Annotated in this window: 54 protein-coding genes (1 of these 54 only partly in view); 30 read left to right on the forward strand and 24 right to left on the reverse strand. The window is 52.7% G+C overall.

Annotated features, from left to right (window positions below; all coding sequences use genetic code 11):
- Positions 1-14 precede the first annotated feature (14 nt).
- The 3 genes from ybaK to copA form a co-directional block, all read right to left on the reverse strand.
- Positions 15-494 carry a Cys-tRNA(Pro)/Cys-tRNA(Cys) deacylase YbaK gene (gene ybaK / locus JSN25_RS11075; RefSeq protein WP_003831056.1) on the reverse strand — a complete coding sequence of 160 codons (480 nt, stop codon included), beginning with the start codon at positions 492-494 and terminating at the stop codon, positions 15-17.
- A 202-nt stretch (positions 495-696) separates the two neighbouring features.
- Positions 697-1,491, reverse strand: a complete 795-nt coding sequence (locus JSN25_RS11080) for a TraB/GumN family protein (protein WP_085047617.1) — start codon at positions 1,489-1,491, stop codon at positions 697-699.
- A gap of 100 nt (positions 1,492-1,591) precedes the next feature.
- Positions 1,592-4,093 carry a copper-exporting P-type ATPase CopA gene (copA, locus tag JSN25_RS11085; protein WP_069323977.1) on the reverse strand — a complete coding sequence of 834 codons (2,502 nt, stop codon included), beginning with the start codon at positions 4,091-4,093 and terminating at the stop codon, positions 1,592-1,594.
- A gap of 109 nt (positions 4,094-4,202) precedes the next feature.
- Here copA and cueR point away from each other — a divergent pair, with 109 nt between their 5' ends.
- Complete coding sequence (cueR, locus tag JSN25_RS11090; protein ID WP_069323978.1) at positions 4,203-4,613, forward strand: Cu(I)-responsive transcriptional regulator; 411 nt, start codon at positions 4,203-4,205, stop codon at positions 4,611-4,613.
- Here cueR and JSN25_RS11095 read toward each other — a convergent pair.
- From JSN25_RS11095 to JSN25_RS11110, 4 genes are read right to left on the reverse strand one after another with little or no spacing between them, the layout of a single operon-like run.
- On the reverse strand, positions 4,610-5,326 hold the full coding sequence (locus JSN25_RS11095; RefSeq protein WP_069323979.1) for a DUF3142 domain-containing protein: 717 nt from the start codon (positions 5,324-5,326) through the stop codon (positions 4,610-4,612). The genes cueR and JSN25_RS11095 overlap by 4 nt on opposite strands.
- Entirely contained in the window at positions 5,296-7,440 is a 2,145-nt protein-coding gene (locus JSN25_RS11100; RefSeq protein WP_204524935.1) for a PA5441 family protein, read from the reverse strand. Before JSN25_RS11100 ends, JSN25_RS11095 begins: the two co-directional genes overlap by 31 nt.
- A gap of 20 nt (positions 7,441-7,460) precedes the next feature.
- Complete coding sequence (locus tag JSN25_RS11105) at positions 7,461-7,919, reverse strand: NfeD family protein (RefSeq protein WP_085047615.1); 459 nt, start codon at positions 7,917-7,919, stop codon at positions 7,461-7,463.
- Positions 7,916-8,833 carry an SPFH domain-containing protein gene (locus JSN25_RS11110; RefSeq protein WP_003831073.1) on the reverse strand — a complete coding sequence of 306 codons (918 nt, stop codon included), beginning with the start codon at positions 8,831-8,833 and terminating at the stop codon, positions 7,916-7,918. Before JSN25_RS11110 ends, JSN25_RS11105 begins: the two co-directional genes overlap by 4 nt.
- Positions 8,834-9,237: 404 nt before the next feature.
- On the opposite strand from JSN25_RS11110, the gene fetA reads away from it, so the two are divergent.
- The gene (gene fetA / locus JSN25_RS11115; RefSeq protein WP_085047614.1) at positions 9,238-9,915 is read left to right on the forward strand and encodes an iron efflux ABC transporter ATP-binding subunit FetA; all 678 of its coding nucleotides are present in this window, start codon (positions 9,238-9,240) and stop codon (positions 9,913-9,915) included.
- Complete coding sequence (gene fetB, locus JSN25_RS11120) at positions 9,902-10,681, forward strand: iron efflux ABC transporter permease subunit FetB (RefSeq protein WP_038638405.1); 780 nt, start codon at positions 9,902-9,904, stop codon at positions 10,679-10,681. The genes fetA and fetB overlap by 14 nt, the downstream gene beginning before the upstream one ends.
- Positions 10,682-10,759: 78 nt before the next feature.
- Here fetB and JSN25_RS11125 read toward each other — a convergent pair whose 3' ends face one another.
- The 3 genes from JSN25_RS11125 to tesA are packed head-to-tail and all read right to left on the reverse strand — an operon-like array spanning position 10,760 to position 13,098.
- Complete coding sequence (locus tag JSN25_RS11125; protein WP_003847508.1) at positions 10,760-11,614, reverse strand: co-chaperone YbbN; 855 nt, start codon at positions 11,612-11,614, stop codon at positions 10,760-10,762.
- Between the two features lie 58 nt (positions 11,615-11,672).
- Entirely contained in the window at positions 11,673-12,443 is a 771-nt protein-coding gene (locus JSN25_RS11130) for an SDR family oxidoreductase (protein WP_137351068.1), read from the reverse strand.
- Positions 12,444-12,471: 28 nt separating this feature from the next.
- Positions 12,472-13,098: a multifunctional acyl-CoA thioesterase I/protease I/lysophospholipase L1 gene (gene tesA / locus JSN25_RS11135; RefSeq protein ID WP_003021850.1), complete on the reverse strand. Its 627-nt coding sequence runs from the start codon at positions 13,096-13,098 to the stop codon at positions 12,472-12,474.
- Here tesA and ybbA point away from each other — a divergent pair.
- The 6 genes from ybbA to JSN25_RS11165 all read left to right on the forward strand — a co-directional run bounded on the left by ybbA (position 13,066) and on the right by JSN25_RS11165 (position 20,292).
- Positions 13,066-13,752: a putative ABC transporter ATP-binding protein YbbA gene (ybbA, locus tag JSN25_RS11140; protein ID WP_038638411.1), complete on the forward strand. Its 687-nt coding sequence runs from the start codon at positions 13,066-13,068 to the stop codon at positions 13,750-13,752. The genes tesA and ybbA overlap by 33 nt on opposite strands.
- Positions 13,749-16,163, forward strand: a complete 2,415-nt coding sequence (ybbP, locus tag JSN25_RS11145; RefSeq protein WP_069323984.1) for a putative ABC transporter permease subunit YbbP — start codon at positions 13,749-13,751, stop codon at positions 16,161-16,163. Before ybbA ends, ybbP begins: the two co-directional genes overlap by 4 nt.
- A 187-nt stretch (positions 16,164-16,350) precedes the next feature.
- Positions 16,351-17,484 carry a porin gene (locus JSN25_RS11150; protein ID WP_085047611.1) on the forward strand — a complete coding sequence of 378 codons (1,134 nt, stop codon included), beginning with the start codon at positions 16,351-16,353 and terminating at the stop codon, positions 17,482-17,484.
- Between the two features lie 245 nt (positions 17,485-17,729).
- A complete protein-coding gene (locus JSN25_RS11155; RefSeq protein ID WP_204524936.1) occupies positions 17,730-18,560 on the forward strand; it encodes a MetQ/NlpA family ABC transporter substrate-binding protein in 831 nt (276 codons plus the stop codon).
- 63 nt (positions 18,561-18,623) lie between these two features.
- A complete protein-coding gene (gene sfbB, locus JSN25_RS11160; RefSeq protein WP_069323986.1) occupies positions 18,624-19,640 on the forward strand; it encodes a virulence-associated ABC transporter ATP-binding protein SfbB in 1,017 nt (338 codons plus the stop codon).
- On the forward strand, positions 19,633-20,292 hold the full coding sequence (locus tag JSN25_RS11165) for a methionine ABC transporter permease (protein ID WP_137346936.1): 660 nt from the start codon (positions 19,633-19,635) through the stop codon (positions 20,290-20,292). The genes sfbB and JSN25_RS11165 overlap by 8 nt, the downstream gene beginning before the upstream one ends.
- Here JSN25_RS11165 and mnmH read toward each other — a convergent pair whose 3' ends face one another.
- Both mnmH and allS read right to left on the reverse strand, forming a co-directional pair.
- Positions 20,293-21,387, reverse strand: coding sequence for a tRNA 2-selenouridine(34) synthase MnmH (gene mnmH / locus JSN25_RS11170; RefSeq protein ID WP_085047608.1), 1,095 nt, complete (start codon positions 21,385-21,387; stop codon positions 20,293-20,295).
- Positions 21,388-21,456: 69 nt separating this feature from the next.
- Positions 21,457-22,383, reverse strand: coding sequence for an HTH-type transcriptional activator AllS (gene allS, locus JSN25_RS11175; protein WP_038638428.1), 927 nt, complete (start codon positions 22,381-22,383; stop codon positions 21,457-21,459).
- Between the two features lie 227 nt (positions 22,384-22,610).
- On the opposite strand from allS, the gene allA reads away from it, so the two are divergent.
- The 10 genes from allA to glxK all read left to right on the forward strand — a co-directional run bounded on the left by allA (position 22,611) and on the right by glxK (position 34,461).
- Entirely contained in the window at positions 22,611-23,093 is a 483-nt protein-coding gene (gene allA, locus JSN25_RS11180; RefSeq protein WP_038638430.1) for an ureidoglycolate lyase, read from the forward strand.
- Positions 23,094-23,138: 45 nt separating this feature from the next.
- Positions 23,139-23,990, forward strand: a complete 852-nt coding sequence (gene allR, locus JSN25_RS11185; RefSeq protein WP_042309993.1) for an HTH-type transcriptional repressor AllR — start codon at positions 23,139-23,141, stop codon at positions 23,988-23,990.
- A gap of 84 nt (positions 23,991-24,074) precedes the next feature.
- Positions 24,075-25,856 carry a glyoxylate carboligase gene (gene gcl, locus JSN25_RS11190; RefSeq protein WP_038638436.1) on the forward strand — a complete coding sequence of 594 codons (1,782 nt, stop codon included), beginning with the start codon at positions 24,075-24,077 and terminating at the stop codon, positions 25,854-25,856.
- Between the two features lie 12 nt (positions 25,857-25,868).
- Positions 25,869-26,645: a hydroxypyruvate isomerase gene (gene hyi, locus JSN25_RS11195; RefSeq protein ID WP_087857075.1), complete on the forward strand. Its 777-nt coding sequence runs from the start codon at positions 25,869-25,871 to the stop codon at positions 26,643-26,645.
- A gap of 100 nt (positions 26,646-26,745) precedes the next feature.
- On the forward strand, positions 26,746-27,624 hold the full coding sequence (gene glxR / locus JSN25_RS11200) for a 2-hydroxy-3-oxopropionate reductase (RefSeq protein ID WP_087857076.1): 879 nt from the start codon (positions 26,746-26,748) through the stop codon (positions 27,622-27,624).
- Between the two features lie 67 nt (positions 27,625-27,691).
- Positions 27,692-28,942, forward strand: a complete 1,251-nt coding sequence (locus JSN25_RS11205; protein ID WP_137351065.1) for an MFS transporter — start codon at positions 27,692-27,694, stop codon at positions 28,940-28,942.
- 98 nt (positions 28,943-29,040) lie between these two features.
- The gene (locus JSN25_RS11210) at positions 29,041-30,501 is read left to right on the forward strand and encodes an allantoin transporter (protein ID WP_204524937.1); all 1,461 of its coding nucleotides are present in this window, start codon (positions 29,041-29,043) and stop codon (positions 30,499-30,501) included.
- A 72-nt stretch (positions 30,502-30,573) separates the two neighbouring features.
- Complete coding sequence (allB, locus tag JSN25_RS11215) at positions 30,574-31,935, forward strand: allantoinase AllB (protein ID WP_085047602.1); 1,362 nt, start codon at positions 30,574-30,576, stop codon at positions 31,933-31,935.
- A 58-nt stretch (positions 31,936-31,993) separates the two neighbouring features.
- Positions 31,994-33,292, forward strand: coding sequence for a uracil/xanthine transporter (locus JSN25_RS11220; RefSeq protein ID WP_085047601.1), 1,299 nt, complete (start codon positions 31,994-31,996; stop codon positions 33,290-33,292).
- Positions 33,293-33,312: 20 nt separating this feature from the next.
- Complete coding sequence (gene glxK / locus JSN25_RS11225; protein ID WP_185655914.1) at positions 33,313-34,461, forward strand: glycerate 3-kinase; 1,149 nt, start codon at positions 33,313-33,315, stop codon at positions 34,459-34,461.
- Between the two features lie 79 nt (positions 34,462-34,540).
- On the opposite strand, the gene allE is transcribed toward glxK, so the two are convergent.
- From allE to allD, 3 genes are read right to left on the reverse strand one after another with little or no spacing between them, the layout of a single operon-like run.
- Positions 34,541-35,326, reverse strand: coding sequence for a (S)-ureidoglycine aminohydrolase (gene allE / locus JSN25_RS11230; protein ID WP_121528705.1), 786 nt, complete (start codon positions 35,324-35,326; stop codon positions 34,541-34,543).
- A 10-nt stretch (positions 35,327-35,336) separates the two neighbouring features.
- Complete coding sequence (allC, locus tag JSN25_RS11235) at positions 35,337-36,572, reverse strand: allantoate deiminase (RefSeq protein WP_061381596.1); 1,236 nt, start codon at positions 36,570-36,572, stop codon at positions 35,337-35,339.
- A 21-nt stretch (positions 36,573-36,593) separates the two neighbouring features.
- A complete protein-coding gene (allD, locus tag JSN25_RS11240) occupies positions 36,594-37,643 on the reverse strand; it encodes an ureidoglycolate dehydrogenase (RefSeq protein ID WP_160955626.1) in 1,050 nt (349 codons plus the stop codon).
- A gap of 316 nt (positions 37,644-37,959) precedes the next feature.
- On the opposite strand from allD, the gene JSN25_RS11245 reads away from it, so the two are divergent.
- Genes JSN25_RS11245 through JSN25_RS11260 form a run of 4 tightly spaced genes read left to right on the forward strand, consistent with a single transcriptional unit; the run spans position 37,960 to position 42,614 of the window.
- A complete protein-coding gene (locus JSN25_RS11245) occupies positions 37,960-39,627 on the forward strand; it encodes an acyl-CoA synthetase FdrA (RefSeq protein ID WP_204524938.1) in 1,668 nt (555 codons plus the stop codon).
- Between the two features lie 9 nt (positions 39,628-39,636).
- Positions 39,637-40,896, forward strand: coding sequence for a YlbE family protein (locus JSN25_RS11250; RefSeq protein ID WP_038638468.1), 1,260 nt, complete (start codon positions 39,637-39,639; stop codon positions 40,894-40,896).
- A gap of 11 nt (positions 40,897-40,907) precedes the next feature.
- Positions 40,908-41,717 (forward strand): oxamate carbamoyltransferase subunit AllH family protein, encoded by an 810-nt coding sequence (locus JSN25_RS11255; protein WP_069323997.1) that lies wholly within the window; start codon positions 40,908-40,910, stop codon positions 41,715-41,717.
- Positions 41,718-41,720: 3 nt separating this feature from the next.
- A complete protein-coding gene (locus JSN25_RS11260; RefSeq protein WP_199966109.1) occupies positions 41,721-42,614 on the forward strand; it encodes a carbamate kinase in 894 nt (297 codons plus the stop codon).
- 41 nt (positions 42,615-42,655) lie between these two features.
- On the opposite strand, the gene purK is transcribed toward JSN25_RS11260, so the two are convergent.
- The 4 genes from purK to ppiB form a co-directional block, all read right to left on the reverse strand.
- The gene (gene purK / locus JSN25_RS11265; RefSeq protein WP_085047595.1) at positions 42,656-43,723 is read right to left on the reverse strand and encodes a 5-(carboxyamino)imidazole ribonucleotide synthase; all 1,068 of its coding nucleotides are present in this window, start codon (positions 43,721-43,723) and stop codon (positions 42,656-42,658) included.
- Positions 43,720-44,229, reverse strand: coding sequence for a 5-(carboxyamino)imidazole ribonucleotide mutase (gene purE / locus JSN25_RS11270; protein ID WP_042309959.1), 510 nt, complete (start codon positions 44,227-44,229; stop codon positions 43,720-43,722). Before purE ends, purK begins: the two co-directional genes overlap by 4 nt.
- A gap of 238 nt (positions 44,230-44,467) precedes the next feature.
- On the reverse strand, positions 44,468-45,190 hold the full coding sequence (gene lpxH, locus JSN25_RS11275) for a UDP-2,3-diacylglucosamine diphosphatase (RefSeq protein WP_199966111.1): 723 nt from the start codon (positions 45,188-45,190) through the stop codon (positions 44,468-44,470).
- Between the two features lie 2 nt (positions 45,191-45,192).
- A complete protein-coding gene (gene ppiB / locus JSN25_RS11280) occupies positions 45,193-45,687 on the reverse strand; it encodes a peptidylprolyl isomerase B (protein WP_003021875.1) in 495 nt (164 codons plus the stop codon).
- A 173-nt stretch (positions 45,688-45,860) separates the two neighbouring features.
- On the opposite strand from ppiB, the gene cysS reads away from it, so the two are divergent.
- Positions 45,861-47,246, forward strand: coding sequence for a cysteine--tRNA ligase (gene cysS / locus JSN25_RS11285; protein ID WP_204524939.1), 1,386 nt, complete (start codon positions 45,861-45,863; stop codon positions 47,244-47,246).
- A gap of 90 nt (positions 47,247-47,336) precedes the next feature.
- Here cysS and JSN25_RS11290 read toward each other — a convergent pair whose 3' ends face one another.
- The 3 genes from JSN25_RS11290 to folD all read right to left on the reverse strand — a co-directional run bounded on the left by JSN25_RS11290 (position 47,337) and on the right by folD (position 49,066).
- Positions 47,337-47,861 (reverse strand): metal-dependent hydrolase, encoded by a 525-nt coding sequence (locus JSN25_RS11290; protein ID WP_204524940.1) that lies wholly within the window; start codon positions 47,859-47,861, stop codon positions 47,337-47,339.
- A gap of 124 nt (positions 47,862-47,985) precedes the next feature.
- The gene (gene ybcJ, locus JSN25_RS11295; RefSeq protein ID WP_085047592.1) at positions 47,986-48,198 is read right to left on the reverse strand and encodes a ribosome-associated protein YbcJ; all 213 of its coding nucleotides are present in this window, start codon (positions 48,196-48,198) and stop codon (positions 47,986-47,988) included.
- A 1-nt stretch (position 48,199) separates the two neighbouring features.
- A complete protein-coding gene (gene folD / locus JSN25_RS11300; RefSeq protein WP_003021887.1) occupies positions 48,200-49,066 on the reverse strand; it encodes a bifunctional methylenetetrahydrofolate dehydrogenase/methenyltetrahydrofolate cyclohydrolase FolD in 867 nt (288 codons plus the stop codon).
- Between the two features lie 571 nt (positions 49,067-49,637).
- On the opposite strand from folD, the gene fimA reads away from it, so the two are divergent.
- From fimA to sfmF, 6 genes are all read left to right on the forward strand, one after another.
- A complete protein-coding gene (gene fimA / locus JSN25_RS11305) occupies positions 49,638-50,207 on the forward strand; it encodes a type 1 fimbrial major subunit FimA (RefSeq protein ID WP_038638492.1) in 570 nt (189 codons plus the stop codon).
- Positions 50,208-50,284: 77 nt separating this feature from the next.
- Positions 50,285-50,818 carry a type 1 fimbrial protein subunit FimI gene (gene fimI / locus JSN25_RS11310; RefSeq protein ID WP_087857085.1) on the forward strand — a complete coding sequence of 178 codons (534 nt, stop codon included), beginning with the start codon at positions 50,285-50,287 and terminating at the stop codon, positions 50,816-50,818.
- Positions 50,819-50,859: 41 nt separating this feature from the next.
- Complete coding sequence (fimC, locus tag JSN25_RS11315) at positions 50,860-51,552, forward strand: type 1 fimbria chaperone FimC (RefSeq protein WP_038638498.1); 693 nt, start codon at positions 50,860-50,862, stop codon at positions 51,550-51,552.
- A 7-nt stretch (positions 51,553-51,559) separates the two neighbouring features.
- Positions 51,560-54,181 carry a fimbrial biogenesis usher protein gene (locus tag JSN25_RS11320; RefSeq protein WP_085047589.1) on the forward strand — a complete coding sequence of 874 codons (2,622 nt, stop codon included), beginning with the start codon at positions 51,560-51,562 and terminating at the stop codon, positions 54,179-54,181.
- 4 nt (positions 54,182-54,185) lie between these two features.
- Entirely contained in the window at positions 54,186-55,193 is a 1,008-nt protein-coding gene (gene fimH, locus JSN25_RS11325) for a type 1 fimbria D-mannose specific adhesin FimH (RefSeq protein WP_038638504.1), read from the forward strand.
- Positions 55,186-55,722 carry a fimbria assembly protein gene (gene sfmF, locus JSN25_RS11330; RefSeq protein WP_085047587.1) on the forward strand — a complete coding sequence of 179 codons (537 nt, stop codon included), beginning with the start codon at positions 55,186-55,188 and terminating at the stop codon, positions 55,720-55,722. The genes fimH and sfmF overlap by 8 nt, the downstream gene beginning before the upstream one ends.
- A 49-nt stretch (positions 55,723-55,771) precedes the next feature.
- Here the strand turns inward: sfmF and fimZ are convergent, their stop codons facing one another.
- On the reverse strand, positions 55,772-56,404 hold the full coding sequence (gene fimZ, locus JSN25_RS11335; protein ID WP_038638509.1) for a fimbria biosynthesis transcriptional regulator FimZ: 633 nt from the start codon (positions 56,402-56,404) through the stop codon (positions 55,772-55,774).
- Between the two features lie 586 nt (positions 56,405-56,990).
- A protein-coding gene (gene fimY / locus JSN25_RS11340) for a fimbria biosynthesis regulator FimY (protein ID WP_085047586.1) crosses the window boundary here: on the reverse strand, positions 56,991-57,671 show its 3' portion. Its footprint extends 42 nt past the window's final position; the window shows 681 of its 723 coding nt (coding positions 43-723); its start codon lies beyond the right edge, outside the window; it ends in the stop codon at positions 56,991-56,993.

Consider the following 57,671-nt stretch of genomic DNA (forward strand, 5'->3'; position numbering starts at 1 on the left):
CATGCTAAAACCGCTTAATCCCGGCGGGCGATGTCGGCGAACTTCGCATCCAGAATTTTCGCCAGATCGCCGGCAGCGAGTTCGATATCCAGCCCGCGTTTGCCACCGGAGACATAAATGGTGTCAAACGTTTGGGCTGGGGCGTCGATGAGTGTCGGCAATCTTTTTTTCTGTCCCAGCGGGCTGATACCGCCTACCAGATACCCCGTTGTTCGCTGCGCAACCATTGGATCGGCCATATCGACCTTTTTGGCCCCTAACGCTTTGGCGACTTTTTTAAGATCCAATTGACCCGCCACCGGCGTGACGGCAACGGCCAGATGCTTCATATCGCCATTTACGGCAACCAGCAGCGTTTTGTAAACCTGGTCTGCATTCAGACCTAACTTGCGTACTACTTCGTCACCAAAGTTTGTTTCGGACGGATCGTGATCGTAGGTGTGGATCTGGAAAGAAATTTTGTTTTTTTCGAGTAATTTAACGGCGGGTGTCATAGCAATTTTTCCTGGCCCAGACAAAATACGAGACAAGCATACGCCTGATGGCGGTCTAAAAAATAGTACCATCTTGCGCAATAGTATTGGCAGGATGATGACTTTGAGCGACAATCGACCTACACCGATGCTTTAAGCACCGGGATCATAATAATGATGAAATTCCTCTTTGACGGGCCAATAGAAATATTGGCCATTTTTTTTACCGTAACATCTCCGGCAAATTACCTTCTCCGTACAGATGCAGTGCGCCTACGGCCACCACATAATGGCCGGCTGGCATCGCCCTGAGTCGATCGCGCCAGGCGACATTGCGCTGATGCATCAATACGTCATATAACGACTGGCTGAAAGTATTAGGAAGCGTCAATTCGCTATCGCGCGGCGGCGTTTTAAGCCACCAGCCCATCATTTGTTGCAACAACCTGGCGTTGGTATGCCAGTGCGTCAGGGTATCATCCAGAAGAGCCTGGCCATTATCGGGTAACTGGCATAGCAGCTCGATTTGACTGGATGAACCTTCCAGCTCGATCACCGGTTTGTGAGCCTGTTTTGCCGCTTTCAGCAGTTGGTAATCAATCCCGTATTCCGCCCGCAACCCCAGCTGTTGTGCCTGCGTCGCCTGTAATACCATGGCTATTTGCCACAGAGGTTGCGTCGATAATAGGGAAGGGGAAATGCCCAATTCATTGGTGACTTTACGCAGATTATCTAATTGCTCTTCACTGATGCGTTCTTCCAGGGCGGCAAAGGTCGGAAGATCAGCAAATGGCGCGTCATCGCCGGAAACATCGGCTTCGACAATCAGCGCATCAGCACGATTGAGCTTTTTGAGTAATTTGGCAGGCAGAGGCGCCATATCACGGCTACCCATGTGAATACTGCCAATCAGATGAAAATGGCGGTTACCGGGTAAAGAGATGTCAATGGCGGGCCAGGTATAGTGGTTGCCGTGCAGTGCAGACCATAATTTTTTTACCCGGTATAACAAATCCATACGACCTCCCTAAGTGGACTTCCATGCTAGCGCGTGGTCCGGGAAGGTGCAACGCGTGAATTGCCGGATAGCGCGGTTGATAGCGCCATCCGGCAAAGGCTTACTCTTTCGGTTTGAAGCGTAGCAGACGGTTAGCGTTGCTTACCACGGTAATGGAGGAGAGTGCCATCGCTGCGCCGGCAACCACCGGGTTGAGCAGCGTTCCGGTGAACGGCCACAGGATCCCGGCAGCAACGGGGATACCGATGCTATTATAGATAAATGCGCCGAGCAGGTTCTGCTTCATGTTGCGCAGCGTTGCCCGTGAGATAGACAGCGCATCCGCAACGCCCATCAGGCTATGACGCATCAGCGTAATCGCGGCGGTTTCAATCGCCACATCGCTGCCGCCACCCATGGCAATTCCTACATCGGCCTGCGCCAGCGCAGGCGCATCGTTGATACCGTCACCAACCATGGCAACCTGACGTCCCTGGCTTTGCAGACGCTTAATCGCCTCGGCTTTGCCGTCCGGCAGAACGCCCGCAATCACCTCATCAATACCTGCCTCTTTGGCAATGGCGTTGGCGGTCGTTGGGTTATCACCGGTGAGCATGACCAGACGATACCCGGCACGATGCAGACGCTGCAGGGCCGCCACGCTGTCGCTACGCAGTGGATCGCGCACCGCTAACAGCGCCGCCGCTTTACCGTCAATCGCCAGCAGTACCGGCGTTGTCCCTTGGGAGGCTTGAGCGGTAATCTCAGCTTCCATTTCAGTGGTATCTACCTGCTGTTCATTGAGCAGCGCCTGGTTTCCCAGCAGCAGCATGTGACCTTCCGTTTCGCCACTGACGCCCAAACCGCGTAGCGTACGGAACCCGTTGACCTGCGGCAACGTGACATCACCGGCTTTGTCCAGAATCGCCCTGGCCAGCGGGTGACTGGAACCCTGTTCAAGGGCCGCAGCCAGGCGAATCGCCAGCGCTTCATCGGTATTGCCAAACGTTTTGATGGCGACAACCTGTGGCTTACCTTCAGTCAGCGTCCCGGTTTTATCAAACACAATGGTATCGAGCGTACTGGCGCGCTGCAGCGCATCGGCATCGCGTACCAGTACCCCAAACTCAGCGGCGCGCCCAACACCGGAAATAATCGACATTGGCGTCGCCAGGCCCAGTGCACAAGGGCAGGCAATAATCAGAACGGTGGTGGCAATCACCAGCGTATAGACAATTTGTGGCGCCGGTCCGAAGAAATACCAGATAGCTGCGCTAACCAGCGCAATAACGACCACCACAGGAACGAATACCGAGGAGATGCGGTCAGCCAGTTTGCCAATCTCCGGTTTACTGCTTTGCGCCTGGCGCACCATGCGAATAATGCGCGACAGCGTGGTATGGCTGCCTACGGCGCTGGCGCGGAATAGCACGCTGCCGTCCTGTACGACCGTACCGGCGTGGACGCTATCGCCTTCGCCTTTTTGTTGCGGGATCGGCTCCCCGGTCAGCATGGCTTCATCCAGCCAGGCTTCGCCCTGAGTGATTTCGCCATCGACCGGAACCCGGTCGCCGGTGGTCAGGCGCAGCAACATTCCCGCCTGAACGTCAGCCAGCGGCACACTCTTTTCACCTTCATCGGTGACGACGCGTGCGGTTGGCGGTGTCAGATCGAGCAGTTTTTCCAGCGCTTTGGAGGAGCGTTGGCGAGCCCGCGCTTCCAGCATATGTCCGAGGTTAATCAGACCGATAATCATCGCACTGGCTTCATAATAAAGGTGTCGCGCTTCCATCGGAAACCACTGCGGCCAGAGGTTGACGCTCATGGAATAGAGCCATGCCACCCCCGTACCCAGCGCCACCAGCGTATCCATGGTCGCGGTGCCATTCATCAGGCTTTTCCACGCATTGCGGTAAAAGTGACCGCCGGCGAAAACCATCACGGCAAGCGTTGCCAGACCAATCGCCAGCCACAGGCTGCGGTTGTCGTCACTCACCATCATGTTATCACCAATCATTCCCCACACCATGACCGGAATACCCAACAGCAGCGCGACGGCTGCCTGCCAGCGAAAACGTTTCATGGTCGCAACGGCGGTTTCCTGCTGGCGCTCGCGGCGCTTCGCGTCATCTTCTATAGCTTCAGCGCCGTAGCCCGCTTTTTCCACCGCCTGCACTAAATCTGCGGCGGACGCACTGCCCATTACCAGCGCAGTACGTTCCGCCAGGTTTACCCGTGCCTGGGTGACGCCGGGTACGCTTTGCAGAGCATTTTGTACGCGGGTCACACAACTGGCGCAGCTCATGCCGTTTAACAGCAACTGTTGGCTGTCATCATCAGCCGTAGCTGCCGGAAGCTCGGAAGGGACCGCTGCCAGTGCTTCCGACGGGATTGATGACTCCGTCAGCGGTTTAGCCTTTGGGTGGCTTAACTCCGCGCCGTAACCGGCTTGTTTGATGGTTTCAATCAGCGCTTGTGCACTGGCGCTCCCGGTGATGTGCGCTTCAGTCACAGTGACATCCGCTTGCTCAACGTCCGGGCGTTGCTCCAGACTCTCTTTAACGCGTTTTACGCAGTGACCGCAGGACAGGCCGTCCAGGGTTAGATCGATTGTTTGAGACATAACTAATTTCCTCTATGAATGGTCGGTTACTTATTGACCTTGGCAATCGTTTTGACTAACTGTTATAAAGGTTAAACCTTCCATCAAGGGGAAGGTCAAGGGAGAAGAGATGAATATATCCGATGTTGCTAAAAAAACCGGTTTAACCAGCAAAGCGATACGCTTTTATGAAGAAAAAGGGTTAGTGACGCCGCCGCTGCGTAGCGAAAATGGCTATCGTACATACAACCAACAGCATCTGAATGAACTGACGCTGCTGCGTCAGGCGCGGCAGGTTGGTTTTAACCTGGAAGAGTGCGGTGAGCTGGTAAACCTGTTTAACGATCCGGCGCGTCACAGCGCGGACGTAAAAAAACGCACATTAGAAAAAGTCGCGGACATCGAGCGGCATATCAGCGAGCTACAGGCCATGCGCCTGCATTTACTGGCGCTGGCGGAGAGTTGCCCTGGCGATGACAGCGCCGAATGCCCGATCATGGATAATCTTTCTGGCTGCTGTCATCACAAAGCGAAGGTTTAACGGCGAGGGGGATTAAGCATAAACACCACCGTGCCGCGGTACCACGGGGATTTCTCCAGCTGCGCTTCAGCCTGCAGATCCCGGCTACCGTTTTGCACCAGTCCCAGCTTAAATGGAATGCGCAGGCGGCTGAGCGCAGGCAGATACGCCTGGTAATTCGGCACCGTGCGCCGTCCCTGATAGCTCTGCACTACCAGTTCATCAACCGCCAGCGCGTTTAATGTGGCGACGTCGCCCGTTTTGGCCCAATCCAGTAGTCCGGTCACGCCAAGCGCAAACTCGGCCGGTAGCTGTTGGCGTAGCTGCTGTAGAAAACGGGCGTAATCGGTTAGCTGGTGGGTCGCCGCGTCAAAATCAACCTGCAGGCCGATGACGTGGTTGCCAGCGTTCTGCCAGCGTTGCATCAGCCGTATGATACGGGCAGGAATCACCTCCGGCACGTCGAGCGTGGTAAAGCGGACCGTCAGCCAGATTGAGGGAAAAGTCAGTCGACTGACCGGCAGTCCCAGGCGCTGGAAAACCACGTTACCCGACCGAACCAGCACCTCGCCCTGATGCAGATAGACCGTTTGCGCGTTTTTCAGCTCGTCACTGGCTTTCACTCCGGACCACAGCCAGAAGGCCGGATGGTCACGCGCGGCGACGATATCCGCCGCCTGTGCCTGGCCCACCAGTAGCGCGGTTACCAGTAATATTTGAGTTTTTGCGCCCACGGGCTTCCCGGATACTGCGTTTTCAGTTGGGTGAACCAGCCCTTACGCTGCTGTTTATCCACGTCTTCACCGCCACATTCGTTAGAGCCAGATGGCGCATAGCACATGATGGCGCGATACAGTGCGAAGCTCTTATCTTCGACTTCCGCGGTGGGTGAGGTGATTATCTGCTGATAGTAGCTTTGCCTGTCGAACTGGCCGAACGGTTGCTTACGAGAAATTGCGGCTTCAAGCACATCGTTGCCGGTGCTGTTTTTCCAGAGGTCGACATGCGTTTGCGTGGTACGGAAAAATTCACCTAAACAGTTCAGTGCGTGGGCATCATCCGCTTTTTTGCTCAGGACCGTTACCGTTTCATTGAGGCTGCGACAGGTGTAACCGGCCTGAGTCGCATCGCCGTTCCAGTCAAAAGTGCTCAGGTTGACGTCGTTAAACGCCTCGTCAATGACCGGCGGCGTGATGTCGCTGACAAGCTTTTTATCGTTTAACCAGTCGCCAAAACGATTCTCGGTAAGATCCCGTACCAGCAGCGTATGCAGGGCGATGGTACGCTCTTCGTTATTGGGCCCATGGACGGCCTGCTGGCGCAGTTGTTCCAGTGTGGCCTGTGTTTTCAGCACCTGCGAGCGAAAGCGCAGGTTGGTCACGGCGCTTTCCGGGGCGAAGATTGCCGCTACGTCACCGCTATAAACCAGCGTGGCGGCGAGCTTAGCCTGTACATACTGCCGCTGTTCGTTGTCCTGGCTGACTTTCAGCAACTGCTGCCAGAAATCACGCGCCGCAGCCCAATTCTTCTGGCCCATCAGCGCTTCGCCGTACAGCACCTGCTCGCTGAAGGCCAGCGTATCGCGCGGTGCCAGTTTTTGCGCTGGCGCGACCGCCTGGATAATCGCCGCATAGTTGCCCGTCGCCAGCCACAGATTCAGTTGCAGATCGCGCCACAGCGGCAGTTTTTGGCTCTGCTCAAACACCGGCTTGCTGGCGTCGAGTTGCGCCTGGGTCAGCGTGGGTTTGTTATCGCTATTCAGACGCAGCGCGCGTAACAGTTCGATGTAGCTGACTCGCGGCGCATCGGGGAAGGCTTCCAGCACGGATTGCTCGTAGAACGCCATGCCGTAGACATTATCGTATTCGATGACAATTTTACGCAGCTGCTGCGCGTCAGCCGCTTGCTGGATCGTCTGCTCATACAACCCGGCCAGTTGCGGCCACGCCTGTAAATACCAGTTAATACGACGCAACATACCGCGGGTGGAGTCGGCGTATTGCCCCTGCGGAAAGCGTTGCAAATAGGCTTGCGCCAGAATCTGAGCCTGAGAGGCGTCCTCGCGGTTAATTTTAGCGATGTCAAAATCGCCATATTCGCCCACGCTGTTCTGACTGCTCTTGTTCAGCGCCGTACGCATCAGCATGTATTGCGCGGTCTCCGCCAGCCACGGGCGATCGCTCTTAGCGAGCTGAGCGAAATCCCGTTCGGCACTGGCATAATCACCCGCATAGAAGCTGGCGGCTGCCGCGAGATAACTTTTGTAGTGTTGAGCTGGCGAATCCGCCGGGAGAGTGGCGAGAGATGACTCAATCTGTTCACGGGTCGCGTCAGAGTACAGCCCCATACGCGCTTGCGCTAAGGCCTGGCGTTGCTCTGCTGTTAACGCGGCATCGGCCAGCAGTGCGGCAAAATACTGGCTGACGCTCTCGGTATTATTCGAAACATGACGGTTCTCATGCTCAGCGTCGTTGAGATTGGCTTCATCCGCATTAATGTTCAGCTCGGCCATCTGTCGGGAGAGGGGGCTATCTTCAGCGGATACCGGGGCAGAGGCTGGTTGTGGGGCTGTTTCATCCCATTGCGGATGATACGCAAAATAGAAATCGCGGGAGCGGGTGATATCTTCAGGCATCGACTGCACGGGCAGATCAAAAGCTTTTTCCTGGCTCAGCAGTCGCAGCAGGTTGTCGCGGCTGTCGTTTTCCGGGTTAAAGGTCGGCGTTCCTTTCAGCAGGCAGCTGTCGTCGCTCCATTTGCAGTCTTCCATATCGAAGGAGGCGAATGCCTGAGGCGTGCCAGCCAGCAAAGAACAAAGGGCAACGGCGAGAGACGTCTTCCTGATCATAGTCTGAATTCCTGTCTATTTTAGTGTGGTACCGCTTTGATAATCAGGGTAATTCCCTCAACGGCAATGACTTCAACCTGCGTTCCCGCGCTCAAATCGTCGCGGGCGCTGACGGGCCACGAACTGTCGCCGACGCGCATATGTCCGCGACCATTGACCAGGGCGCTTTCCAGAATAAATCGACGGCCAACCAACTGCTGACCGCGCTGGTTAAGATGGCTGTCGGCTGGTTTCTGCTCTTTCACGCGTTTTGCCAGCCACTTCCACCACAGCCAGGCCGCCAGCAGCGTGAGTACAGCAAACATCGCTCCCTGCCACGCCCAGTCGAGCGGGACGAGCCAAACTACCAGTCCGGTTAGCACCGCTGCCACGCCGCTCCATAGCAAATAACCGTTGCCGCCCAGCATCTCGGCGGCGAGCAACAGACCGCCGAGGCTGAGCCAGAAGATGTGCGGATGTACCAGAATCATCGCTATCATGATTTTTTCCGCTCGCTGGCGCTGTCCTTAACCAGTTCCGCGATCCCGGCAATCGAACCCATCAGGCTGCTGGCATCCAGCGGCATCATCACCACTTTGCTGTTATTCGACGAACCGATATGCTGCAACGCTTCGGTGTATTTCTGCGCCACGAAGTAGTTCACGGCCTGGATATCCCCGGCGGCAATGGCTTCAGAAACCATCTGCGTTGCGCGGGCTTCTGCTTCCGCGGAACGTTCACGCGCTTCAGCCTGTAAAAACGCGGACTGACGTTCACCTTCCGCTATCAGGATTTTTGACTGCTTCTCACCCTCCGCCTTGACGATTTCCGCCTGGCGGATACCTTCGGCTTCCAGAATGTAGGCGCGCTTGGTACGTTCGGCTTTCATCTGCGCGTTCATGGCGTCAATCAGTTCCGCCGGTGGACGCACGTCACGAATCTCAATACGGGTGATTTTGATGCCCCAGGGATTGGTGGCCTCATCAACAATATGCAGCAGGCGCGTGTTGATGTTGTCACGCTGGGAGAGCATTTCATCAAGCTCCATCGAGCCGAGAACGGTACGAATGTTGGTCATGGTCAGGTTGATGATTGCCAGTTCGAGGTTACTGACTTCATATGCCGCTTTCGGCGCGTCGATCACCTGAATAAAGCACACAGCATCAATCGAGACGTTGGCGTTATCTTTGGAGATGACTTCCTGAGAGGGGATATCAAGCACCTGCTCCATCATGTTGATCTTACGACCAATACGATCCATGAACGGCACAACAAGGCTTAACCCAGGTTGCAGAGTTTTGGTGTAACGTCCGAAACGCTCCACCGTCCACTGGTATCCCTGTGGGACGATTTTGACGCCTGCGCCGACGATGACCAGCGCGACAAAAATAAGAATAGGAATAAAAATGAGCATTGATGAAACCTCCTGTTGTGCTGTCCTTTACTGCTTCATTAGTCAAATTATACCCGATTAATCAAGGTGGCTCCCCTATAATAAATTACAGGAATATACCCTTCATACTTCAAGCTGCATGTGCGTTAGCTACGTTATTCGGCCCATCCTTGGGCCTCGCCCCTGCGGGGCCGCTGTAAGCAGCGTTCAAATCTGCTCCCGGCAGATTTGTCGTTTCACTCCAGTCACATAGTTAGCTATGCTCCTGGAGATTAATGAGGGACATCCATGTCCCTCACCGAAGGCCAGCCTTTGGCTGTTCAAATTCGTTCCTGACGAATTTGTCACTCACTTGCCGCCTTCATGCAACTCGAATTATTTTGGGTATAGACTGTCTGCACGAAAGAGGTAAAAAAGGATCGATAATGGAAGAAAGCAGCATTTTGCTTCAGTTGAAAAATGTCGCATGGCAGGCAGGGGCGACGCAGGTTCTCAATAACATCTGTTTTAATCTCGATGCCGGAGAGTTTAAGCTGATTACCGGCCAGTCCGGCTGCGGTAAAAGTACGTTACTGAAGATAGTGGCGTCGTTAATTAGCCCGAGTTCCGGTGAAATCCTTTTTGAGGGCAAGGAGATATCAACGCTAAAGCCTGAAGCTTATCGCCAGCAGGTCTCTTATTGCGCGCAAACGCCCGCTTTGTTTGGTGACACCGTCTACGACAACCTCATTTTTCCCTGGCAAATTCGCGATAAACGCCCGGAACCGGATGTATTTCTGGAAGACCTGGCCCGTTTTGAGTTGCCCGAGAGTATCCTCAAAAAAGGGATCAATGAACTGTCCGGCGGGGAAAAACAGCGCGTCTCGTTAATTCGTAATTTGCAGTTTCTGCCTAAAATCCTGCTGCTTGATGAAATCACCAGCGCGCTGGATGAGTCCAACAAACGTAACGTGAATGAATTAATTCACCACTATGTTCGCGACAAGAAAATTGCCGTGCTGTGGGTGACGCACGATAAAGATGAGATTAATCACGCGGATAATGTCATAACTCTTCAACCGCACGCCGGAGAAATGCAGGAAGTCAGCAATGAACGAGCATAATATTACCAATGAATCACTGGCGTTAGCGATGATGCTGGTGGTGGTCGCCATACTGATCAGTAACAAAGAAAAGCTGGCGCTGGAAAAAGATATTCTCTGGAGCGTTTGCCGGGCGGTGGTTCAGCTTATTATCGTCGGCTATGTGCTGAAATATATTTTCGGCGTCAATCACAGCATTCTGACCTTATTAATGGTGCTGTTTATCTGTTTTAACGCCGCCTATAACGCGCAAAAACGCAGTAAATATATTGATAACGCTTTTCTCTCGTCGTTTATTGCCATTACGGTTGGGGCGGGGTTGACGCTGTCGGTACTGGTGTTGTCCGGCTCTATCGAGTTCACGCCGATGCAGGTGATCCCAATTTCCGGGATGATTGCAGGCAATGCGATGGTGGCGGTGGGGCTGTGTTACAACAATCTGGGGCAGCGGTTTAACAGTGAACAGCAGCAAATCCAGGAAAAGCTCAGCCTCGGCGCGACGCCGAAGGTTGCTTCCGCGCCGCTGATTCGCGACAGCATTCGCGCCTCGCTGATCCCGACGATCGATTCCGCCAAAACCGTGGGGTTGGTGAGTTTACCGGGGATGATGTCTGGGTTGATTTTTGCCGGTATTGACCCGGTAAAAGCGATTAAGTATCAGATTATGGTGACGTTTATGCTGCTTTCGACCGCCAGCCTGTCAACCATTATTGCCTGCTACCTGACCTATCGGAAGTTCTATAATTCACGCCACCAATTAGTCGTAACGCATTTGAAGAAGACGTGATGTGATGCCGGAGGGAGCGGTATTTGTCGAATTTCCAGGCCCGATAGGCGCAAGCGCCATCGGGCAAAATCAAACGGATTAGTACAGCAGCGCGTACAACTGGCGGCGGTATTTCGAAGCCAGCGCATCGCCGGTTCCCAGCGCGGCAAGGATCTCTTGGAAGGTCTTACGCGCCTGACCGTCGGCAGCGGTAAGATCTTTCTTCAGGTGGCTGAACAGCAATTCCAGCGATTCTTCGTTACGTCCGACCTGATGGAGTTGAATGGCTAATTGCGTGGCCAGCGCGGCATCCTGCGGGTTGCTGGCAACCTGTTGCTGCAACTGTTGGATTTCCGGCGTATCCGCCGCCTGCTTCAGCAGTTCAATCTGTGCCACCAGCCCCTGATAACGGGTATCCTGATCTTGTAACGGAATCGTTTTCAGCACCGCTTCGGCATCGTCAGAACGATTGAGGGCGATTTGCGTTTCCGCCAGCAGCAGGCCGATTTCGCTGCTCTGGTTGGAGATTTGCCAGGCTTCTTTCAGCAGCGGCAGCGCATCCGCGTGATTACCGGCTTCGATAAACTCGATAGCCTGGCGTGCTTTCAGCTCTTCTTCGCTCGGCAGCACTTTCTCCAGCAGCGCGCGAATAACCTCTTCTGGCTGCGGACCCTGGAAGCCATCTACCGGCTGACCGTTCTGGAACAGATAAACCGTTGGGATCGCGCGCAGTCCAAACTGGGAGGCGATCATCTGTTCCGCGTCGCAGTCGAGCTTAGCGAGAATAAACTGACCATTATACTGGGCGGCAAGGCTCTCCAGCACCGGCGTTAATTGCAGACAATGCTGGCTGCGCTCAGACCAAAAATAGAACAGGACCGGTGTGGTCATCGACTGTTCAAGGGTCTGCTGCAGGTTCGATTCATTAATATTAACAATATTCTGTGTGGACATGGAGTTACTCTCTTTTGTCGATTTCTTGTTACATGGGGGCTGACGCGCGAGCTTCAACTCAACCCTGTAAAATTTTGTCCATTATGCGGCCTGGCAGCAGGCGTTTAAGCAGCATAATGGCCCAGGTCACCAGCGTAACCGGATAACGTAGCTTCGGTTTGTCGCTTTCGAACGCGTGACGCACTTTGGCGACAACCGCTTGTGGTCCCAGCGTAAACCGCGCGGCAATGCCGGGATTTTCCACGGGGGCATCGCTTTGCGTCTGGTTGACGTTTTCGGTAAAACGGGTGCGGATGGGGCCCGGTTCAATCAGGCTGACCTTAATCCCACTGTGACGCAGCTCCATACGCAGCGCGTCGGACCAGGCTTCCAGCGCATATTTACTGGCGGCATAGGCGCCACGTCCCGGTGTGGAGATCAATCCCATTACCGAGGAGGTCATCACGATGCGTCCTTCGCCGTGAGGTAGCATGGCGGGCAACAGGCGCATGGTGAGCTGATGCGCGCCAAAGAAGTTGGCGGAAAACTGCTGCTCCATCTGCTCGCGGCTAATCGTGGGCAATGGGCCGTAGACGCCGTATCCGGCGTTGTTAAAGATCCCATATAAACGATTATCGGTCAGGGCGATCACCTCATCGGCGGCGCGATCCACGCTTTCGGGTGAATCCAGATCCAGCAATATGCCGGTGAATCCCATACTGTTCATACGCGCGACATCGTCAGGTTTGCGGCAGCCGGCCAGAATTTGAAAACCCTGGCGCTTTAGCTCAAGTGCGCTTTCCAGGCCGATTCCGCTGGAACATCCTGTTATTAAGACCGATTTTTGCATAACTTTACCTGTCAGGATCTCCGTTGAATTACGAGTCGTGATTAACTAGAGGAGTGAGATGTTGCGCCATCCAGTCGGCAATAAACGGCTGGGCGTCACGATTAGGGTGAATACCATCATCCTGCATCCACTGGGGTTTCAGATAAACCTCTTCCATAAAAAAGGGCAGCAGAGGGATATCAAACTCTTTGGCGAGCTTTGGATAAATCGCGCTAAAGGTTTCATTATAACGGCGACCGTAGTTTGCCGGCAGACGAATTTGCATTAATAGCGGTTCGGCATTTGCCGCTTTCACGTCCTGCAAAATCGTGCGCAGGGTTTGTTCGGTTTGCGCAGGCGCAAAGCCGCGCAGGCCATCGTTGCCGCCAAGTTCGACCAGTACCCAACGCGGCTGGTGCTGCTTGAGTAATGCAGGCAGACGGGCCAGGCCCTGCTGCGAGGTGTCGCCGCTAATGCTGGCATTCACCACCGGCGTTTTGGTTTGCCATTTATCATTAAGTAGCGCAGGCCATGCGGCGCTGGCGGACATACGGTATCCGGCGCTCAGGCTGTCACCCAGAATTAATAACGTGTCCGCAGCGGCGGCGCGGAAAGTTAACAGGACCAGGAACAGGAAAGGCCAATGCCAGCGGAAAACATTGTTGAAGTTCATCATCTTAAGAAATCCGTCGGTCAGGGTGATCATGAGCTATCCATCCTTACCGGAGTTGAACTGGTTGTCAAACGCGCCGAGACCATTGCGCTGATTGGCGAGTCGGGATCGGGGAAATCCACGCTGCTGGCGATCCTCGCCGGGCTGGACGATGGTTCCAGCGGTGAAGTGAGTCTGGTGGGGCAGGCGCTACATACCATGGATGAAGAAGCCCGGGCGCAGTTGCGGGCAAAACATGTGGGATTCGTTTTCCAGTCATTCATGTTAATCCCGACCCTGAACGCACTGGAAAACGTCGAACTGCCCGCGCTGTTGCGTGGTGAAAACAGCGGAAAAAGCCGCGACGGGGCCAAAACGTTGCTGGAGCAACTTGGGCTGGGAAAACGTCTGGATCATCTTCCGGCCCAGCTTTCCGGCGGGGAGCAGCAGCGCGTGGCGCTGGCACGGGCCTTTAACGGGCGTCCGGATGTGCTGTTTGCCGATGAGCCGACGGGCAACCTCGATCGCCAGACCGGAGACAAAATTGCCGACCTGTTGTTTTCTCTGAACCGGGAACACGGCACCACCCTGATTCTGGTGACGCATGACCCGCAGCTGGCGGCGCGTTGCGATCGGCGCTTACGTCTGGTGAATGGACAGTTGCAGGAGGAGGCATGATTGCCCGTTGGTTCTGGCGCGAATGGCGCTCGCCTTCATTACTGATTGTCTGGCTGGCGCTGAGCCTGGCGGTAGCCTGCGTACTGGCGCTGGGCAACATCAGCGACCGTATGGAAAAAGGGCTGAGCCAGCAAAGCCGCGAGTTTATGGCGGGAGATCGCGCGCTGCAAAGTTCACGTACCGTGCCGAAAGCGTGGATTGACGAGGCGCGGCAGCGGGGGTTGAAAGTCGGCGAGCAGCTGACTTTTGCGACCATGACTTTTGCCCGTGACACGCCGCAGTTGGCGAACGTCAAAGCGGTAGATGATGTGTATCCGATGTACGGCACGTTGCAGACCAATCCGCCGGGGCTGAAACCGCAGCCGGGTTCGGTGTTGCTGGCCCCACGCCTGATGGCGCTGCTCAATCTAAAAATCGGTGATTCTATTGACGTCGGAGACGCCACGCTGCGCATCGCCGGCGAGGTGGTGCAGGAGCCAGATTCCGGTTTTAATCCGTTCCAGATAGCGCCGCGCCTGATGATGAGCATGGCGGATGTCGAAAAAACGGCGGCGGTCCAGCCGGGAAGCCGCGTGACATGGCGCTATAAATTTGGCGGAACGCCGCAGCAACTGGACGCGTACGAAAAATGGCTGTTGCCGCAGCTAAAGCCTGAACAGCGCTGGTACGGGCTGGAGCAGGATGAAGGCGCGTTGGGGAAATCACTTGAACGTTCACAACAGTTTCTGCTGCTGTCGGCGCTGTTAACGCTGCTGCTGGCGGTCGCTGCGGTTGCTGTGGCGATGAGCCATTATTGCCGCAGCCGTTACGATCTGGTGGCTATACTGAAAACCCTCGGCGCGGGCAGAGCGCAACTGCGTAGGCTGATTGTTGGTCAATGGTTGATGGTGTTGGCGTTGTCTGGCGTGACCGGTGGGCTTTTCGGGCTGTTATTCGAGCACGCGCTGGTGGTGTTACTCAGGCCGGTCCTGCCCGGCGATCTGCCGCCCGCCAGCCCCTGGCCGTGGCTGTGGGCCTTAGGCACCATGACGGTAATTTCGCTGTTGGTAGGGTTGCGTCCTTATCGGCTACTGCTGGCGACGCAGCCGCTACGTGTGTTACGCCGTGACGTGGTGGCAAACGTCTGGCCGCTGAAGTTTTATTTGCCGGTGGTATTGGTTGTTGTGGTCGTCCTGCTCGCTGGACTGATGGGGGGAAGCCTGCTGTTATGGGCTGTGCTGGCCGGTGCGGTAGTACTGGCGCTGGTGTGCGGCGTGCTCGGTTGGATGCTGCTTAACGTGCTGCGTGGTCTGACGCTCACCTCGCTGCCGCTGCGTTTAGCGGTCAGTCGACTGTTGCGCCAGCCGTGGTCAACGCTCAGTCAACTGTCGGCATTTTCACTTTCCTTTATGCTGCTGGCGCTGCTGCTGGTGCTGCGCGGCGATCTGCTCGATCGCTGGCAGCAGCAAATGCCGCCGGAAAGTCCAAATTATTTCTTGATCAACATTGCCAGTGAACAGGTTGTACCGCTGAAGTCATTCCTGTCGGAACATCAGGTGATCCCGGAATCGTTCTATCCCATTGTACGTGCGCGTCTGACAGCCATTAATGATAAGCCGACCGAAGGCAATCAGGATGAGGCGCTTAATCGCGAACTTAATCTGACCTGGCAGGATACCCGCCCGGATCATAACCCGATAACTGCCGGAAGCTGGCCGCCAAAAGCGGGGGAAGTGTCGATGGAAGAAGGGCTGGCGAAGCGGCTAAACGTGAAGCTCGGCGATCGGGTGACCTTTATGGGCGATACCCAGGATTTCAGCGCCACGGTCAGCAGCCTGCGTAAAGTGGACTGGGAAAGCCTGCGGCCTAACTTCTTCTTTATTTTCCCTTCCGGGGCGCTGGACGATCAGCCCCAGAGCTGGTTAACCAGCTTTCGTTGGGAGAACGGCAATGGCATGTTGACGCAGCTTAACCGCGAATTCCCGACCATCAGCCTGCTGGATATTGGCGCCATCCTCAAACAGGTGGGCCAGGTGCTGGAGCAGGTAAGTAGAGCGCTGGAAGTGATGGTGGTGCTGGTTACCGCCTGCGGCATGTTGTTGCTCTTGGCGCAGGTTCAGGTGGGGATGCGTCAACGTCATCAGGAACTGGTGGTCTGGCGCACGCTAGGAGCAGGCAAGAAATTGCTGCGTACCACGCTGTGGTGCGAGTTCGCTATGCTCGGGATGGTCGCCGGGCTGGTGGCGGCCATCGGTGCGGAAACCGCGCTGGCTGTATTGCAAACCCGCGTATTTGACTTCCCGTGGGAGCCAGACTGGCGGCTGTGGGTTGTGCTGCCGCTTTGTGGGGCATTGCTCCTCTCTTTATGCGGCGGATGGCTCGGTTCACGACTGCTTAAAGGTAAAGCGCTGTTCCGTCAGTTCAGTAATTAATTCCTGCCAGTGATGATTACGCACCGGTTTTTTAAATCGGTGCGTTTTTTTATCTATGTAGCACAAATTGATAACCCCTTGATATTTAACAGCACAGAACAATAAAAACCCAACAACACGAGTGTATTAATAAACGTTAATATTTGTATGCTTAATAATTGGCAGGCTATCTATCAAGGTACAAATAATGACTATAAAAAAAACGGCGCTGGCGGTATCGATCGGCGCAGCAGTGGCATTAACGACTTTCGCTTCCCAGGCGGAAATCACGGTCCTGAAACAAGATCCGCAGGCGGGCGATCCGCTGAGCCGTCTTAACTTCACCGTCGGCGGGAGTATTCGTCCGCAGTTCCAGAATATGGCCGGTGACGATGGTAAGAATGGCTACAAACGTAATGGCTTCGACGGCGGGACGCGTTTCCGCTTCGCCGCAGACTACTATCTGTTTGATGATATCAGTTGGGTGAGCTACTACGAGCTGGGCGTTAACTTCCCGGCCATGTTCAACTGGGATAATCACTACGCTGACGGCGCCAACGATACCACGCGTCGTATGCTGTACACCGGTCTGAAGAGCGCGACCTGGGGTACGCTGACCTTCGGCCAACAGAACAGTATTTACTATGATGTGGTCGGGGCGAAAACGGATATCTGGGATTACGATATGATCGGTCAGGCGCCAGGTAACGGTATCAATGGCGACTATGACGGTTCCTATCGTACACGTAAATCGTTGAAGTATAAGAAAACGGTGGGGGATGTTGATCTCTACGCATCTTATCTGTTCAGCGATGATTACAACCCGAACAACGGCCTGCGCTACAAACGTAAAGGCGGCGGCTCGTTGGGTGTGGATTACCACATCACCGATGACCTGACCTGGGGTACGGCGTGGAACTACACCCGTGCGGAAATGCGTGGCGACACCAGCAAAACCTACGATCAAAACATCGTCGGTACCGCACTGAGCTGGAAACCGGACAACTGGACCTTCTCAATGGGCGGCGGCTGGTATCAAAACTTCATGACCACCAAAAAAGTTTCGGTTAACGACTACTTTGCCGGTGATGCCTGGGGTCTGGAATACTTCGCGGGTTATACCTTCCCGATTGGTCAGTATGCGCTGAAATCTGTTCAGCCGTACTTTATGGGCGATCGTATCGAATACGTGAATGGTCGTAACTATCTGCGTACCGACAACGGTGTGGGTATCAGCTTCCAGTTGGATTACGGTTTCCGTGTGGATTACGAACACGTCTTTACCTCCAGCACCGACAACCTGGGCGATATGAACCTGGTGCGTCTGCGTTACGACTTCTAAGTCAATTTTCCTTCCAAAGCCGGGTAGCCAGGGCGTTATCCGGTTTTTTACTCTCCGTTGCCGAAAAACGCATAAGCACCTCCCTTGCACATTCAACGACATACTTCGCAACATCATGAAATAATTTCAAGGACAGCGGGTTGTGATCTGTGTCATGTTAGAAATCTGCCTGTTATCAGGCCAACGAGAACAACGCCGCATGAACGGCGTGAGACATGACACCACAACGTTAAAATGGAGAAAATATGGGATTGCGTCAGAGTTTACGCGTCGCGACCGGGGCGCTGTTACTGGCCTGCGGCTTACAATTTGCTCATGCGAACAGTGACCCGCATACCATCGTGTTTGGCGTCGCGCCTGGACCGTACGGCGATATGGTGAAACAGGCTATTGCCCCTACGCTGAAAGAGAAAGGCTATAAGGTGGTGGTGCGCGAATTCAGCGACTACGTGCAGCCGAATATGGCGCTCTCCAACGGCAGCATTGATGCCAACCTGTTCCAGCACTCGCTCTATTTTGACAAATTCACCGCCGATAAAGGACTGAAGCTGAGCAAGCTGATTGTGGTCCCGACGGCCGGGATGGGGTTTTACTCGCACAAAATCAAAAGTCTGGATGAGTTGAAAAGAGGGGATGTGATCACGCTGTCCAACGATCCGACCAACCTGGCCCGCGGTCTGCGTTTCCTGCAATCCATTGGCCTTATCACCATCAAAGACAATATCGATCCCACGAAAGCCTCCGAGCGTGATATCGCCAGCAACCCGAAAGGGCTGGTGTTTAAACCCTTGGAAGCGGCGCAACTGCCGCGTACTTTGGACGGTGTGACCGGCGCGCTGGTCAACGGTAACTTTGCCGTGGCGGCAAAACTGGATCTTTCCAGCGCCATCAAGCAAGAGCATCTGGATGAAAACCTGAAAAATATCATTGCGGTACGCAGTGAAGATGCGGATAAACCGTTCGCGAAAGATATTGTTGAAGCGGTGAAGTCTCCGGCGTATCGCGCGGTGATCGACGATCCGCAAAACATCTACAGCGCTTTCCAGAAACCGGAATGGATGTCGGCAGCCCAATAATCGCTGCATGCAAGGGTTAACAGGGGCAGCGGCGACTGCCCTTTTCGCATTTCTGAGGTGGATATGATTGAGATAGAAAAGGTTTGCGTGGATTTTACCGCAGGCCGTGGACCTTCAACCCGGGCGGTTGATGACGTCAGCTTGCATATTGGCGCGGGCGAGATATTTGGTATTGTCGGGACCAGCGGCGCGGGGAAAAGTACGCTACTGCGCACCTTGAACGCCTTAACGCGTCCGAGCAAGGGAAGCGTTAAGGTGAACGGCGTAGAAATTTCTGCGCTGGAAGGCGCTCAGTTACGTAAAGCGCGTCAGCGCATTGGCATGATTTTTCAGCACTTTAATCTGATGCATACCCGCACCGTGGCGCAAAACGTCGCCTTTAGTCTGAAAGCTGCCGGGTGGGAACGCAGCAAGATTGCTCCACGCGTCACGGAGATTCTGGCGCTGGTCGGACTGTCTGATAAGGCGAACCGTTTTCCGGTTCAGCTCAGCGGTGGTCAGAAGCAGCGCGTAGGTATTGCCCGTGCGATTGCTAATCATCCGGATGTGTTGCTGTGCGATGAACCCACTTCCGCGTTAGATCTCGAAACCTCGGCCACGATTCTGGCGCTGCTTAAGCAGATCAACCAACAGTTGGGGATCACGATCGTGCTGATCACTCACGAGATGAACGTGATCAAATCGATTTGCGATCGCGTGGCGGTGATGTCAGGCGGCAAGGTGGTGGAGTCCGGGGAGGTGTTTGACGTTTTTGCTCACCCACAGCACGCCTTCACCCAGCAACTGGTGTCGCATACCCTCAATCTGACGCTACCTGAGCGTCTGCGCCAGCATCTGCCCGGCCAGTTGCTGAAAATTCTTTTTATCGGCGATTCGGCGGAACAGCCTGTGCTGTCAGAAGTTGCGGTTAAATTTGGCGTGGCGGTGAACATTCTGCACGGCAAAATTGAATATATCGGCGAACGCGCGCTGGGGATTCTGGTGGTACAACTCACCGCGCCGCATAACCCTTCTGCGGTGGATGTCGCCGTGGAACATATTCGTCAACGTACTGCTCAAGTGGAGGTGATTCGTGGATGATTTATTGCCTGATTTGACGCTGGCGTTTAATGAAACCTTCCAGATGCTGAGCATCTCAACGGTGCTGGCGATTATTGGCGGTTTGCCGCTCGGTTTTCTAATTTTCGTCACCGATCGGCATTTATTCTGGCAGAACCGTTTTGTGTATCTGCTCAGCTCCGTGCTGGTAAATATTATCCGCTCGGTACCGTTTGTGATCCTGCTGGTGCTGCTGCTACCGCTCACCCAGTTTTTGCTCGGCAATACCATCGGACCGATTGCCGCCTCCGTGCCGCTTTCCGTGGCGGCGATTGCTTTTTATGCCCGGCTGGTGGATAGCGCGCTACGTGAAGTGGATAAAGGCATTATTGAGGCGGCGGAAGCGTTTGGCGCCACCCCGATGCGCATCATCTGCACCGTGTTGTTGCCGGAGGCCAGCGCGGGACTGTTGCGTGGACTGACGATCACGTTGGTGAGCCTGATCGGTTACTCCGCGATGGCCGGGATTGTCGGCGGCGGTGGGGTAGGTGACCTGGCGATTCGCTTTGGTTATTACCGCTATGAAACCCAGGTCATGATCGTCACCGTTGTCGCGTTGATTATTCTGGTGCAGGTCGTGCAGGTGCTGGGCGACTGGCTGGCGAAACGCGCGGATAAGCGCGACAGGCATTAATTACTGTGCGTTAAGCCATCCGGCAACGTCCTGCCATGTGCCGCGAAAGACGATTTTCGCGGCTTTCTTTTCCAGTTGATAGCGATACATCGGGTCGTAATACTCGTTGAGCAAAGGCACCAGCCAGCCCATGTGGGCGTCGGTACTGCCCGTCGATTGCTGTTCGCGCAGAGCCACGTCAAGCAGGGCGGTCAGCTCGGCAAAACGCTGTAACCCCAGACGACGGCGAATAGCGAACAGGCCGTGGTGCAGATACTCACTGTATTCCTGCCAGCCCCGGTTCTCACCATAAGCGTGGGTAAAATCGTGGTGCATGCGTACGAAATACTCCTCGCGCAGGCGCTCCAGACGCAGCTCAAAAGGATCGTCCACCACCGCAATGGACGCCTCGGTCATGCGCTCGCGCAGGCATTCGGGCAGATGGTTAGCGCCGATCATGCGGCCTTCATCTTCCAGCACCCACTGGCGTAAATCCTGTCGGCTGTCCGTTTTGAGCATTTCGACCGCCAGCAGGTTTTCAAAACTCGCCTGGCTTAGCTGCGGCTCTACGGTACGTCCAAACGAGGAACCGCGATGGTGCGCCAGTCCTTCGAGATCCACACCGTTCGGCTGCTGTTGAACCAGTTGCGTTTTACCGTTCCCGGTACAGCCGCCAATTAAGACGATCGGTTTTTGCACCAATTCTTCCGTTATCCGTATGACCGCCTGGCGCAGAGCCTTATAACCGCCCTGTATCAGCGGATAGTCAATGCCGGACTCGTGCAGCCACTGCTGCACAATATGCGAACGCTGACCGCCGCGCGCGCAGCATAAATATCCTTTTGGGTGTTGACGACAGGCATCCTGCCAGGCGTACATGCGCTGTTGGCGGGTTTCACCCGAGACCAGTTGATGGCCCAATTCCAGGGCAGCCTCAGGCCCCTGACGTTTATAACAGGTACCGACGGCGGCGCGTTCGTCATCGTTCATTAAGGGGAGATTGACTGCGCCCGGCATCGCGCCTTGTTGAAATTCGACGGGGGCGCGTACATCGATAATAGGCGTACCGGCGAGCAGAATCGCGCGATAGTCCTGTGCTGTTTGTGTGTCTTGCATAGTAAAAAACGAAACCTCAAATCATCTTGCGTATCATTTTACGCGCCAAAGAGCAGGATGACTTGATTTTCAATCGCGTGCATTGTTGAAAATTGCTAAAAATCCGGCGATTTCTGGTTTTCGCTGCGTAAATAACGTCACAATATCTTCCACAGCCTTACCTGCGCCAAACTTATGCCAGGCGAGACTTAAGGGGGAAGGGGGACGCATGGTAGGAATAATGCTACTGACCAGTTGCCCGTTATCAAGCAATGGCTGGCACAGCGGTTGCGGAACAAAGCCGATACCCACCCCGGCAAGATGCGCCGCAATTTTGGTTTCCATGTCCGGGACAATAATCTCTTTTTGGCCGGGAAGCCGCCACGCGACCCGTTTGGTCAGGGTGCGCGCACTGTCTTCAATGTTGATCGCCGGAAAACGGCGCAACTGCGCTTCCGTTAATGGACCACTGACGTCTGCCAATGGATGATTCGCCGACATAACAAACCGCCACTGAACAGACCCCAAAGGATCGAGGGTAAAGGTGTTGGCCATTGGTTCAGTACCCGTGACGCCGATAGCCAGAGAGAATCCTTCATACAGCAGTGAATCCCAGACGCCCATATAGATTTGCCGGGAAAAGTGAAACTGAGTAAAGGGATAGCGGGCGTTAAGCCAGGATAACAGGCGAGCGACGGCTTGCGGGCTATACAGCAGGTTGTTGACCACGATATTCACCTGACGCTCTACGCCGTCGTTCACTTGCTGTAATTCGCTGGGCATGCTGTCCAGCCAGGCGAGCCAGTCCTTTGCCTGAGAAAGAAGATGCGAGCCCGCGGCGGTTAACGTAACGCTGCGGGTGGTGCGAAAGAACAGAGCAACCCCGGTATTTTCTTCCAGAAGCTTAATGCGATAGCTGATGGTGGCCGTGGTTTTACACAAGCGATCCGCCGCCCTGGAGAAACTCCCTGTTTCGGCTACGCCAATAAAAGTACGCAGTGTTTCTGGATCAAACATCGTCAGCTACTCCCTGAATGCTCTTCCGCAAGCCTGATTTCTTGTTCTCTGATTTATAAGTATTTTTACATAATGGCCTTGTTTAAATTGTGGTCTAAATCGAATTTTGGAAAAATATTCCAACTTTTGTGTTGATGTTAAATCCCGAAGGTTTTAGATTGCATGATATTGAAGCCGCTAACTGTTCTGGCTGCGGTTCAGAGGAATTCAGTTACAAGGAAAAGATGATGAAACTTGAGGTATTACCGTTAAATCAGCACACGTTCAGCGCCTATGGCGATGTCATCGAAACCCATAAACGTGATTTTTTTCATATCAATGATGGGTTGGTTGAACGTTATCACGATCTGGCTAATGTGGAGATCCTTGAGCAGGACCGAACGCTCATCAGCATTAACCGCGCGCAACCGGCAGCGATGCCTATTATTGTGCATGAACTGGAGCGCCACCCGCTGGGTACCCAGGCATTTATGCCCATGAAGGGCGAAGCGTTTGTGGTGATTGTCGCGCTTGGTGAGGACAAACCCGATCTTTCCACCTTAAAAGCCTTTATCACCAATGGTCAACAGGGGGTGAATTATCACCGAAACGTCTGGCATCACCCGCTGTTTGCCTGGCAAACCGTGACCGATTTCCTGACGGTCGATCGTGGTGGTAGCGATAATTGCGATGTTGAACGTATCCCGGCACATGAACTCTGTTTTGCGTGACGCTATTGGCCTTCTTGCTTAATATGAGCATATTGTTCATTGTTTATGCTCATATTTTGGGCCGGAGTAAATGTAGTGGAGACGGAAGTAAGACGGCGCGGCAGGCCTGGACAGACGGAGCCGGTTGCGCAGAAAGGCGCTCAGGCGCTCGAAAGAGGCATTGCGATTTTGCAGTATCTCGAAAGAAGTGGGGGGAGTTCGTCAGTCAGCGATATTTCCGGCAGTCTGGATTTACCGCTCTCCACGACTTTTCGCCTGCTAAAGGTTTTACAGGGTGCTGATTTTGTCTATCAGGACAGTCAGTTAGGATGGTGGCACATCGGTTTAGGCGTCTTCAATGTGGGCTCCGCGTATATTCATAATCGCGACGTCCTGTCGGTAGCCGGACCATTTATGCACCGATTAATGCTGCTGTCAGGCGAAACGGTGAATGTCGCGATTCGTAATGGCACTGAAGCGGTGCTGATTGGCCAGAAGGAGTGCAAATCGATGGTCAGGATGTGTGCACCTTTGGGCAGCCGTATGCCGTTGCATGCTTCCGGCGCGGGGAAAGCACTGCTTTATCCGCTGATGGAAGAAGAGTTAATGGACATTGTCGTGAAAACGGGTTTGCAGCAGTTTACGCCGAACACGTTGGTGGATTTTCCTACTCTGCTGCGTAATCTGGAACAGGCGCGCGAGAATGGCTATATCGTTGATCACGAAGAACATGTTGTTGGATTGAATTGCATCGCTTCGGCTATCTATGACGATGCAGGCAGTGTAGTGGCTGCCATCTCTATTTCGGGGCCCGCATCCAGACTGACGGAAGATCGTTTTATTAGTCAGGGGGAGCTGGTACGGGATACAGCACGAGATATCAGTACGGCGCTTGGGTTAAAAGCACCCGTAGCTTAAGTCGCAACCCGCTCAGAGGAGCGGGACTTTTTTGGATTTTTTTAAAGTTGGAAAAATTTTCCAATAAATAGAGGTAGAAAGAAAATGGCAAAAATGAGAGCCGTTGACGCGGCAATGTATGTGCTGGAAAAAGAAGGTATCACCACCGCATTTGGCGTGCCTGGAGCGGCAATCAACCCGTTCTATTCCGCAATGCGTAATCACGGCGGCATCCGTCACATTCTGGCTCGCCACGTTGAAGGCGCCTCCCATATGGCGGAAGGTTATACGCGTGCCGCTGCAGGCAACATTGGCGTCTGCCTTGGCACTTCAGGCCCGGCTGGAACTGACATGATCACTGCACTGTATTCCGCCTCTGCCGACTCTATTCCTATTTTATGTATCACCGGCCAGGCGCCTCGTGCCCGCCTGCATAAGGAAGATTTTCAGGCTGTCGATATTGAATCTATCGCCAAACCGGTCAGCAAAATGGCGGTAACGGTACGTGAAGCGGCACTGCTGCCACGGGTTTTACAGCAGGCATTCCACGTCATGCGCTCAGGTCGCCCTGGCCCGGTGCTGATCGATTTGCCTTTTGATGTCCAGGTTGAAGAAATCGAATTCGATCCCGACATGTATGAGCCGTTGCCGGTCTACAAACCTGCCGCCAGCCGCAAGCAAATTGAGAGAGCGCTGGAAATGCTGATCCAGGCGGAACGTCCGGTCATCGTCGCAGGGGGCGGGGTGATTAATGCTGATGCTTCCGCACTGCTGCAACGTTTTGCGGAGCTGACCCATGTACCGGTTATCCCCACGTTGATGGGCTGGGGATGTATCCCTGACGATCATGAGTTAATGGCCGGCATGGTCGGGCTACAAACCGCGCACCGCTACGGAAATGCCACGCTGCTTGCTTCTGATATGGTGTTCGGTATTGGTAACCGTTTTGCTAACCGTCACACCGGCTCGGTCTCGAAGTACACCGAAGGGCGCAAAATCATTCATATCGACATTGAACCGACGCAAATTGGCCGTGTTCTGTGCCCGGATTTGGGCATTGTTTCTGATGCCAAAGCCGCGCTGACCTTGTTGATTGACGTCGCTCAGGAAATGCAGAAAGCCGGACGTTTACCTTGCCGGAATAGCTGGGTTGATGAATGCCAACAGCGTAAGCGGACGTTACTGCGTAAAACCCACTTCGACAATGTCCCGGTGAAACCGCAGCGTGTCTATGAAGAGATGAATAAAGCCTTTGGTCGCGACGTTTGCTACGTCACCACCATCGGATTATCACAAATTGCCGCTGCGCAAATGCTGCATGTGTTCAAAGAGCGTCACTGGATCAACTGCGGCCAGGCAGGCCCTCTCGGCTGGACGCTGCCTGCGGCATTAGGGGTTTGTGTTGCCGATCCAACACGCAATGTCGTCGGGATTTCGGGGGATTTTGACTTCCAGTTCCTGATTGAAGAACTGGCGGTAGGCGCGCAATTCAATATTCCTTACATCCATGTGCTGGTCAACAACGCCTATCTGGGCCTGATTCGTCAATCGCAGCGTGCTTTTGATATGGATTACTGCGTCCAACTGGCGTTTGAAAATATCAACTCCAGCGAAGTAAACGGCTATGGCGTCGATCACGTCAAAGTGGCAGAAGGCTTAGGTTGTAAGGCTATTCGCGTCTTCAAACCTGAAGATCTCGCTCCGGCGTTTGAACAAGCCAAAGTCCTGATGGCGCAGTATCGCGTTCCGGTTGTTGTCGAAGTGATCCTTGAGCGAGTGACCAATATCTCGATGGGTAGCGAGCTGGATAACGTGACCGAGTTTGAAGAGGTTGCAGACGGTGCAGTTGATGCGCCAACCGAAACCTGTTTTATGAAATATGAATAGAGGAGGTGACAGATGTTACGGTTCTCAGCCAATCTTTCCATGCTGTTTCTGGAATACAGTTTCCTTGAGCGTTTCGACAAAGCGGCGCAAGCGGGGTTTCGTGGCGTAGAGTTTATGTTTCCCTACGATTACGACATTGACGTCTTAAAGGAAAAACTGCAGACCAACAAGCTGGAGCATACGTTGCATAATCTCCCCGCCGGAGATTGGGCGGCGGGTGAACGTGGTATCGCCTGTATTCCGGGGCGCGAAGAAGAGTTTCGTGATGGTGTGGCCGCGGCTATTCGCTATGCGAAGGGGCTGGGTAATAAAAAAATCAATTGCCTGGTAGGTAAAACACCGGCGGGTTTTTCGGCTGAACAGATCCAGCAAACGCTGGTGGAAAATCTGCGCTATGCGGCCAACATGTTAGCGAAAGAAGATATTTTATTGCTGATTGAGCCGATCAACCATTTTGATATTCCTGGTTTCTTTCTCACCGGTACGCATCAGGCGTTAGCGTTAATTGATAGCGTCGGATGCAATAATATCAAAATTCAGTATGACATTTATCATATGCAGCGCATGGAAGGGGAATTAACCCAGACCATGACCACGTGGGCAAATAAAATAGGTCATTTGCAAATTGCAGATAACCCTCGTCGCGGAGAGCCAGGGACCGGGGAAATCAATTATGACTTTATTTTTAAGTTTATTGATAAATCAGGTTATGACGGGTGGGTAGGCTGCGAATATAAGCCGCTGACGACCACCGAAGCAGGATTATCGTGGATTAATCAGTATCGATAATTTGTAAGTAATTTCAGGCAACACTATTTTTTCCACTCTGTTGGAAGGGAATCGTTTTGCCTGAATTCAGGAATACCGACAGATATAAAAGAGGTTGCAAATGAAACTGGGATTTATTGGCCTGGGTATTATGGGATCGCCAATGGCGATTAATCTGGCGCGTGCCGGACATCAATTACATGTCACGACCATTGGACCTGTGGCTGAAGAGTTGCTGTCACTGGGGGCGGTTAATGTTGAAACTGCACGTCAGGTGACTGATTTCGCAGATATTATCTTCATCATGGTGCCGGATACGCCGCAGGTTGAAGAAGTGCTTTTTGGTGAACACGGGTGCGCTAAAACCGCATTGCAGGGAAAAACCATTGTCGATATGAGTTCTATTTCTCCTATCGAAACCAAGCGTTTTGCTCAGCAGGTTAATGAACTCGGCGGGGATTACCTGGATGCGCCTGTGTCCGGTGGGGAAATTGGCGCTCGCGAAGGGACGCTGTCCATTATGGTTGGCGGTGAAGCTGATGTATTTGAACGGGTGAAACCGCTCTTTGATATTCTGGGAAAAAATATCACTCTGGTGGGCGGGAATGGTGATGGCCAAACCTGTAAAGTGGCTAACCAAATTATCGTGGCCTTAAATATTGAAGCCGTTTCTGAAGCGCTGGTATTTGCCTCTAAAGCGGGCGCGGATCCGGTTCGCGTGCGTCAGGCATTAATGGGCGGGTTTGCCTCATCTCGTATTCTGGAAGTACATGGTGAGCGCATGATCAAGCGCACTTTTGATCCCGGATTCAAAATTGCACTGCATCAAAAAGATCTCAACCTTGCATTACAAAGTGCCAAGGCGCTCTCATTGAATTTGCCTAATACGGCAACCTGTCAGGAGTTATTTAATACCTGTGCCGCGAATGGTGGAAGCCAGTTGGATCACTCGGCAATGGTTCAGGCCCTGGAATTAATGGCTAATCATAAATTGTCATGATCGTTGGTATCGCTGCAATCCTGCAGCGATACATTTTAATCAGACACACTTTGGAAAGGTGCATGTCATGAGTGAAAAAAATACATCCGGTATTGAATACTGGAAGAAGATCGTCGTCGTAATGAGTCTGGGTTGGGTTGCGATATGGATTTATCGCACCGTATTAACCCCTATTTATCCAGAGATTCAGGCTTCCCTGGGCAATGTCAGCAATGCTGAAATTGGCGCCATCGCCAGTTTCTATTTTTTCGCCTATTGCAGTATGCAAATTCCCTGCGGAATTTTGGTCGATAAGCTTGGCCAGAAAATTATGCTGATGTGTGGGTTTACGCTCTTTATTATTGGTACGCTCAGTATTGCAAAAGCCACGGGACTGGTGATGATCTATGCCGGTTCGCTGATGGCAGGAGCGGGCTGCGCCTCTTTCTTTAGTTCTGCGTATTCTCTCTCTTCGGCAAATGTCCCGCAGGCTCGCCGGGCACTGGCAAACGCCATCATTAATAGCGGCTCTGCGATTGGGATGGGGATCGGTTTAATCGGCTCCAGCGTGTTGGTTAAAAGCATGAGCATGGCCTGGCAAAACGTGTTGTTTCTGGTTGCGGCTGTGTTGGTGGTGATGCTGTGCGTATTTACTTTGGTTATCCGCGGTAAGGTAAAAAGCGAAACGGCGGCGTCAGAGCAAAAAACGCAGACGACAACGATGACAGAAGAGAAAAGTCCGCCGCTGTTTTCGGGTTTGTTATGCAGCGTCTACTTCCTCTATTTCTGTACCTGTTATGGCTATTACCTGATTGTGACCTGGCTTCCGTCTTATCTGCAGACTGAAAGGGGATTTGATGGTGGCGCGATTGGGGTTGCCTCGGCTTTGGTCGCCGTGGTGGGGGTTCCCGGTGCATTGTTCTTCAGCCATCTGTCCGATAAATTCCGTAACAGCAAAGTCAAAGTCATTCTTGGGCTGGAAATTATGGCCGCCGCAATGCTGGTGTTTACGGTGTTATCGCCGAATACCACGATGTTGATGGTCAGCCTGACCCTGTACGGTTTACTGGGAAAAATGGCGGTGGACCCCATCCTGATCTCCTTCGTGTCTGAGCAGGCGTCGGCGAAAACGTTGGGCAGAGCATTTAGCCTGTTTAACTTCTTTGGTATGAGTTCAGCCGTTATTGCGCCAACGTTAACCGGATTTATTTCCGATTTGACTGGCTCAAAAGAGATAAGCTTTGTCATCTCGGCTTGTCTGGTTGTTACCGGAACGCTTATTTTTGCCGGCGTGACGTTATATAAAAAGAAAGCAACACCAGTTACTGCTTCAGCATAAAAATATAATTAAAACTATTTGCATTACTTAATATATTGTTTTTGTTCCACATAGCTAAACCCATTACAACGTTATCCGATACGTGACAAGAGGGATTTATGGAACAGCAAAGAGATCTATACCAACAACGTGGTTATAGTGACGACTTATTACCGAAAACGGCAGCACAACGAAACTGGAAAACATTTAACTATTTTACTTTATGGATGGGGTCAGTACATAACGTACCTAATTATGTTATGGTTGGCGGGTTCTTCATTCTCGGACTGTCCACATTCAGTATTATGCTGGCTATTATTATTAGTGCATTGTTTATTGCATTAGTCATGGTTATGAACGGCGCCGCCGGAAGTAAATATGGTGTACCTTTTGCAATGATTCTGCGTGGCTCGTATGGCGTACGTGGCGCGCTTTTCCCGGGATTATTAAGAGGCGGGATTGCGGCAATTATGTGGTTCGGGCTGCAATGTTATGCCGGATCGCTGGCTTTTCTTATTCTGATTGGCAAGATATGGCCTGGGTTTTTAACGCTGGGCGGTGATTTTACACTACTGGGGTTGTCTCTGCCGGGGTTAATCACATTTCTTATCTTTTGGCTGATTAACGTTGGTATCGGTTTTGGCGGCGGTAAAGTATTAAATAAATTTACTGCGATCCTGAACCCTTGCATTTATATCGTTTTTGGCGGAATGGCTATCTGGGCGATATCCCTGGTAGGGATTGGCCCCATTCTTGACTACATTCCGGGCGGTGTGCAAAAAGCGGGAAACAGCGGATTCCTGTTCCTGGTAGTGATTAACGCCGTGGTTGCGGTATGGGCCGCTCCGGCGGTGAGCGCATCGGACTTTACGCAAAATGCCCACTCATTTCGTGAACAGGCGTTAGGCCAGACGCTGGGTCTTATTGTCGCGTACGTGTTATTTGCGATTGCCAGCGTGTGTATTATTGCCGGTGCCAGTATTCATTATGGAACGGATACCTGGAATGTGCTGGATATCGTACAGCGTTGGGACAGTCTGTTTGCCTCATTCTTTGCAGTTTTGGTTATTCTGATGACCACAATCTCAACAAACGCTACGGGTAATATTATCCCGGCTGGTTATCAGATTGCCGCAATTGCGCCAACAAAACTAACATATAAAAAAGGTGTATTGATTGCCAGTATTATTAGCTTACTGATTTGTCCATGGAAGCTTATGGAAAATCAGAGCAGCATTTATCTGTTTCTGGACATCATCGGCGGTATGCTCGGTCCTGTTATTGGTGTTATGTTAGCGCATTATTTTGTCGTTATGCGTGGCAAGATTAATCTTGATGAATTATATACCGCCAGCGGTAATTACCAATATTATGATAATGGATTTAACCTGACGGCATTCTCCGTAACGTTAGTGGCGGTAATTCTTTCGCTGGGTGGGAAGTTTATTCCATTGCTTGAGCCGTTATCGCGAGTGTCGTGGTTTGTTGGGGTTATTGTCGCATTTGTGGCATATGCCTTACTGAAAAAAAGAACGGTTGGACAGCCTGCCGCAGTAGAAAAAGCAACAGGTCAGTTGTAATGAAATCAGTAAACGTAGGTGTAAGCGTGCGTTATTTATAAAAACTATCTGTATCCATACAAGGAGTTCGTTATGTCTTTTGATTTAATTATTAAGAACGGTACTGTTATTTTAGAAAATGAAGCTCGTATTGTTGATATTGCCGTCCAGGCAGGAAAAATCGCCGCCATTGGCGAGAATCTTGGGGAGGCAAAGCAGGTAATGGATGCGACAGGTCTGGTGGTTTCACCGGGCATGGTCGATGCGCATACCCATATCTCTGAGCCGGGGCGTACACATTGGGAAGGCTATGAGACCGGAACGCGTGCCGCGGCAAAAGGCGGTATCACCACAATGATCGAAATGCCTCTCAACCAGCTGCCCGCGACGGTGGATCGCGAAACCATCGAACTTAAATTTGATGCGGCAAAAGGCAAATTGACCATTGATGCCGCGCAGCTTGGCGGTCTGGTTTCTTACAACCTTGATCGTTTGCACGAGCTGGATGAGGTTGGTGTCGTCGGTTTCAAATGCTTCGTTGCCACCTGTGGCGATCGCGGAATCGACAATGACTTCCGTGACGTTAACGACTGGCAGTTCTACAAAGGCGCGCAGAAGTTAGCAGAAATGGACCAGACGGTGCTGGTGCATTGCGAAAATGCACTCATTTGCGACGAGCTTGGCGAGGAAGCTAAACGCGAAGGCCGTGTGACGGCACATGATTATGTGGCTTCACGTCCGGTTTTCACTGAGGTGGAAGCTATTCGCCGCGTGCTGTATCTGGCGAAAGTCGCCGGTTGCCGCCTGCACGTTTGCCATATCAGCAGCCCGGAAGGCGTGGAAGAAGTGACCCGTGCCCGCCAGGAAGGCCAGGATGTGACCTGCGAATCCTGCCCGCATTATTTTGTGCTGGATACCGATCAGTTTGAAGAGATTGGCACGCTGGCAAAATGTTCTCCGCCGATCCGCGATCGACAGAATCAACAAGGCATGTGGGAAAAACTGTTCAATGGTGAGATTGACTGCCTGGTTTCCGACCACTCGCCATGCCCACCAGAAATGAAGGCTGGCAATATCATGCAGGCGTGGGGCGGCATTGCCGGACTGCAGAGCTGCATGGACGTCATGTTTGATGAGGCCGTGCAAAAACGCGGTATGTCGCTGCCGCTATTCGCTAAATTGATGGCAACCAACGCCGCAGATATTTTTGGCCTGAAACAGAAAGGACGTATTGCCCCGGGTAAAGATGCTGACTTCGTCTTTATTCAACCGGACAGCAACTACGTTCTGAAAAACGAAGACCTGGAATACCGTCACAAAGTCAGCCCGTATGTTGGCCGGACGATTGGCGCGCGCATTACGAAAACTATTCTTCGCGGGGATGTTATCTATGACATCGAGCAGGGATTCCCGGTAGCGCCAAAAGGTCAATTTATCCTTAAACATCAACAATAATGTGATGCGAATTAATGCCCGTCATGCTGGCGGGCATTCTCTATTTTAAGGTATGAATATGCTTCCTGTTATTAACCGCGAAAGTTTGCTATCTGGCTTTCAGTGGTTTTTCTTTATTTTTTGCAATACGGTCGTGGTCCCCCCAACGCTGGTTTCTGCTTTTCATCTCCCCGCGAGCAATCTGTTAATGCTCACGCAATACGCTTTTTTCACGACATCGCTGGCCTGCCTTGCGCAGGTTATTTGTGGCCATCGTCGCGCCATTATGGAAGGGCCTACCGGTTTATGGTGGGGCACCATTCTGACAATTACCCTGGCTGAGGCGTCACGCGGGACACCGCTCAATGATATCGCCACCAGTCTGAGCGTCGGGATTGTCATTTCCGCTGTGCTGACGATGATTATCGGCTTTAGCGGCTTAGGACACCGGTTGGCCCGGCTATTTACCCCAACGGTGATGGTCTTTTTTATGCTGCTGTTGGGCGCTCAGCTCACCACTATCTTTTTTAAGGGCATGTTGGGATTGCCTTTTGGCATTGCTGACACCAGCGTCAAAATTCAACTGGCGCCTTTTAGCCTGGCGGTTGGCGTGATGTGCTTCATCCTTGCGATGATCATTTTTTTACCGCAGCGGATCTCCCGTTATGCCCTGCTGGTGGGGGCGGTAGTGGGATGGGGACTCTGGCGATTGTGCTTTCCATCAACGTCTTTGCCGTCTGGTGAATTAAGCTGGCAGTGGTTCCCGTTAGGCAGTCATGGCAGGCTGTTACCCGGTATTATCCTGACGGCGGTTATCACCGGTTTGGTGAATATCAGTAATACCTATGGCGCGGTGCGCGGCACGGACGTCTTTTATGCGCATCAAGGCTCCAGCAGCTCGCGTTATCGTCGTAGCTTTATCATTTCCGGTTTTATGACGCTGGTGACAGTGCCTTTTGCCGTGATTCCATTTTCACCTTTTGTCTCCTCTATCGGGCTGTTAACACAAACTGGCGACAGCTCGCGAAAATCATTTATTTACGGCAGCGTATTATGTTTATTGGTGGCGATAGTAACGCCGCTAACCCGCTTATTCTGCGCCATTCCACTGGCGATCAGCAGTGCCGTTATGCTGGTCTCTTATCTGCCGTTGCTCTATTCCGGTCTGGTTTTCAGCCAGCAAATCACCTTTACCGCACGAAATATTTATCGGCTGGCACTCCCGCTGTTTGTGGGCATTTTTTTGATGGGGCTGCCACCGGTTTATTTACAAGATCTTCCACTGACTATTCGGCCATTACTGAGCAATGGCTTATTGGTGGGGATTTTACTGGCAGTGCTTATGGAAAACCTCATTCCATGGGAACGCATTAAATAACAGGATGAAAAGGATTAATGATGAAAATTGTAATTGCGCCAGATTCGTTTAAAGAGAGCTTAAGCGCCGAACAATGCTGCCAGGCAATTAAAGCTGGATTCTCAAGCATATTCCCGGATGCAGAATATATTTGTTTGCCTATTGCGGATGGCGGGGAGGGGACCGTGGATGCCATGGTGGCGGCGACTGGTGGAAAAGTGGTCTCGCTGGAGGTCTGTGGGCCGATGGGGGAAAAGGTCATGGGATTTTATGGCCTGACCGGTGATGGAAAGACCGCCATTATTGAAATGGCTGCGGCGAGTGGACTGATGCTAGTCGAACCGCAGGCGCGTAATCCGCTGCTGGCGTCAAGTTACGGTACTGGCGAACTGATTCGGCATGCGCTGGATGCCGGTATTCGTCATATTATCCTCGGTATCGGCGGGAGTGCGACAGTTGATGGCGGCATGGGGATGGCTCAGGCGCTGGGCGTGCGGTTTCTTGACGCGCAAGGGGCATCATTGAGGGCGGGAGGCGGTAGCTTGTCTCGCCTCGCGAGCATTGACCTGCAACAGTGCGATCCGCGGCTGACAGCATGTCGGATCGAAGTCGCTTGTGATGTGGACAACCCATTGGTTGGCCCGCGCGGCGCGGCAAGGGTATTTGGTCCGCAGAAGGGGGCGACGCCGGAAATGGTTGAGAAACTGGAGGAAGGGTTACTCAACTACGCGCATGTGCTGCAAGCGTTGACCGGTGAAGAGGTATCTCAGGTTGCGGGCGGTGGGGCGGCGGGCGGAATGGGCATCGCCGCGGCTATCTTTCTGCAGGCCATCATGAAACCAGGGATTGAGATTGTGCTGCAGGCTGTGCAACTGGAGCAGTCCATCAAAGATGCATCGCTGGTCATCACCGGCGAGGGACGTATTGATTCGCAAACGGTCGGGGGAAAAGCGCCAATCGGTGTTGCTTCTGTTGCTATGCAGCATCGTGTTCCGGTTATTGGTATCGCCGGGGTGCTGGGGGAAGGCGTGGAGGTGGTTCACGATCATGGTATTGATGCGGTATTCAGTATTTTGCCGCGACTCGCGCCATTGGCGGAAGTGCTGGCGAGCGGTGAAACCAACCTTTATTACTGCGCGCGTAATATTGCTTGCGCGATGAAGCTCGGTCAGGCGATGAATCTGCGTTAAGCATAAAAAAAGCCACGGTGTTAACCGTGGCAAAACCCAACATAGCTAAATAAAAAATTATCAGGCGGGCTGTTCGCCGTTAAATCTCTACATCCCGGTTGCAATCTTTGGAATAGATATAGCTGAATGCTTCGCCACGCCCCACGCCGTAACCCGCCTGCAGGGAGTACGCGCCCATAAAGATGTAGTCGCCTTTTTTCACCGGGACCCATTGGTTATCGAGGTTATAAACGCCCTGGCCTGAGAGAATATAAGCCCCATGTTCCTGTACATGCGTTTCGATATAACCATGGCTGGCGCCGGGTTCGAATGACAGAATATGCATATTCATATCGAAGCCTAATTCTTTAGGCAGGAAATCCAGCAGGATTACGTCATCCATGCCTTCATAATGAATACGTTCTAACTGGTTGGCATTACCGGAGACCAGCCATGGCGAATGGCCGGCCACCGGCGTATAACGCCGTTTGTATAAAAACAGTTGGCTGTCTTCTGTCTGGGCATTATTAAAGGTGAGCAGTTCACCTGGCGGGCAATACAGATATCCGCCCTGAGTCAAAGCAAATGTTTTACCTTCCGCTTTTGCCTCAACTTTGCCGGAAATAACATACACGAACGTTTCAATACCTTCGCCGCCAAAACCGCTGTGGTGGCCGCCGTTCTGGTGTAGGGTCACCAGATAGTCAACAAATGACGCGCCCAGTTTTGGCGTTGAGAGGATGGTGACGTCACAGTTTTCAAAACCCGGAATGATATTTTTAACCAGTCCGTCCGGGGTTAACAGGGCAAAGTTACCGTGTTTTACAATTGCGCGATTAGCCAGTAAATCATCGCGATAACCCGTGACGTTATTCAGATATCCCATGAATGGCTCCTTATTTCTGCCAGGCAAGTTGATGAAGCATTAATGCCAGAGTTTTGACCCCTTCGGCAAGGTCGTTAATGTTTGTGCGTTCAGCGGGGTTGTGGCTGATACCGTTAATGCTGGGAATGAAAATCATGCAGGTCGGTACACGAGGGGCAAAAATCTGCGCATCATGGCCCGCGCCACTGTGCATGACACGGTAGTTCAGTTGTTCCTTTTCACACAGTTCGGTAAGGGTGGAGACCAGTTTACTGTCCATCGGGACTGGCGTTTCATCCATCCACAAATCGATATCAATACCGATATCCATTTCATCACAGATGGCGCGCATGTCGTTTTCCAGTTGCTGAGTAAAATCACGCAGTACGTCGGCATCGGTATGACGGCAATCGATCGTGAAGGTCGTTTTTCCAGGCACCACGTTGACGGTGTTTGGCTGTGGCTCTACTTTACCAAAGGTCAGTACCAGAGGATCGCCATGCTTTTTGGCTTTCTCGATAGACTGGCTGCAGATGCGACTGAAAGCGTAAACGGTATCGCGACGGTAGCTCAGCGGCGTTGTACCCGCATGGTTGGATTCGCCGTTCAGCGTTACCGTATAGCGACGTTGGCCGACAATCGCGCTGACGACGCCTATCGACTGACCATTACTTTCAAGCACGCAACCTTGTTCGATGTGTAATTCAACGAAGGCTTTGATGTCATTACGAGCATGAAGCGGCTCTGCGGGGAGGGTAAAGCCGCAGGCGTTCATTGCGTCAACAAAACGGGTGCCTTTCGCGTCCTGGATGTTACGGACGTCATCAGGATTTGCCAGTCCAAAAATGTTTTTGCTGCCCCAGAAGACATACGGGAAACGGCTGCCTTCCTCTTCCGCCATGGAAACGACTTCGACCGTTTTCAGCGGGGCACCATAGGTGCTCTTGAGCCAGTCAACCGCGAGCCATGCCGCCAGCGCGCCAAACTGGCCGTCAAGATTGCCGCCGTTGACGACGGTATCAATATGCGAGCCGCTTAAAATGACCTGTTCCGGCGATTCGCTCCCGAGCAGACGACCGTATAAGTTGCCCACTTCATCAAAGCGCGTTTCCAGGCCACTGGCGTCCATACGCTTTTTGAATTGCTGTTGTGTTTCAAGCCATTCTGGCGAATACAGCAAGCGCGTCATCCCACCGGTAGGATCCGCGCCAAAGGAAGAGAGCCAGGGAAGGGTTTCTTCAATTGCGTGACGAAAATGGTTGATCATATGAAATTCCTGTTTCAATAATTATTGTGCAAAGGGATTCTTTGTTTCGTATGACTTGAGATAGAGGGCATCGGAAATCAGGTATTGATAAATATCGTCAACAATGTCGATACCATGGACCGCGGCATTGCGTTGATTAATATCTTGATCCTGTCCGGGGTAATAAACTTGTTTAAAGCCGGGGGCCGGAGTAATGTTATTTAACTCTTGCATGGTCTGGCTGAGGTGCTGGCGGAATAATTGGCTGGAGGAGAAAAAGTCGGGATTAATAACCAAATGCAGTTGGCCTAAATTCCGACCGGCATGTAAATCCTCATACATTGAACTGACCTGACGACCAAACGGTAATCCCAATAAAATGCCGGATAACACATCGATCATCATCATCAGGCCATAGCCTTTAGGCCCGGCCGCAGGTAGCAACGCATTGACAGCAAAGGGATTGGAAGTTGGCGCGCCGTTTTTATCGACTGCCCAGGTATTAGGAATCGGCTCGTTGCGGGAGCGGGCATCCAGAACTTTTCCCCATGCCTGCACCGTTGTCGCCATATCAAACGTCATGATGTCGTCGCCTTCTCCTGGCGCAGCGAAGGCTAACGGATTGGTACCGTAGTAAATATCTGCGCCGCCGAACGGTACCACCATCGGGTCGGACTGGCACACGGAGAGGCCGATCAGACCAGCGCGAGCGGCTTGCTGCACAAAGTAAGAAATGGCACCGCTGTGCCCCATTCGGCTAATGCCAACGACGGCGACACCATTTTTTTTAGCAATTTTAATGGCATGCTCCATACCCATCTTTGCTGCGACTTGCCCGGCGGCATTATCGGCATGCAAAATCGCTGTACAGGGACCGGTTTCTTCAAAACGAAATGTGGGTTCGCGGTTAGTGCCGCCTTTTGAAATGCGCTCAGCATAGTATTCAACGCGTACGGCGCCATGAGAGTGAATGCCTCTGGCATCGGCGTAAACCAATACCTCAGCAACCGTTGTGGCGTGCTCACGTTTTAGTCCGGCCTTGCAAAGCTTATTCTCGATAAGCTGGTGGAGTGTTTCCCGACTGATTTTCATCTGTCTTCCTTTTTAACGACGGTGTGAAGCATGACTGCCGTTAACATACCGGGAATAAAAATTGATTATGTGATCCAGACACACAAAAAAATATAGTTAGAATTTATTTGATAATCAGTATGGATTTGCCCTTTCTTTTTAAATAAATAATGCCGTTAGAAAATAATGTTTAATCTTCTGGTGGTTATTAAATTTATTTTGTTAATAATTCCAGTGTGATGCCAGTCACTCTATTTGTGATCCCAGATATATACCTTGAGCTACACATTAACACTACTCGTGCAATTGCCATGGGTGCAATTATTAAGGGGTTGTTATGATCCACGCCTTTATTAAAAAAGGGTGTTTTCAGGACTCTGTCAGTTTAATGATTATTTCACGCAAGCTGAGTGAGTCCGAAAATGTAGACGATGTATCGGTCATGATGGGAACGCCAGCGAATAAATCATTGCTGGAAACGACTGGGTTTTGGCATGACGATTTTAATAATGCGACGCCAAACGATATTTGCGTGGCGATTCGTACTGAAACGGCTGATGAAAGTATTACACAGGCCATTCTGCAACAACTGGATGAGTCGTTGCAGCAGCTGGCGCAGGCCACCGGTGGTAGCCAAACGCTCCTGCAGGTCAGACGCTGGGAAAGCGCGTGCCAGAAACTGCCTGAGGCGAATATGACGCTCATTTCCGTTGCCGGTGAATACGCGGCGGAACTGGCGAACCAGGCCTTGGATCGCAACCTGAACGTCATGATGTTCTCTGATAACGTTATCCTGGAAGATGAAATCGCTCTGAAGCGCCGTGCGCAGGATAAAGGTCTACTGGTGATGGGACCTGACTGCGGAACAGCCATGATTGCGGGTACGCCGCTGGCTTTTGCCAACGTGATGCCGGAAGGCAATATCGGTGTGCTGGGCGCCTCCGGGACAGGGATTCAGGAGCTCTGTTCACAGATAGCGCTGGCCGGGGAAGGCATCACCCACACCATCGGTCTGGGTGGACGCGACCTGAGCGCCGAGGTGGGGGGGATTAGCGCGCTTACCGCGCTGGAGATGCTTGGCGCAGACGACAAAAGCCAGGTGTTGGCTTTTGTGTCGAAACCGCCGGCGGAGGCTGTTCGCCAGCATATCGTGAACGCGATGAAGGCCACCGGCAAACCCGTGGTAGCTCTGTTTTTAGGTTACACCTCCGCGGTCGCTCGCGATGAAAATGTCTGGTTTGCCGCGACGCTGGACGATGCGGCCCGTCTGGCCTGTTTACTGGCGAGAGTCGCGGCGCGACGCAGCTCGCTTTCAACCACAGGTGACGGTGTGATCCGAGGGTTATACACCGGAGGTACGCTGGCCGCCGAAGCCGCTGGGCTGCTGGCCTCCCATCTGAATGTCGCCGCGGATGCACAACATCACCATGGCATGATGCTGGATGCCGCCGGGCACCAGATTATCGATCTGGGGGATGATTTTTACACCGTCGGGCGGCCGCATCCGATGATTGACCCTGCCTTACGTAATCAACTGATTACGGATCTGGGGGGGCAGCCGCAGGTACGCGTGCTGCTAGTTGATGTCGTGATTGGTTACGGCGCGACGGCAGATCCGGCCGCATCGCTGGTTCAGGCCTGGCAGAAGGCGTGCGCTGCGCGAGACCACGAGCAACCGCTGTATGCGATTGCGACGGTGACAGGTACAGAACGCGATCCGCAGTGTCGCTCACTGCAGATTGCCACACTGGAAGATGCCGGCATTGCCGTAGTGAATTCACTGCCCGAGGCAACGCTGCTTGCCGCCGAACTGATTCGTCCATCTCAACCGTTATCTGACAAATCCGCACCTTCGCTACTGGAAAAAGTGGCGGTCATCAATGCCGGGTTACGCAGTTTTGCACTGGATTTACAGGCTGCGGAAATGCCTGTGGTGCATTACCAGTGGGCGCCTGTCGCTGGCGGTAATAAGAAACTGGCTCGTTTATTAGAACGTTTGCAATAAGGGGTTCCAATGTTTACATCAGTGGCGCAAGCCAATGCTGCAGTAATCGAACAAATTCGTCGTGCGCGTCCACACTGGCTGGATGTGCAACCTGCCTCCTCATTAATCCGCGAGCTCAATGAAGGGAAAACGCTGCTGCATGCGGGACCGCCAATGCGTTGGCAAGAAATGACCGGTCCGATGAAAGGAGCCTGTATTGGTGCATGTCTGTTTGAAGGGTGGGCCAATGATGAGATGAGCGCGCTGGCTTTACTGGAGCAGGGCAAAGTCCGGTTCGTACCTTGCCACCATGTTAATGCTGTGGGGCCAATGGGGGGAATCACCTCTGCCAGCATGCCGATGCTGGTGGTGGAAAATATCACCGACGGTAACCGGGCTTACTGCAATCTCAACGAAGGGATTGGCAAAGTGATGCGCTTCGGCGCGTATGGTGAGGATGTCCAGCAGCGTTTACGTTGGATGCGCGATGTCCTGATGCCTGTTTTAAGCGCGGCGCTGGCCAATCTGGAACAGGGTATTGATCTGACCGCCATGATGGCGCAGGGCATTACGATGGGCGATGAGTTTCATCAGCGCAACATTGCCTCTTCAGCTCTACTGATGCGAACCCTGGCGCCGCAAATTGCCCGTCTGGAACATGATAAGCAGCAGATTGCTGAGGTGATGGATTTCCTCAGCGTGACCGACCAGTTCTTCCTTAACCTGGCGATGGCTTACTGCAAAGCGGCAATGGATGCCGGGGCACTGGTGCGTTCCGGCAGTATTGTGACCGCAATGACCCGTAATGGCGACATGTTCGGGATCCGGGTGAGCGGACTTGGCGATCGCTGGTTTACCGCGCCGGTTAACACACCGCAGGGGCTGTTCTTTACCGGCTTCTCGCAGGAACAAGCTAACCCGGATATGGGCGATAGCGCCATCACCGAAACCTTTGGGATTGGCGGTGCCGCGATGATCGCGGCCCCTGGCGTAACGCGGTTTGTCGGCGCCGGAGGAATGGAGGCCGCGAAGTCCGTTTCCGAGGAGATGGCTGAAATCTATCTGGAACGCAATATGCAGTTGCAGATCCCTGGCTGGGATTTCCAGGGGGCTTGCCTTGGTCTTGATATCCGTCGCGTCGTGGAAACAGGTATTACGCCGCTGATCAACACGGGTATTGCCCATAAAGAAGCCGGTATTGGTCAGATCGGCGCGGGCACCGTTCGTGCGCCGCTGGCCTGCTTTGAGCTGGCTCTGGAAGCGCTGGCTGAAAGTATGGGCATTAGCTAAGAGAGCCGCGCATGATGATCATCCGTCCTCTGATGGGCAGTCAGCAGTCTCCGGATTTTCGCCAGTCATGGCAGCTATCCGGGATCTGGCGGCGCTCGATTAACCTTGTGGCCGAAGGGGGCGCACTGTTAACGCTGCACCGCCAGGGCAGTGGTTTTAGCCCGGGAGGATGGGTGATCCGTGCGTCTGACTTTGATGCGCTGCGTACGGCGTTAAGCGGTAGCGAAACCCCTCAGGCTGTCCCCGAGGGGATTGTGCTGGGACCGTTTCTGTTACGCCAACCGCAGCGTTGTTGTTCGTTGAAAATAACGTCCCGTCCACATGCCCCGCGCCTTGCATCCGCCTGGATGGATCGCGGCGAGGAAACGGGATTATTCGGGCCGTTAATGCTGGCGGCAAATTTGCCTTTGTGCCCCGAGTTACGTCAGTTCCGCCATTGCTTTTTCTCGGCGCTGGCTGGCTTGTCGACAGACTGGCGGCAGTGGTTAGGCAAGGGGCCAGGTTTAACGCCCAGCCATGATGATACGCTGACCGGAATGCTGCTGGCCGCCTGGTATTTCGGCGCGCTGAATAAGGATTCCGGCCATCGTTTCTTTGAGTATTCCGGCAATCTTCAACTGGCGACGACTGTGGTTAGCGTGAGCTACTTACGCTACGCGGCATTAGGGTACTTCGCTTCACCTTTGCTCCACTTCACTCATGCTTTGGGCCGACACCAAAGGATGGACGCGGCGATAAATTCGCTGCTGGCGCTCGGGCATACCTCCGGCGCAGACACCTTGTTGGGGTTCTGGCTTGGGCAACAAATTATAGAAGGATAGGGAATGAAAACGCTGGTTGTTGCTCTTGGCGGCAACGCATTATTGCAGCGCGGCGAGGCGCTGACGGCAGAAAATCAATATCGTAATATTGCCAGCGCCGTACCTGCCCTGGCGCGTCTGACACGTTCGTACCGCTTGGCCATCGTACATGGCAATGGGCCGCAGGTTGGTCTGTTGTCGTTACAGAATCTTGCCTGGAAAGAGGTTGAACCTTACCCGCTGGATGTGCTGGTGGCAGAGACTCAGGGCATGATTGGTTATATGTTGGCGCAAAGTCTGACCGCTGAACCGGAGATGCCGCCGGTGACCACAGTGTTAACGCGAATTGTGGTGTCTGAAGACGATCCCGCGTTTATGGCGCCGGAAAAATTTATCGGCCCGGTGTATTCGCCTGAAGAACAAACGCAACTGGAAGCCACCTACGGCTGGCATATGAAACGTGACGGCAAATACCTGCGTCGTGTTGTCGCCTCGCCTGAGCCTCGCCAGATCGTCGAAAGCGATGCCATTAAGCTCTTGCTCAAAGAAGGCCATGTGGTGATTTGTAGCGGCGGTGGCGGCGTGCCGGTGACCGGGGAAGGGGTAGGGTCTGAAGCGGTCATTGATAAGGATCTGGCGGCGGCATTGCTGGCTGAACAGATCGATGCCGACGGTCTGGTTATCCTCACCGATGCTGATGCGGTCTATGAGAACTGGGGCACGCCAGAGCAACGTGCGATTCGTCAAGCCTCTCCTGATGAACTGGCGCCGTTTGCTAAAGCCGATGGTTCGATGGGGCCAAAGGTGACAGCCGTAAGCGGATACGTGAAGCGACGTGGAAAACCCGCGTGGATTGGCGCGCTGTCTCGCATTGAAGACACGTTGGCGGGGAAAGCCGGAACCTGCATTCGTCTGTAAAAGTAACGGGAGGCGTGCGCAGGCGCACCTCCCGTATCGGTTTATTTCAGCTTTGACTGCGCCCAGATGATGCCGCTGGCATATTCCGGCGGCAGCAGGGGAGTGAGCGCTTCCAGCGTGGCGCTAAGGCGCGCGGTATCGCTGTCGCTCAGGTTCAGGTGTCCCACCTTACGCCCTTCGCGTACCTCTTTGTCATACCAGTGCAGATGCACCAGCGGCAGCTTCAGCCAGTCATAGTTCAGGTCGCTGCCGATCAGGTTTACCATCACCGAAGGATTGTTCACCACCGGCGTCGGCAACGGCAGGCCGGTAATGGCGCGCAGGTGCAGTTCAAACTGGCTGATGCTGGCGCCGTTTTGCGTCCAGTGCCCGCTGTTGTGTACGCGCGGAGCCAGTTCATTGATCAGCAAACCTTCCGGGGTGATGAAACACTCCATCGCCATCACACCGACATAGCCCAGCTCCTGCATGATGGCAGAGAGCATCGCTTCGGCCTGCGCCTGTTGTTTAGCGTTAGCCTGCGGAAATACCACGCTGGTGCGCAGAATGCCGTCCTGATGCAGGTTATGAGTCAGCGGATAGAAGACGGTGCTGCCGTCGTGCGCACGCGCGCCAACCAGCGAGACTTCACCGGAGAAGTTGATTCCTCGCTCGACGATGCACTCGCCGTAGCAGTCGTCTGGCAGTTGTTCGGTTTCATTCGCGCGTAAACGCCACTGTCCACGACCGTCGTAGCCGCCGATGCGACGCTTCACAATCGCCAACTCGCCGAGTTTGTCAAACACCGCAGACCATTCGCTTTTATCCGCCAGCAGTTGCCATGGCGCGGTCGCCAGGTTGAGTTTGTCAAAAAGCTGTTTTTGCGTCAGACGGTCAGCAATAATCGGAAAGACGTCGCGGTTAACAAACGCCGGGTGACGCGCCAGTTCGCGAGTGAGCGCCGTTTCCGGCCAGCGCTCAATCTCAGCGGTAATCACGCTTTGTTGAAAAGGAACGGCAGCGGGTTCGGCGTCCAGCCCGACGGGCCAGACCGCAATCCCCAGCGGCTCACCGGCCTGACGCAGCATGCGTCCTAGCTGACCATTGCCGAGTACACAGACCTGCTTCATGCGACACCTCGCGGGTCCGGGTTCTCCAGTACCTCATCGGTTTGCGCTTTACGCCACTCAGCCAGACGCTGATGCAATTCTTTGTCGTGTGTGGCCAGAATTTGCGCGGCCAGCAGGGCCGCATTGGCTGCGCCCGCTTTGCCGATCGCCAGCGTGCCCACCGGAATACCGCGAGGCATCTGTACGATGGAGTAGAGACTGTCTACGCCGCTCAACGCTGCGCTTTGTACCGGAACGCCTAAAACAGGCACCAGCGTTTTCGCCGCAATCATTCCTGGCAAATGTGCAGCACCACCGGCACCGGCAATAATCACCTGATAACCGTTTTCTTCAGCGCCTTCGGCGAAACTGAACAGTTTGTCTGGGGTACGGTGGGCGGAGACGACCTCAACATGGTGTGGAACGTCCAGCATTTCGAAGATTTCGGCGGCGAACTGCATGGTAGCCCAGTCGCTTTTGGACCCCATCACGATGGCGACACGCGCCGGATTATTGCGGGAAGACATGCGTCTGAAAACTCCTGTGGTGCACTACACTCGACTTTTGAGGGCACAGAGAATAGCATAATTCACCGTCAAGGAAAACGATTGCGCGCTTTACACTTCACTCTTCAAGCTGCCTCTTTGTTGGCTGCATCTACTCACCCCAGTCACTTACTTTAGTCAGCTCCAGGGGATTCACGGATTTGCCGCCTCGATGCAACTCGAATAGTTTTGTGTAAAGAGGAACGGGCTATTTGCAGAATTAAAACGGGAATGCGATCAGTTCAACGTCGTGTGGTGTGACTTTGATCATCGAACCTTCGCTGTGCCAGGCGCCTAATACAACGCGGAAGGCGGGTTGCCCATTGGCCGTAAGTTCGTGGACTGCCGGACGGTGGGTATGACCGTGAATTAACCACTGGGCCTGATGTTTTTCCAGCTCGGCAATAACGGTCTGCTGATTCACATCCATGATCTCCAGCGACTTACTGCTGTTGGCTGCTTTGCTGTTGGCGCGCATTTTCGCGGCAATACGTTGGCGAATGAACAATGGCAGGGCGAGGAATAGTTTTTGTAGCCAGTGTTGATGCACTTTGGCGCGAAACGCCTGATAGCCAGCATCGTCGGTGCATAACGTATCGCCATGCATGATCAGCACCTTGCGACCATACAGATCGAGCACTTTCTCTTCGGGCAGTAAGGTCATGCCGCTCTCACGGGCAAAACGTTTGCCGAGCAGAAAATCACGGTTGCCGTGAATAAAAAAGCAGGGAAGGCCGGAATCAACCAGTGCTTTTATCGCCGCGGCTATTTGATGATGCAGCGGATTAGGATCGTCGTCGCCAATCCAGGCTTCGAACAGGTCGCCGAGAATGTACAGCGCATCGGCTTGTCGCGCATCACCGGCTAAAAAACGCAGAAAACCGGCGGTGATCGCCGGTTCTTCTGTGCAGAGGTGAAGATCTGCAATAAACAGTGTCGCCACGATTACTCGCTGACGGTCACGTTTTCGATGATGACGTCTTCTTTCGGCACATCCTGATGCATACCGCTGCGACCAGTGGAAACGCCTTTGATTTTATCAACCACGTCCATGCCTTCAACAACTTCAGCAAACACGCAGTAACCCCAACCCTGCATGCTTTCGCCAGAGAAGTTCAGGAAGTCATTGTCAGCAACGTTGATGAAGAACTGTGCGGTTGCGGAGTGCGGAGCCTGAGTACGCGCCATTGCCAGCGTACCACGGGTGTTTTTCAGACCGTTGTTCGCTTCGTTTTTGATCGCTTCTTTCGTGGCTTTTTGCTTCATGCCCGGCTCGAAACCACCGCCCTGGATCATGAAACCGTTAATAACACGGTGGAAAATGGTGTTGTTATAAAAACCTTCGCGGCAGTAGTCCAGGAAGTTTTTAACTGTTTCAGGCGCTTTATCATCAAACGTTTTGATTACGATATCGCCGTGATTAGTGTGGAAAGTAACCATTTTTGCATCCTGTTCCGATAGATTGGTGCTTCGACCCTGTTAAGGGTCAGAGTTAGGGGGGTGTTATAGCATAACCGCAAGCTGCGATCACCTTGCAAAGTGTGCTGCTTCGATTACGAATAATATGTATTATACGGATATTATTACCCACACACGTCTACACGGAATCTTCGATGTTAAAAATCTTTAATACACTGACGCGCCAAAAAGAGGAATTCAAACCTATTCATGCCGGGGAAGTCGGCATGTACGTGTGTGGTATTACCGTTTACGATCTCTGTCATATTGGCCACGGACGTACTTTCGTTTCTTTCGACGTCGTTGCGCGTTATCTGCGCTTCCTCGGTTATAAGCTGAAGTATGTGCGCAACATTACCGATATCGACGACAAAATCATCAAGCGCGCGAATGAAAACGGCGAGAGCTTTGTCGCGCTGGTCGATCGTATGATTGCGGAAATGCATAGCGATTTCGATGCGCTGAATATTCTGCGCCCCGATCTGGAACCTCGCGCTACGCATCATATTGCCGAGATTATTGAGATTACCGAACAGCTGATCGCCAAAGGTCACGCCTATGTTGCCGATAATGGCGACGTGATGTTCGATGTCCCGACTGATCCGAACTACGGTCAGTTGTCACGCCAGGATCTGGATCAACTGCAGGCAGGCGCACGCGTTGACGTGGTTGACGTGAAGCGCAACCCGATGGACTTCGTGCTATGGAAAATGTCCAAAGAGGGTGAACCGAGCTGGCCATCTCCGTGGGGCGCTGGTCGTCCGGGCTGGCATATCGAGTGTTCGGCGATGAACTGCAAACAGTTGGGCAACCATTTTGATATTCACGGTGGCGGCTCCGACCTGATGTTCCCGCACCATGAAAACGAAATTGCCCAGTCCACCTGTGCGCACGATGGCGAATACGTGAACTACTGGATGCACTCCGGGATGGTGATGGTTGACCGCGAGAAAATGTCCAAATCGCTGGGCAACTTCTTTACCGTGCGCGACGTGCTGAAATACTACGACGCCGAAACCATTCGCTACTTCCTGATGTCGGGGCATTACCGTAGCCAGTTGAACTACAGCGAAGAGAACCTGAAACAGGCGCGTTCTGCGCTGGAACGTCTGTACACTGCGCTGCGCGGCACTGACAAATCCGTTGCCCCTGCGGGTGGCGAGGCCTTTGAAGCGCGTTTCATTGAAGCGATGGATGACGACTTCAATACCCCGGAAGCATACTCCGTGCTGTTTGATATGGCGCGTGAAGTTAACCGTCTGAAGGGTGAAGATATGGCGGCGGCTAACGGTATGGCTGCGCATCTGCGTAAGCTCTCCAGCGTGCTGGGCTTGCTGGAACAGGATCCAGAAGTATTCCTGCAAAGCGGCGCGCAGGCGGATGACGGTGAAGTCGCCGAAATTGAAGCGTTAATCCAGCAGCGTCTGGACGCCCGTAAGGCGAAAGACTGGGCGGCGGCCGACGCCGCGCGTGACCGTCTCAACGAGATGGGCATCGTGCTGGAAGATGGTCCGCAGGGCACCACCTGGCGTCGTAAGTAACTCTGTAATGCCCGGTGGCGCCTACGCTTACCGGGCCTACAAAAGAGCGAGTGTAGGCCGGATAAGACGCAGCGCGTCGCATCCGGCAGATTAATATTTTCGATACCACCACAGCACACCCATCATCATCATTCCCGGTAGCCACACCCATAATAATTCCGAAATAATCACCTGATGCCCGTAAGGAGTCGCGTAGCGTGACAGCGCGAACGGCGCGACTTTAATCACCTGCCACGGCGCGAAAAAGCGTTCATCCGACCACGGCCACAGCCAGCCGACGCCTCTGCCGCCGGTGGTGACAGAATCCAGCACACTGTGCGATAGCAGTGAAACTGTCAGGAATAGCCAGCAGCGAATCAATCCGGCTTTAAACCATCGTCGGCCAATCAATACGCAAAGTAGCGGCACGACAAACGCGAACAGCAGTGAGTGGGTAAATCCACGGTGGCCAAACACATTGCCGTAGGCGACGCCAAGCTTAAATGACAGCACGTCGGCATCCGGCAGCATCGCCAGAATGACGCCAGTAAACAGTAATCGTGGGGGGATGACTTTAAGTCCGAGACCTAATCCTAAACAGAGTGGAACGGCCGCGTGAGTAACGATGGTTGGCATGATGTTCGCTTCATGTGGGAAAACGACATGCTAACTGTTCACTGTGAAGTGGGGATGAAGTTATTATCTGAAAATGAGACGGGGAAGCGGCCGGACAGGGCGTTAACCTCATCCGGCACTTGGGTCACGCTACGATGTTAATGCTGTGGCCTTCAAAGCTGACGGTCTGTCCGGCAACGATTTTACAGCGTTTGCGCGTTTCAACCGCGCCATCGACCTTCACCAAGCCTTCGCCAATAGCGATCTTTGCCTGGGCGCCGCTTTCGCTCCAGCCTTCCAGCTTCAGCAAATCGCAGAGTTCAACGTGTGGGTGCTTACCCAGTGAAAATGTGGCCATCTTAAACGTCCTTTACATCATGGTATTCAACACACGCCTGTAGCGTGTTTTCGATAAGTGTGGCGACAGTCATTGGGCCTACGCCGCCCGGTACTGGCGTGATATATGACGCACGTGCGGCTGCATCTTCAAAGACCACATCGCCCACTACTTTACCATTCTCCAGACGGTTGATGCCGACATCAATCACAATCGCACCTTCTTTGATCCACTCGCCGGGTATAAAGCCCGGTTTGCCGACAGCAACAATCAGCAGGTCCGCATGCTCTACGTGGCGACGCAGATCTTTGGTGAATCGGTGGGTGACCGTAGTGGTGCAACCAGCCAGCAGCAGCTCCATGCTCATCGGGCGACCGACAATATTTGAAGCGCCAATCACTACGGCGTTCAGACCATAGGTATCGATGTTGTAACGCTCAAGCAGAGTGACAATCCCGCGCGGAGTACATGGACGCAGACGCGGCGCGCGTTGACACAGACGACCAACGTTATACGGGTGGAAACCGTCTACGTCTTTATCTGGTGCGATGCGTTCCAGCACCTTAACGTTGTCGATACCTGCCGGTAATGGCAGTTGTACCAGGATACCGTCGATGGTGGTATCTGCGTTGAGCGTATCGATCAGCTCAAGAAGCTCCGCCTCGCTGGTGGTTTCAGGCAGGTCATATGAGCGGGAGACAAACCCCACTTCGTCACAGGCTTTGCGTTTACTCGCGACATAAATCTGCGAAGCCGGATTGCTGCCTACCAGCACAACAGCCAGGCCCGGGGCGCGTAATCCAGCCGCTAAACGCGCCTGAACTTTTTGAGCAACCTCAGAGCGCACCTGCTGCGCAATCGTTTTACCGTCAATAATCTTTGCTGCCATCAGAGAGAGGATTCCATCTGTTACGTTAAATCGAAGGGGATGTCACTATTTTGTCAGAAGCAGAACGTGCTGTCAGTTTTCGTTTGCGTTTTTACGTGCGATCGCGGGGAGAGCGGTCAGTGAGCAGGGCGGTTTAGTCGCTGAAGCCCTGCGCATCATTCATGATCATGCTAATTAAATTTAACGTCAATGAAACAACTCATCACCCTGGTGTTTTCAAGGTTAATGCACCATAAACCAGTCTGTTACGTTTGATTATGATGTCTTTACCTCATTTTTACTCGGATTTTTCCTGGATCCCAATAAGAATTAGCCAGGGCCATTAAAAGGATTTGCAGGTATTTTTCATTAATTTAAATGTTTAATTTAACGCTGTGACGAAATAGTCATATTCGCGAAGATTAATTAGTGAATCAAATACTCGGAGAGTTGGGTAAAGGTTAGCTAATTCTCTTGCGATATATATCTTTACAGGATGCAGAGATAATTCGCCTGACATTTAATGTCGATAATGATTCAAACGGATCCCGCAGGACGCCGGAGCCGGATGTGTGTAATTCAAGGGAAATCCATGAAACGTAAATTAATAGCCTCTTCTGTTATTGCCAGCCTGATGTTAGTCGCGGGCGCAGCGGTTGCGGCCGATCCGGCGGCGACCGATCCGGTAAGCGTTAGCGGCGGTACCGTGCATTTTGAAGGTGAACTGGTCAATGCAGCCTGTGCCGTCAGCACTCAGTCATCCGATCAGGTTGTTACGTTAGGCCAGTATCGTACCGCCAGTTTTACTGCAGTCGGTGATACCACGGCACAAATCCCGTTCACTATCGTACTGAACGACTGCGACCCGAAAGTGGCTGCGACCGCCGCGGTTGCTTTCTCTGGCCAGACCGACATCACTAACAATAACCTGCTGGCCGTTTCCTCCTCGGATAACAGCACTACCGCGGGCGGTGTAGGGATTGAAATTCTGGACAATACGTCCACCGCGCTGAAGCCGGATGGAGCAACCTTCTCTACCGCTCAGGCGCTGGTAGAAGGGACCAACACCCTGCGTTTCTCTGCCCGTTATAAAGCGACCGCGACCAGCGCTACGCCGGGTCAGGCGAATGCCGACGCGACGTTTATCATGAAGTACGAATAAGCCGTTCAGATTCGCGCAAGGATGATGTTCGCCTCATTGGATGAGGCAATATCCGGGGATGAAAAAGGATGCGGCAGATGATAGGGAAAGGCGTGGCGCTGGCGGGAATGCTGTGCGTAATGCCTGCGCTTGCTCATACGGTAATACTGGAAAGCGGACGCCTCCACTTACGGGGACAGCTCGTTAACGGCGCCTGTACGGTCGCCACCGACAGCCAGAATTTGCGGGTGCAAATGGGGCAATATCGTACCAATGCCTTCTCCGGAACGGGAAGCTTTGCCTCTACCAGCGTACCGTTTTCACTGCGATTAACATCGTGCAGTTCTGATGTTTATGACCACGTCGGGATTGCGTTTGCCGGTGTGACGCCAGCGGAAGATCCGCAGGTTTTTCTGGCCAGCGGCGATGCGTCTGCATCTTCTGGGGTTGGTCTGGCGTTATTTGACGAGCGACAACGGCAAATAATTCCTAATGCGCTACCGCTTCATTACGCGCCGATTATCACCCAAGAGATGACGTTTCATTTCACTGCTCGCTATCGGGCCGTCTCGGAAAATATCACACCGGGAATACTTCGTTCAGACGTGTGGTTTACGTTGGTTTATCCCTGATTTATTTCCCAACGATAATCGCATCAAAGGTATTTGTAGCTATGTTTAATAATCTAAAATCAGGTTTTATCCTTTTACTGGCCTTATTTTCTGCTGCCAGTGTGCAGGCAGCCGGCGGCATTGCATTAGGCGCTACCCGTGTTATTTATCCAGCTGATGCCAAGCAAACTTCGCTGTCTATTAGCAATAGCGATACCAAAGAACGTTACCTGGTAAATTCATGGATCGAGAATAGCGCAGGGGTTAAAGAAAAATCGTTTGTCGTGACGCCTCCGTTGTTTGTCAGTGAGGCTAAAAGTGAAAACACGTTGCGTATCATCTACGCAGGCGCGCCGCTGCCAAAAGACCGTGAATCGCTGTTCTGGATGAACGTGAAAGCCATTCCGTCAGTCAACAAGAACAGCCTTGAGGGTAAAAACGTTCTGCAGCTGGCGATTTTGTCGCGCATTAAACTTTTTGTCCGCCCAAATAATCTGCCGCACATCCCGGAAGATGCCCCCGGCATGCTGCAGTTTTCCCGTTCCGGCAACCACCTGAAAATCAACAATCCGTCTGCGTATTACGTCACTCTGGTCAACCTCACTGTGGGGAAAACGAAGATCGATAACGTCATGGTTGCGCCAAAAAGCGATACGCAGGTGCTGCTGCCAACGGGCGTACAGGGCAACGTTACCTTCCAGACGGTCAATGATTATGGCGCGGTGACCACCGCTCAAACGGTAAGCGTGCGTTGAGATAACGATGAATAAGACAACGTATTTTCCTGACCTGTTACCGGGGGTTACGCCACCGCTGGCGGGGGTGGCGTTGTCCACGCTGGCGGCGCTTTTTCCCTCTTTAAGCCATGGGGAAAGCTATTTCAATCCGGCATTTTTATCTGCGGATACGGCAACCGTGGCGGATTTATCACGTTTTGAAAAAGGTAATCATCAGCCTGAAGGCGTTTATCGTGTGGATATCTGGCGCAATGATGAATTCGTTGCTACCCAGGACATTCATTTTGCCAGCAGTGCGGGAAAGGCAGGGGAGAAGTCTGGCGGACTGATGCCATGCTTTGGACTCGACTGGGTAAAACGCCTGGGCGTTAATATTGCCGCGTTTCCGGCACTCAGTCAGGATCCGAACGCGACCTGTATCAATTTGCCTGAGGCGATTCCCGGCAGTGAAATTGCCTTTGATTTTTCTACTTTGCGCTTAAACATCAGTCTGCCGCAGGCGTCGATGTTAAACAGCGCGCGCGGCTACATTCCACCGGACGAATGGGATGAAGGGATCCCGGCGGCGCTGATTAACTATAACTTTACCGGCAGCCGTGGGAGCGATACTGACAGCTATTTCCTGAGCATGTTGAGTGGCCTGAACTATGGACCCTGGCGGCTAAGGAACAACGGCGCGTGGAGCTATTCCAAAGGTGACGGATACCATTCACAAAGCTGGAAAAACATCGGTACATGGCTTCAGCGCGCGGTTATCCCGCTGAAGGGTGAACTGGTGATGGGCGACAGCAATACCGGAAATGACGTTTTTGACAGCGTCGGTTTTCGTGGCGCGCGACTCTATTCCTCAGACAGCATGTATCCCGACAGCTTACAAGGCTACGCGCCTACCGTACGTGGCATTGCGCGTACCGCAGCGAAACTGACTATTCGTCAGAATGGCTACGTGATTTATCAAAGTTATGTTTCACCGGGCGCTTTTGCGATAACCGATCTTAACCCGACCTCCTCCAGCGGTGACCTTGAGGTGACGGTGGATGAGAAAGACGGTAGCCAGCAGCGCTATACGGTGCCGTACTCCACGGTTCCGTTGTTACAGCGAGAAGGGCGTTTCAAGTATGACGTAGTTGCCGGGGATTTTCGCAGCGGCAATAGCCAGCAATCCTCACCGTTCTTTTTCCAGGGAACATTAATCGCCGGGTTACCAGAGGGGTATACCGCTTATGGTGGTACGCAGTTAGCCTCACGTTACACTGCGGTGGTTTTAGGTACTGGCCGAAATCTGGGGGATTGGGGGGCAGTTTCCGTCGATTTAACCCATGCGCGCAGCCAACTGGCGGATGACAGTACGCACCAGGGGCAGTCTCTGCGTTTCCTGTATGCGAAGTCATTGAACAATTTTGGCACTAACTTTCAGCTGTTGGGCTACCGCTACTCTACGCGTGGTTTCTATACCCTCGACGACGTCGCGTATCGCAGTATGGAAGGCTATGAGTACGAATACGACAGCGAAGGCAATCGCCACGACGTGCCGGATGTGAAGAGTTACCACAATCTGAGCTACAGCAAGAAAGGCCGTTTTCAGATCAACATTTCGCAGAATCTGGGGGATTACGGATCGCTGTATATCTCAGGTAGCCAGCAAACGTACTGGAATACCTCAGACACCAATACCTGGTATCAACTGGGCTATGCCAGTGGTTGGCAGGGGATTAGCTATTCACTCTCCTGGTCGTGGAATGAATCAGTCGGCATCTCCGACACCGACCGCATTATGGCGTTCAATATGTCAATCCCGTTCAGCCTGCTGAGCGGGCGGCGTTACTCGCGTGATAATGCCTTCGATCGCACCTACGCCACCTTTAATGCCAACCGCAATAGCAACGGACAAAATAGCTGGCAGAGCGGGATCGGCGGTACGTTGCTGGATGGCCGTAACCTGAGCTATAGCGTGAATCAGGGTCACAGCAGTACTAATGGTTACAGCGGAAACGCCAGCGCTAACTGGCAGGCGGCCTATGGCACGCTGGGCGTGGGATACAACTACGACCGCGACCAGCATGACTACAACTGGCAGCTCGCCGGCGGTGTGATAGGACATGAGGACGGCATTACGCTTAGTCAGCCGCTCGGCGATACCAATGTGTTGATCAAAGCGCCAGGCGCTCAGGGCGTGCGGATAGAAAACCAGACCGGCGTGCAGACCGACTGGCGTGGATACGCGGTGATGCCGTATGCCACCGTCTATCGCTATAACCGCGTCGCGTTAGACACCAATTCGATGAACAACAATACCGATGTGGAAAACAACGTCAGCAGCGTCGTGCCAACGCAAGGAGCATTGGTGCGAGCGGCGTTTGATACACGTATCGGTGTGCGGGCGCTGATGACGGCGAAATATGCCGGTAAACCTGTGCCATTTGGCTCCGTGGTACGTGAAAACACCAGCGGCGTGACCAGTATGGTGGGTGAAGACGGGCAAATTTACCTGAGCGGCCTGCCGCTTAAAGGCGAGTTGCTGATCCAATGGGGGGAAGGCGCAAAAGCTCGTTGCGTGGCGCATTATGCCTTGCCTGAAGAGAGCCTGAAACAGGCGGTGACGCTCACGAATGTGACGTGCGAATCACCAGCGGCACGACGGGAATAATACGATGAAACGACAAACAGGTTTGTTACTGGCAAGCGCGTTACTGCTGATGGCGCAACCGTCCTGGGCAACGGTCTGCCAAAATTCGAATGGCACACCAACGGATGTTTTTTACGATCTGTCGAATGTCTTTAACAGCAGCAACAACCAGCCGGGACAGGTGGTGACGTTGCCGGAAAAATCAGGCTGGATTGGCGTTAATGCCACCTGTCCGGCAGGGACGACGGTGGATTATACCTATCGAAGCTATGTCACTGAACTTCCGGTTCAAAGTACCGAGGGCGGTTTTCAGTACCTGAAACTCAATGACTACCTGCTGGGGGCTATGAGCATCACCGACAGTTACGCCGGGTTGTTTTATCCCCCGCGTAACTATATCCGCATGGGGACTCACCCTAACGTGCCGAAGCAGCAACCTTTTGGCGTAATGGATTCAAAGCTGGTGTTTAAACTCAAAGTGATCCGCTCATTTATTAATATGGTGCCTATTCCCCGGCAGACGATGTTCAGAGTCTATGTCACCACCAGTACCGGAGATGCGCTGAGTACGCCGGTTTACACCATTAGCTACAGCGGTAAGGTGGAGGTTCCACAAAACTGCGAAGTGAACGCCGGGCAGATTGTCGAGTTTGATTTTGGCGATATTGGCGCATCGCTGTTTAGCAAGGCGGGCGCGGGCAACAAGCCCGAAGGCATCAATCCGCAGACTAAAACGGTGGCCATAAAATGCACCAACGTTGCCGCTCAGGCCTACTTGACCATGCGGGTAGAAGCGGAGAAAGCCTCCGGGCAAATGATGGTTTCAAACAACCCGGATTTAGGTTTCATTGTTGCCGACAGCAGCGGTAATCCGCTAACGCCTAACAATCTGTCCAGCACTATTCCATTTCAACTGGACGACAACGCCGCGGCGAGTGTTGGGATCCGGACATGGCCGGTCAGCGTGACGGGTAATAAACCCACGGAAGGACCTTTTACTGCCCGTGGCTATCTGCGAGTGGACTATGACTAATAAGCAAAAGCCCGCCGCATGGGCATTTCTGGCGATTATGCCGATGCTGGCATTCAGCGCGTTATGCCAGGCCGCCTCGTCGCTGGGAGAAATCAATATTGAACTGCGCGGTAACGTGGTGGATTTTACCTGCGCGGTGATTGCCAGCGACAGCAATAAGTCGGTTGATTTAGGCACCTGGCCGACAAAGCAGTTACAGAACAGCGGAGACACCACCCAACCGGTCTCGTTTAAGCTGAAGCTTGAAGGCTGTCCGCCGGGATCCGCGTCGATAACGTTCTCCGGGACCCCGGCCCCAGGTACTACGCTACTGGCGCTCGATAACGCGCTTATGGCGCAAAAGGTGGCGATTGAGCTGCGCGATAGCGACCGGACGCGATTGCCGCTTGAGCAGGCCAGCCAGACCGTCGGTATTGATGAGAATGGCAATGCCACGCTGACTTTTTTTGCCAACTATATCGCGCTGGCTGATGGGGTGCAGCCCGGGGTCGCCAGGGCCGATGCCACGTTTATGATTAACTATAACTGATCATTGCGCTGACAAAACACTCCCGAACGACACCTCGCCGGGAGTGTTGTTACATTAATTCATGCATTTTGGCGTAGTCGATCAGTTCAACGATGGTATGCAAACCGAGCTTGGAGTAGATATTAGCTTTGTGAGCGCTAATCGTTTTATTACTGAGTAGCAACTGCTCAGCAATTTCCTTGTTGGATAGCCCGTTTGCCAGATAACGTAAAACCGTCACCTCGCGGTTAGAGAGCGGCATATCATTTAATACACCTTTTTGCACATTTACATTGTTAATAAAGTTCAGTGTATCCGAAGGGAAAAAAGAATATCCTGATAAAATCATTTTTACCGCATTGTAGATATCATTTAGATCCTTTCGTTTACTGACAAAACCATTTGCCCCAGCGCGAATAGCGCGCCCGGCATAAAAAGACTCAGATTTTGAAGACAGAAATAGCACCCGAGTATTCTCCTGCAATGATTTTATTCTCTTGAGTAATGTAAAGCCATCAGAGCCAGGCAGTTCAATATCCAGGATGACAAGATCGACAGGGTACGTGCGTAGATGTTCTATTGCCGCGCGGCTGTCATCGGTTTTCAGCACAACCTGAATATTACTGTTTTTTTCGAGGAGTACTTCTATCGACATTCTGACAATAGGGTGTTCGTCCATAATGATAACGGATGCTGGTTTCATTGTTGTATGCCTCAAACTGTTTGCGTATCTTGCGAATTTGATAAAACATCAGGCGTTATAATATTGTCAAATAGCCAAGAGTTGTTCTGAGGAGAACCGAATAAATACTATTTCGTCCTTGTTTATTCGGTTGTTCTTCTACAGAACAATGAATTTGTGGAACATCCATTTCACACTGGAAAAACTAACAATTAATCAGGAAACAGTGAGGATTATACCTGCTCCGCTCTTTCGGAAAAGACTTACAACATCCCGAACGTTAATGGCAGTTAGGATGTTCTGAAAGATCCAGATGTGTTAATGACTATTGGCATTATTTATATGTGGTTCGAATTATGGCAGATTGAAAATTTATTTTAAATAGTAAAAACGATACAATAAGCTAATTGTTTAGGTTTTGTTAAGTCAGCGGGAGCACTATTTTCGAGCGATGTACGCAGAAACAGTAAGGTTAAGTGTGGAAGAGGTGGTCTCTATAATACCAGGAATAGTTGTAAATATTAAATATTTGTGAAAATTGGATCAATTTTCTCATGCTAAAATAAGTAATTTCCTAAAAAATCTTACTGGACATAGGGTTATGGTGTTAAATTAAATGATGAGAGGTAACGTTTAGACGATGTATCAGATGCAAAAAGCGCTGCCGGTTTGGTAATCCCAGGCGGGTAATCAACTGGTTCAGGCGATAGATGATGCGGTGGTAGGGTTGTGTCTGTAACTGAGCAATCTTTTTTAAGGAGTTACCTTGTAAAAGTAAGGTCACCATCTCCCAATCGACCTGCTTTATGCGCCTCGAATGAATATAATTTAGCACCGGGGATAATAACGCCTGACGCATCTCTGGGAGGTGTAGACTGCGTGATAAGATATAAAATGGGCCAGACAGTGATATAAAGGTTTTAAGATCTTCATCATGACTGGAAAGCAATATGAAGATTTGGATATCATTCCGCTGTTTAAGTAGTTGGCGCAGGTACTGAAGAATATCGAAGTAAGAGCTTGTTAAGCCTTCCATATCAACCACTAACTGACTAATGACCGACTTTTGCAGGCAGACCAGCGCCGATTCAATGGACCGGAAGATCGCGGTGCGCGTGCCTGAGAATAAATGGCGGCTCAGTGTATAGGCAAGATAATAGTCCCCTGTAATAATCGCCTGAGATATAGTATCGCCCGGTATGGTGTATTCGATTTTTTGCGCCAGATACTCGATTTGGTCGAATACTTGTGAGGTACAGTGGGGATATTGATGGGTACAGTTAGCGTT

Origin of the sequence: Citrobacter cronae (assembly GCF_016893685.1) — a bacterium.
Taxonomy (GTDB): Bacteria; Pseudomonadota; Gammaproteobacteria; order Enterobacterales; family Enterobacteriaceae; genus Citrobacter; species Citrobacter werkmanii.

What these genes read in the sequence shown, in the direction of transcription:
- ybaK (WP_003831056.1), bottom strand. Translation starts at nt 494, where the DNA reads ATGACACCCGCCGTTAAATTACTCGAAAAAAACAAAATTTCTTTCCAG.
- JSN25_RS11080 (WP_085047617.1), bottom strand. Translation starts at nt 1,491, where the DNA reads ATGGATTTGTTATACCGGGTAAAAAAATTATGGTCTGCACTGCACGGC.
- copA (WP_069323977.1), bottom strand. Translation starts at nt 4,093, where the DNA reads ATGTCTCAAACAATCGATCTAACCCTGGACGGCCTGTCCTGCGGTCAC.
- cueR (WP_069323978.1), top strand. Translation starts at nt 4,203, where the DNA reads ATGAATATATCCGATGTTGCTAAAAAAACCGGTTTAACCAGCAAAGCG.
- JSN25_RS11100 (WP_204524935.1), bottom strand. Translation starts at nt 7,440, where the DNA reads ATGATCAGGAAGACGTCTCTCGCCGTTGCCCTTTGTTCTTTGCTGGCT.
- JSN25_RS11105 (WP_085047615.1), bottom strand. Translation starts at nt 7,919, where the DNA reads ATGATAGCGATGATTCTGGTACATCCGCACATCTTCTGGCTCAGCCTC.
- JSN25_RS11110 (WP_003831073.1), bottom strand. Translation starts at nt 8,833, where the DNA reads ATGCTCATTTTTATTCCTATTCTTATTTTTGTCGCGCTGGTCATCGTC.
- fetA (WP_085047614.1), top strand. Translation starts at nt 9,238, where the DNA reads ATGGAAGAAAGCAGCATTTTGCTTCAGTTGAAAAATGTCGCATGGCAG.
- fetB (WP_038638405.1), top strand. Translation starts at nt 9,902, where the DNA reads ATGAACGAGCATAATATTACCAATGAATCACTGGCGTTAGCGATGATG.
- JSN25_RS11125 (WP_003847508.1), bottom strand. Translation starts at nt 11,614, where the DNA reads ATGTCCACACAGAATATTGTTAATATTAATGAATCGAACCTGCAGCAG.
- JSN25_RS11130 (WP_137351068.1), bottom strand. Translation starts at nt 12,443, where the DNA reads ATGCAAAAATCGGTCTTAATAACAGGATGTTCCAGCGGAATCGGCCTG.
- ybbA (WP_038638411.1), top strand. Translation starts at nt 13,066, where the DNA reads ATGCCAGCGGAAAACATTGTTGAAGTTCATCATCTTAAGAAATCCGTC.
- tesA (WP_003021850.1), bottom strand. Translation starts at nt 13,098, where the DNA reads ATGATGAACTTCAACAATGTTTTCCGCTGGCATTGGCCTTTCCTGTTC.
- ybbP (WP_069323984.1), top strand. Translation starts at nt 13,749, where the DNA reads ATGATTGCCCGTTGGTTCTGGCGCGAATGGCGCTCGCCTTCATTACTG.
- JSN25_RS11150 (WP_085047611.1), top strand. Translation starts at nt 16,351, where the DNA reads ATGACTATAAAAAAAACGGCGCTGGCGGTATCGATCGGCGCAGCAGTG.
- JSN25_RS11155 (WP_204524936.1), top strand. Translation starts at nt 17,730, where the DNA reads ATGGGATTGCGTCAGAGTTTACGCGTCGCGACCGGGGCGCTGTTACTG.
- sfbB (WP_069323986.1), top strand. Translation starts at nt 18,624, where the DNA reads ATGATTGAGATAGAAAAGGTTTGCGTGGATTTTACCGCAGGCCGTGGA.
- mnmH (WP_085047608.1), bottom strand. Translation starts at nt 21,387, where the DNA reads ATGCAAGACACACAAACAGCACAGGACTATCGCGCGATTCTGCTCGCC.
- allS (WP_038638428.1), bottom strand. Translation starts at nt 22,383, where the DNA reads ATGTTTGATCCAGAAACACTGCGTACTTTTATTGGCGTAGCCGAAACA.
- allA (WP_038638430.1), top strand. Translation starts at nt 22,611, where the DNA reads ATGAAACTTGAGGTATTACCGTTAAATCAGCACACGTTCAGCGCCTAT.
- allR (WP_042309993.1), top strand. Translation starts at nt 23,139, where the DNA reads ATGCTCATATTTTGGGCCGGAGTAAATGTAGTGGAGACGGAAGTAAGA.
- gcl (WP_038638436.1), top strand. Translation starts at nt 24,075, where the DNA reads ATGGCAAAAATGAGAGCCGTTGACGCGGCAATGTATGTGCTGGAAAAA.
- hyi (WP_087857075.1), top strand. Translation starts at nt 25,869, where the DNA reads ATGTTACGGTTCTCAGCCAATCTTTCCATGCTGTTTCTGGAATACAGT.
- glxR (WP_087857076.1), top strand. Translation starts at nt 26,746, where the DNA reads ATGAAACTGGGATTTATTGGCCTGGGTATTATGGGATCGCCAATGGCG.
- JSN25_RS11205 (WP_137351065.1), top strand. Translation starts at nt 27,692, where the DNA reads ATGAGTGAAAAAAATACATCCGGTATTGAATACTGGAAGAAGATCGTC.
- JSN25_RS11210 (WP_204524937.1), top strand. Translation starts at nt 29,041, where the DNA reads ATGGAACAGCAAAGAGATCTATACCAACAACGTGGTTATAGTGACGAC.
- allB (WP_085047602.1), top strand. Translation starts at nt 30,574, where the DNA reads ATGTCTTTTGATTTAATTATTAAGAACGGTACTGTTATTTTAGAAAAT.
- JSN25_RS11220 (WP_085047601.1), top strand. Translation starts at nt 31,994, where the DNA reads ATGCTTCCTGTTATTAACCGCGAAAGTTTGCTATCTGGCTTTCAGTGG.
- glxK (WP_185655914.1), top strand. Translation starts at nt 33,313, where the DNA reads ATGAAAATTGTAATTGCGCCAGATTCGTTTAAAGAGAGCTTAAGCGCC.
- allE (WP_121528705.1), bottom strand. Translation starts at nt 35,326, where the DNA reads ATGGGATATCTGAATAACGTCACGGGTTATCGCGATGATTTACTGGCT.
- allC (WP_061381596.1), bottom strand. Translation starts at nt 36,572, where the DNA reads ATGATCAACCATTTTCGTCACGCAATTGAAGAAACCCTTCCCTGGCTC.
- allD (WP_160955626.1), bottom strand. Translation starts at nt 37,643, where the DNA reads ATGAAAATCAGTCGGGAAACACTCCACCAGCTTATCGAGAATAAGCTT.
- JSN25_RS11245 (WP_204524938.1), top strand. Translation starts at nt 37,960, where the DNA reads ATGATCCACGCCTTTATTAAAAAAGGGTGTTTTCAGGACTCTGTCAGT.
- JSN25_RS11250 (WP_038638468.1), top strand. Translation starts at nt 39,637, where the DNA reads ATGTTTACATCAGTGGCGCAAGCCAATGCTGCAGTAATCGAACAAATT.
- JSN25_RS11255 (WP_069323997.1), top strand. Translation starts at nt 40,908, where the DNA reads ATGATGATCATCCGTCCTCTGATGGGCAGTCAGCAGTCTCCGGATTTT.
- JSN25_RS11260 (WP_199966109.1), top strand. Translation starts at nt 41,721, where the DNA reads ATGAAAACGCTGGTTGTTGCTCTTGGCGGCAACGCATTATTGCAGCGC.
- purK (WP_085047595.1), bottom strand. Translation starts at nt 43,723, where the DNA reads ATGAAGCAGGTCTGTGTACTCGGCAATGGTCAGCTAGGACGCATGCTG.
- purE (WP_042309959.1), bottom strand. Translation starts at nt 44,229, where the DNA reads ATGTCTTCCCGCAATAATCCGGCGCGTGTCGCCATCGTGATGGGGTCC.
- ppiB (WP_003021875.1), bottom strand. Translation starts at nt 45,687, where the DNA reads ATGGTTACTTTCCACACTAATCACGGCGATATCGTAATCAAAACGTTT.
- cysS (WP_204524939.1), top strand. Translation starts at nt 45,861, where the DNA reads ATGTTAAAAATCTTTAATACACTGACGCGCCAAAAAGAGGAATTCAAA.
- JSN25_RS11290 (WP_204524940.1), bottom strand. Translation starts at nt 47,861, where the DNA reads ATGCCAACCATCGTTACTCACGCGGCCGTTCCACTCTGTTTAGGATTA.
- ybcJ (WP_085047592.1), bottom strand. Translation starts at nt 48,198, where the DNA reads ATGGCCACATTTTCACTGGGTAAGCACCCACACGTTGAACTCTGCGAT.
- folD (WP_003021887.1), bottom strand. Translation starts at nt 49,066, where the DNA reads ATGGCAGCAAAGATTATTGACGGTAAAACGATTGCGCAGCAGGTGCGC.
- fimA (WP_038638492.1), top strand. Translation starts at nt 49,638, where the DNA reads ATGAAACGTAAATTAATAGCCTCTTCTGTTATTGCCAGCCTGATGTTA.
- fimI (WP_087857085.1), top strand. Translation starts at nt 50,285, where the DNA reads ATGATAGGGAAAGGCGTGGCGCTGGCGGGAATGCTGTGCGTAATGCCT.
- fimC (WP_038638498.1), top strand. Translation starts at nt 50,860, where the DNA reads ATGTTTAATAATCTAAAATCAGGTTTTATCCTTTTACTGGCCTTATTT.
- JSN25_RS11320 (WP_085047589.1), top strand. Translation starts at nt 51,560, where the DNA reads ATGAATAAGACAACGTATTTTCCTGACCTGTTACCGGGGGTTACGCCA.
- fimH (WP_038638504.1), top strand. Translation starts at nt 54,186, where the DNA reads ATGAAACGACAAACAGGTTTGTTACTGGCAAGCGCGTTACTGCTGATG.
- sfmF (WP_085047587.1), top strand. Translation starts at nt 55,186, where the DNA reads ATGACTAATAAGCAAAAGCCCGCCGCATGGGCATTTCTGGCGATTATG.
- fimZ (WP_038638509.1), bottom strand. Translation starts at nt 56,404, where the DNA reads ATGAAACCAGCATCCGTTATCATTATGGACGAACACCCTATTGTCAGA.